Source organism: Paenarthrobacter sp. TRD_SC_7 (genome assembly GCF_056156245.1).
In genome coordinates this window covers 500,654-557,771 of the sequence record NZ_CM149587.1, presented here as the reverse complement: position 1 = coordinate 557,771, position 57,118 = coordinate 500,654, and the positions used below count along the sequence as shown (strand labels likewise).

Genomic DNA, 57,118 nt, shown 5'->3' with positions numbered 1-57,118 from the left:
TTGATGTTCCTGGTCTCCGTGGTGTTCTTCTCCTTCGGATACGCCGCCGCCAATGCCGTGTGGCCGTCGTTCTACGGCGAAATGTTCAGCACGAAGGTCCGCTTCTCCGGCTTGGCTATCGGCACCCAGTTGGGCTTCCTCATGGCAGGCTTCGCTCCGGCCATCGTCACAGCACTGGGTGGCACCAAGCCCGGCGGATGGGTCCAGATCTCCATCTTCACCGCGGTGATCTGTGTGATCGCTGCTGTCTCTGCCATGACCGCCCGTGAATCAGTCAAAACCCCCACCACGGAACTCGGCCTGCACAAGCAAGCCCAGCACTCCTGACTCCAGCGCTCCTTCCCGATTACCTGCCCGTCCAAGGTAACCGGGAAGGGGCGTCGCTGGCACAGCCAAAGCACCTACCTCGGGTCCAGCACCACCGCTTGGAACGCCCCCCGGCCGGTGCCGGCGTAAAGGAATAGGGTCCCGTCGCCGGTCACGCCAACCACGGAAGGATTGCCTGTTCCAGAAAAGCCATTTCCGAGGGCGGCGAAGGAAGTAAACATGTTCCATCCAGCCCCCAAAGCCGCCCGGGCCAGGAAGCCTCCGCTCCCGTTGCCCGGGTAGAGCCAAAGCGAGCCATCGGTTTCGCGCGCCATGATGTCTTCCCGGCCATCGCCGTTGAAATCACCGCCCTGCATCACGGAATTGAAGATGTTCCAGCCGGTGCCGATCTGGCGCCACGGCTGGAAACCGCCAGCGCCGTTGCCTGGGTAGAGCCACAAGCTTCCATCGGCAGCCCGCGCTACGAGATCCGCTTTACCGTCGCCGGAGAAATCACCCGGTGCGAGCATCTGCGTGAACCCTCGCCAACCCGTGCCGATCTGCTTGCGCGCCAGGAACTGGCCGCGACCATCCGTCGGATACAGCCACAACGCCCCGTCAGAAGCCCGCGCCACGAGGTCCGGGTGACCATCGCCGTCGAAATCGCCTGCAGTGAGGACCGAATTAAACGCACCCCAGCCCGACCCTATCTGGACTCGCGGCAGGAAAGCGCCGGAACCATTGCCGGGGTAAAGCCACAGGACGCCGTCGGTGCCGCGCGCCAGAATATCGGCGACAGCATCGCCGTCGAAGTCTCCCGCCTCCCACACCTGGCTGAACTGGTTCCAGCCGGCCCCAATGGCCAGGCGTTCGGCAAAACCGGAGCCGCTGCCCGGGTAGAGGCGCATGGTTCCCGCCGACGTCATCGTCAGGACGTCGGACCGCTTGTCACCCGTGAAGTCTTGACCGCCCACGATGTCGCCCACGGCATTCCAACCACTTCCGACGGCGACGCGCGGCGCGAAACCACCCCAACCATTGCCGGGGTATACGTAGAGCGTGCCGTCGCTGGCCCGTGCGAGCAGCCCGGCTCCGGCGCCGCCGAAGGAACCGTCAGAGGTGATGCTGGTGAAGCCGTTCCAGCCCGAGCCGATCTGCGACCATGCGCGGAAGCCCCCTTGACCGTCGCTGGGGTAGAGCCACAAGCTGCCATCCGGTTTGGTGGCCATGACATCGGGCCGGGCATCGCCGTCGAAATCCCCCACGCCAATGAGGTTCGAGAAGCCCTGCCAACCGGACCCGACCTGCCGTTTGGCGAGGAAACCGCCGCTTCCGTCACCCGGATACAGCCAGAGGACACCGTCGCTGGTGCGCGCCAGGATGTCGCCTCGGCCATCGCCGTTGAAGTCCGCGATGCCGGTGATGGCGTCGAAGATGTTCCACCCAGAGCCGATCTTGCGGGGGTTGTTAAGCCTGTTGTCGGGCAGGCCGGCGTAGAGCATCAGGGAGCCGTCAGCCTCGCGGGAGAGGACATCGGCGAGCCTGTCGCCGTCGAAGTCGCCCGTCGAGAAGCGAATCTTCGCCGTGAGCTTGGGATCGGCAAAGATAGTGACCGAAGCCGACGTAGTGGACACCGAATTGATGGTCACCTGGGTGCCGGTATAGGTGCTGAAGGTGCTGCCGGCCTGCCATGCGTGCTTGCTGGCGTACCAGTCCTCCTCGAAGGGAACGGTGGAAGGCATGAGGATCAGGGACGAAGCAATGGTGGCTCCGCCGCGCTGGACAATCTTGACGCCCCTGTTTCCGGCTGGCCGGCCGGAGTCATCGAGGTAGCTGTCATAGCCGGCCGCCTGCCGCAGCTCCAGGTAGTAGACCTCTTTGCTGATGGGATCCGTGAACTTGATGGCACGCTGCGCTTCGGTTCCGCCCCAGGGTTTGAGCGTGTAGGTCTTGGCGCCCGTAGCAACGCCAACATTGCGGATTTCATCCCCACGGCCCAGTCCCGCAAAATCCCACAGCGAGCTGCTGATCACGGGCGATGCGAATTGGGCTGCCCCCATGATGTCCGTGGTGTCGCCGTACTCCCGGATGTAGCAGGAAGGATCCGTGAACCGTCCGTTGCCATCAACTCCGACGTCCGATGCTCCACTGCCACACTGCAACGCGTCCGCGTGCATGAGGCCAATGACGTGCCCGAACTCGTGGCTCATTACGTTGTTTGTGAACCCGCTGATCTGCGGCAGGAGGACGCGGCCACTGTAGCTACCGCTGCTGTATCCGGCTCCGAGGGCGTTGCCTGACAGAGTGGACGTAGGAATGAAAATTACCAGTGCCGTATACGGGCTTGCCGTCCACTTCAGCTCGCTGGTGATGGTGGACATGATGGTGCTGTAGCTATCCGTGGACTTCGCTTTGGACTGGTGACCGGCAACCTTGGTGTTCACTGTCATGGACAGTTTGTTGGCCGTCATCGCCTTCCAGTAGTTGCTGGACGCGGCAACAGCCTGTTCCGCGCCGGCCATGGACACCGTATTGGTGTTGTCCGCCAGCTTGGCCGTGACCAGCCGTACCCGGATATCGCCGTTGGGCCCCACAGCTGCCGGGCCGGCATCGGGAGAGGTGTTGAACGGCGTGGCGAGCTCGGGCGGATGCTCGAACGTATGCTCCGAGTGCGGTGTACCTTCGACGAACTGGACATTTGGGTTGTCCGGCCCGGGCAACGGCACCGCCGTCGCAGGGGTTTGTACAAAAAACAGGCCGGTAGCAAACACCACCAAGCCTGTAGCCAACGCGATTGATTGCCGAAGCGCACCCATTTGATCTCCCCGGGGACGGAGCCTGCGGTTCCTGTGAGTCTCAAGAACCGAGATCAGGCTACAGCCGGGTAGGCGGCGAGCCCGGCAGGCGTGGCTGGCAAAGTCGCCAACAAAGTGGAAACCGAACCATCCCGGAATGCTAACGGGACCCTAACCAGGCCGAAATGCCGTGGCAACATTGCCGCGCCACACTGGAATAGCCGGCAAGTGCAGGCACCAGCTCCAGCCAGGAGGACACCATGCTGAAGGAAGCCAACACTCACACAACACGTATACGCGCTATCAGCCAGCTCCACCGCGGGGACGAGATCGAAGCCCGTCTCTCCGTCGGGCCCGCTTACGATGACGTAGTGATCCGCCGCGGACGCGTCCAGGAAACGGCGCCGGGAATCGGAGTCGTGTGGATCATGGACCACGCCTCCGGTATGCGGAGAGCCATCAATACCGACGAATGCAGTGTTTGGCGCGTCGCCTGATCCGGCTTGACCCCGCCCCCTCAGCCGCCGGCCACGGATTGGATGATCAAAACCTCCTGGCCGGCCGCAACCTCAGTATCAAGACCTTTCACACGCCGGATCTCATCACCGTTCACGTAAATATTCACGTAGCGGCGCAGCGCCCCGGTTTCATCACGCAAGCGCCTGGCCAGCACCGGATAATCTCCGGTCACCGAGTCCAGCAACTGTCCCACGGTCACGGCGCCGTCGGCGGATGCAGTCAGATAGGACTGTCCGCCGACGAGCGGCTGGAGGACGCCAGGCAACAGGACCGTAAAGTCAGCCACGACCGGTCTAACCAAGTACCGGGGCGCTGGCTGCTGCTTCGCTTACGGCCGGGACACCAACCACGACGGCGGCACGCACGCAGAGCACGTCCGGCAAGTGCGATGCCACTTCAGTAAATGTCTCGCCCTCGTCAGTGCTGGCGTAAACGGCGCCCCCGCGGGTTCCGAAGTACACGCCGGTCGGTTCGGCAGTGTCCACGGACGCGGCGTCACGGAGCACGGCGTTATATTCGTGGTCCGGGAGACCTGTGTGCAGTTCCTTCCACGTTCCGCCGGCATCGTCTGTGCGGTGGACGCTGAGCTTGCTGTCCGGCGGGATGCGTTCGCCGTCCGCCTTCAACGGGATCACCCATGCCGTGCCCTCCCGGCGAGGATGAGTCAGCATCACGAAACCGAAGTCCGCCGGCAGCCCGTCCGCGATGGAGTCCCAGTTCTCGCCGCCATCGTCTGTGCGGTACACGCCGTGATGGTTCTGCGCGTACAAACGATTCTCGACGGCGGCATCCGCCGCGATCTTGTGAACGCACTGGCCGAACTCGGGATTGGGATCGGGCATGAAGTAGGCCGAAATTCCCTTGTTGCGGGGCTCCCAGGAGGCACCGCCGTCGAGCGACCTGTAAACACCGCCCGTGCTCATGGCGATGTGGACCCTCTCTCCGGACGGATCAACCACAATCGAGTGTGCCGCCGCACCGCCGTACCCGGCGCCCCATTCGCTGCGGTGGGGGTGGTCCCAGAGTCCGCGGTTCAGCTCAAAGTGCTCGCCGCCGTCGGTTGATTTCCATACCGAAATCGGCTCGCAACCGGCCCATACAACCCCCGGCCGGGAGTGGGCGTCGGGGTATATCTGCCAGATGCGCTCCAAGGCAGCGTCAGTGCCGTCCGGGAATTTGATGGCGCCTTGCTCGGGCTCGGTCCATGTGGCGCCAAGGTCGTCGGAGTGGGCCACAGTGGGACCCCAGTGCTCGGATCGCACGCCCACCATGATTCGTGTTTTGCCGACCCGCGTGTCTATCCCGATGCTCGGTATCTCACTCATCAGGAAGTGCGGGCCGGAGAGGGACCATTCTTTGCGGTCCGGGCTGTTTGCGAGCCACAGGCCTTTCTTGGTCCCGATCGCGATGACGTAACTCTCTGCGGTAGCCATGATCCATATCGAACCATCAGGGCGGGTGGGTGGCAACGGTTTTTTCGGCCTATGTGGACATACCGGTTCCCGGGTGCTGGCAGTCGAGTCGGACGCGTCGGCGTGAACGGACTCCAAGGCAAACAACATCCTTACGGTTACAGTGTCACCAAACTCCAGATTGTGACGCGAAAATCCAAAAAACTTTTTCGTGTGATGTGGAGACAGTTGTCCACTGAATGGAGAAAACGTGCTTGACTGTGGCTTTGCGGTCATGCGGCCGCAACAACTATTGGGGGATTACATGTTTTACGAGGTCAAAGAACAATGAGGCTACTCAAAAGGCATGTCGTGGTGGTCGGCCGGTAGGGGACCGAGCCGTGATTGCAGCCTCATTGCAAGAAGGAGCAATAATCCTGGACCCGTTCTCCGTGAGGATGGTCCTCGGGGTGGTCACACTGACCCTGATAGTTCTCTCTTGCGTGTCCTCCCGACGCCACCGGTCGCCATGCGCCGACTGGTGGCGGGTAGCCCTGTGCCTCTTCTTTGCCGGCAATTCTGCCTTCCTGCTGAACGGAACGCCGTTCCTTCCGTGGGCCAACCCTCTAGGCAAAGCACTGGTGGTCGCCGGAGTATTCGGCGTCTGGGCTGGAGCACGCACTCTTCGCGACAAAAGAATCAGCCCTTGGCAGTTGGCGCCCGGGCCATTGATTACCTGCCTTGCGGCCGCACTGGACGATGAGGGATCCAGCGTATGGTCCGGTGGATTGGTCTACCTGAGCCTGACGGCGGCAGGCCTTGGCATGGCCTCAGCGGAATTATGGTTCGCGAAGACCGCCCAGTCCCGGGTGACGAAGTTCCTGGCCCTCACCGCCGCAGTTACCTCCCTGTACTACTTGGGCCGCGCAATCACGTTTGTGCTGGAGGGGCCGGACGGGAATTCATTCCGAACATTCTTCGGTTATGCGCCGGCGGCCCTTATTCACCTGATCCTCCTGGTGTCGCTGTCCTTCACCATGAATGCGCTCAGCAATAACCACCTGATCAAGAAACTCAGGGAACGCGCCGAAAGGGATCATCTGACGGGGCTGCTTAACAGGGGCGCCTTCCTGGGACTGGCTGCAAAGGAACTGGCAAGTCCACCTTCCCGTCGGGGCGCAGCCTTGATCCTGGCAGACCTCGACTATTTCAAAGCCGTCAACGATGAACACGGACATGCGGCCGGGGACGCTGCCTTGTGCGCCTTCGCCGCAGCCTGTACCGCTTCGGTTAGATCAACCGACCTTGTTGGACGGTACGGCGGAGAGGAATTCATCCTGCTCCTGCCGGGGGCGACGCAACAGCGAGCCGAAGCCATCGCTTCAGAGATCAGCCGCCGCCTGGCCGCCATGGCAGATCCGGATGGCTTGCCCTTTCCCACGGTCAGCTATGGAGTCACGTCCACTGGTACCGGGGCCCCGGACCTGGACTTCATGATCAATGTGGCAGACGCCGCGCTATATAGCGCCAAGGCCCAGGGACGTAACAGGGTTGTGGGCGCAGACCCAGTGGAAATTTCTCTGCCTTAGTTCACCAGGGCCGTAGTACATGGACATACGACGCATTGTGTCGGGCCTCACCCGTAACCTGTTCTTATGGCCCGTTTTGCACTCGATATTGATGCTGTCACCCGTCCTGCCCGCTCCCAATCGCTCCTGGATGCGGTGAACCGCCGGGTGGTCATTGCCGATGGCGCGATGGGCACCATGCTCCAGGACCGGGAGTTGTCCCTCGAGGCCGACTTCCAGGGACTTGAAGGCTGCAACGAGATCCTCAACGACACCCGTCCGGATGTCATCGGGGACATCCATGATGCCTATTTCGCTGTGGGAATTGACGCCGTGGAAACCAACACCTTCGGCGCCAACTGGTCCAACCTGTCCGACTACGGCATCGATGACCGTATTGAGGAGCTCGCTCGAAAGGGTGCGGCGATCGCGCGCGAACGTGCGGAGGCGGCTGAGGCAGAGGACGGCAGGATGCGCTGGGTCCTGGGATCCATGGGTCCCGGCACCAAGCTTCCCAGCCTCGGCCACACCAGCTACGACTACCTCAAGCAGACCTTCGCTTTGCAGGCCGAGGGCCTCATTAATGGCGGCGCTGATGCCTTCCTCATTGAGACAAGCCAGGACCTCCTGCAGACAAAGGCCGCCGTCAACGGCTGCAAGCAGGCGATTGTCTCCCGCGGCGTCCGCCTCCCCATCTTCGTGGAAGTAACGGTGGAAACCACCGGAACCATGCTGATGGGTTCCGAGATCGGCGCTGCACTTACCGCCTTGGAGCCCCTCGGCGTCGACGCGATCGGCCTGAACTGCGCCACCGGTCCGGACGAGATGAGCGAGCACTTGCGTCATCTGTCCAAGCAGTCTTCCGTGGCGATCGCCTGCATGCCCAACGCCGGCCTGCCGATCCTCGGTGCGAACGGCGCGCACTATCCGCTGTCCCCCACGGAACTCGCCACCGCGCATGAGCAGTTCGTGCGGGAGTTCGGCTTGGGCCTGGTGGGCGGTTGTTGCGGTACGACGCCGGAACACATGGCCGCCGTCGTCGAACGTCTTGAGCCCTTCCGCACAAATGGCAACGCGCCCGACGGCGGGACTGTTACCGGCGGCGCGAAGAGCACCGGTGCACGCGTACCCACCGAGCGCGAAGCCGGCGTCGCGTCCCTCTATCACCACGTGCCGTTCGACCAGGAGTCGGCGTATCTCGCCATTGGTGAGCGCACCAACGCCAACGGTTCGAAGGCGTTCCGCCAAGCGATGCTGGAAGAGCGCTGGGACGACTGCGTCGATATCGCCCGCGAGCAGGTCCGGGTCGGCGCGCATCTGCTGGACGTGTGCATCGACTATGTGGGGCGCGACGGCGTCGCAGACATCAAGGAGATCGTCTCGCGTTTCGCGTCGGCCTCCACCCTCCCCCTGGTCATCGACTCCACAGAGCCCCCGGTGCTGCAGGCCGGACTGGAACACATCGGCGGCCGCCCGGTGGTCAACTCCGTCAACTATGAGGACGGCGACGGCCCGGACAGTCGTTTTGCGCGCATTATGCCGCTGGTGAAGGAACACGGGACGGCCGTGATTGCCCTGACCATCGACGAACAGGGCCAAGCCCGCACCACCGAAGGCAAGGTGGCCATCGCTTCCCGCCTCGTGGATTCGCTGGTGGGTGAATGGGGGATGCGCGTCGAAGACATCATTGTGGATGCCCTGACGTTCCCCATCGCCACCGGGCAGGAAGAAACCCGCAGGGACGGCATCGAAACCATTGAGGCCATCCGCCGGATCACCACCAAGTACCCCGGTATCCAGACCACCCTTGGCGTCTCGAACGTGTCCTTCGGCCTGAACCCCGCCGCGCGCATGGTGCTGAACTCCGTGTTCCTGCACGAGGCCGTTCAGGCGGGCCTGTCCAGCGGCATCATCGACGCCGCGAAGATCGTGCCGCTCGCGTCGCTGCCGGATGAGCAGCGCAAAGTGGCTCTTGACCTCGTCTGGGACCGCCGCGAGTACGACGCCGACGGCAACGTCACTTATGACCCCTTGGCCATCATGCTTGACCTCTTTGCCGGCGTCGACACTGCAGCGCTCAAGGACCAGCGCGCCGCGGAACTCGCGGCGCTGCCCACCGGCGAACGCTTGCAGCGGCGCATCATCGACGGCGAAGGCAAGGGCCTCGAAGAGGACCTCGACCTCGCACGCAGCGAAGGCATGACGCCGCTCGGCATCATCAACGACCAACTGCTGGAGGGCATGAAGGTTGTGGGTGAGCGTTTCGGTGCCGGTGAGATGCAGCTTCCGTTCGTGCTGCAATCCGCTGAGGTGATGAAGAACGCCGTCGCCCTGCTCGAGCCGCACATGGAAAAGTCGGACTCCTCCGGCAAGGGAACCATGGTCATCGCCACCGTGCGCGGGGACGTGCACGACATTGGCAAGAACCTGGTGGACATCATCCTCACCAACAACGGCTACAAAGTGGTCAACATCGGCATCAAACAGGGAATCGCCGAGATCATGGCCGCCGCGGAGGAGCACGACGCCGACGTGATAGGCATGTCCGGCCTTCTGGTGAAGTCCACAGTAGTGATGAAGGAAAACCTTGCCGAGCTCCAATCCCGGGGCCTGGCGAAAAAGTGGCCCATCATCCTTGGCGGCGCAGCCCTGACCCGTGCCTATGTGGAGCAGGACCTGGCCGAGCAGTTCGAGGGGACCGTCAGGTACGCCAAGGACGCGTTTGAGGGCCTGGCACTCATGGAACCGTTGGTGCAGGTGGCCCGCGGCGCTGACCCTGATGCGGTGGGCCTCCCGCCATTGAAGAAGCGGATCCACAAGAGTGGCCCGAAGTTCACGGTGACCGAACCGGAGGCAATGCCCGGCCGGTCCGACGTCACCGCCGAAAACCCCGTGCCGGCACCACCGTTCTGGGGTACACGCATTGTTCGCGGCGTCGCATTGCACGATTACGCTGCCCTGCTCGACGAGCGCGCCACCTTCATGGGCCAGTGGGGGCTCAAGCCCGGGCGGGGCGACGACGGCGCCTCCTACGACGAACTGGTAGAACTCGAAGGCCGGCCGCGTCTGCGGTACTGGCTGGACCGGATCCTCGCCGAGGGAATGCTCGATGCGTCCGTCGCCTACGGCTATTTCCCGGTGGTCTCCGAGGGCGAACAGGTGGTGGTGTTGCACCATGGCGAGGACCTCGACGGCGTCCTCGGCACTCCCGGGCTGCTCGCCCCCGATGGTGGCTCAGGCGGTCCAATCGGCACCGAGCGGCTGCGTTTCGACTTCCCACGCCAGCGCCGGGACCGGCACTTGTGCCTCGCCGACTTCGTACGCTCGCGGGAATCGGGCCAGATCGACGTCCTGCCGATCCAGCTGGTCACCGCGGGCTCGAAGATCGAAGAAGTGACGTCCAAGCTGTTCGCAGGAAACCACTACCGTGACTATTACGAGCTCAATGGCCTGGTCATGCAGCTCACCGAGGCACTGGCTGAATTCTGGCACGCGCGGATCCGTTCCGAGCTGGGTTTCGCAGCCGAAGAGCCGAAGGACAAGGCCGGTTACTTCAAGCTCGACTACCGCGGTGCGCGCTTCTCGCTGGGCTATCCGGCCTGCCCGGACATGGAGGACCGCCGCAAGGTCACGGAGTTGCTGAATCCAGAACGGATGGGCGTGATCCTCAGCGATGAACTGATGCTGCACCCGGAGCAGTCCACGGACGCCTTCGTGTTCCACCACCCGGAGGCCAAGTACTTCAAGGTGTGATCCGGCACGTCAGGGTGTCAGCTGGCGCTGGCCCTTGGCTGGGGTGTCTGTGGTCCGGGCGGTCTTTGCGCCCGGACTTGTGCCCGAATCGCCGCCCGAAATGGAGAGGGGCTTCGCCCGCCTGAAGGCGGCAAGGATTGACCGTCCCACTACCGCTATCCCGATGATGGTGGTGATGGCTCGCAACGTGTCCCAGCCCGCCGTCGAGGTCACCAGCGAGTACAGCAGGAAGCTGCTGAGGTTAGTGGCCAGCGGGGCGCCCGGTACGTAGGAGATCCCGGTTCCGGCACCCACCGCGAAGGGCCAGAACCAGAGATTCGTCAGCAGGCCGAACACGTAGGATGCCGCCACGCCATAGCCGCACAGCATCCACAGCTCGGCCCGCCCCCGGACCCGGCGTGGAAGCAGCCCTGCACCCGCGCCCACCCAGGCGCACGCGAAAATCTGGAACGGCGACCACGGGCCAATACCGCTCCACAGGACGCTTGAGACAGCGATCGTCAGAGCCCCCAGGAGCATGCCGAAGCGAGGACCGAAGGCCCTTCCGGCCAAGATCAGCAGGATGAAGACCGCTTCCACGCCCCCGACGCCGGTACTCGCCACCCGTACCGCTGAACCCACTGCGGCCAGGACGCCGAGCAAGGCTACTGTGTGCGCTGAGCGGACCGAACCGTCCATGGAAACCACGACGGCGACGACGGCAAGTGGTGCGATGGCCAGCGCCGCGTACGGGACCGCTGCGGCGGCATCCTGAGGCAGGGCGGCCGCGAGCAATGGCCAGCAGAACGCGCCGAGGGCCAGCAGATTGGCGGCCGCGAGGATGGGAAGCTCAAGGACCCGGGGCAGCCTGCGTTGCAGGGCCCGCTTTACGCCCTAACTCTTGGAATTAACACGCAGAGCAGACCCCACAACCAGGGGAGTCGCAACTTGCGGGGCCCGCTTTACGCCCTTAACTCCGTCTATACCCTGCAGAGCAGGCCCCACAACCAGGGGAGTCGCAACTTGCGGGGCCTGATTTGCGCCCCAAACCTCGGAATCAACACGCAGAGCAGGCCCCACAACCAGGGGAGTCGCAACTTGCGGGGCCTGATTTGCGCCCCAAACCTCGGAATCAACACGCAGAGCAGGCCCCACAACCAGGGCTGGGGCCACGCCATCCTTCATCTGCACAATCCTGGCGCCGAGGCCACGGGCGAAATCGAGGTCGTGGGTGGCGATCAGGACCGCGGCGCCGTCATCAGCCGCCCTGCGCAGCGTCATGGATACGGCTGCGCGCGCTTCAGGATCGAGCCCCCGGGTGGGCTCATCGATCAACAGGACTTGTGGGTCCGCCATGGTTTGCAGCGCGATGGCGAGGATTCGTCGTTCGCCGGCCGACAGGTCCCGCGGATGCTCGTTTCCAGTCGGAATCGAAACGCTTCCCCGCAAACGGACCAAGCGTGACTCGGCAGAATGCGGCATTGGACCGATGCTGCCTAAGCCCTGCGCGTCGGTTTGGCGCCGGGCACGGGCACGGGCATGACGTCGATCCGCCGCACGGAGCTCCCCGGCCACGGTATCCCGCGTAAAAAGGTCGTCGGAGGCGTCCGGGACCAAGGCAACGCGACCACCGTCCACCGTGCCGCTTGTTCCTTCACCGAGCGCGAGCGCCACCAGGAGCGACGACTTCCCGGCACCGTTCGGCCCCACCAAGGCAACCACTTCGCCGGAGTGCAGAGTCAGTGAGACGTCGCGGACCAAGGGCTTGCCATCGCGGTATACGGCGAGCTGCGTCGCCGTGAGCACAGGCTCATGCTGCGGTGGCTGTTCTGCGGGGGCTTCACAGGAACCCGAGCCAACGTCAGCAGAGCCAAGGCCAACGTCAGTGCAGCAGCGGGACCCGGCAGCGAACAAGTCCGAACAGACGTCATCGGAGCGCAAAGGTGCGGGCGCAGCGCCCGGTACCAGGCCGTCGTCGTCGATTGCCCACCACGAGTCCGCAAGGGGTATCAGGGGCTCCGCCCGATGCTCGGCCACAATGACGCAGACGCCGGATTCATGGGCCAGGTGGTCGAGGACTGCGATGACGCGCGCCCGGGCGGTGCTGTCCAAATCGGCAAGCGGCTCGTCCACCAAGAGCACCTCCGGCTGTTGCACTACAGCTGCGGCGATGGCCACGAGGGTCGCTTCGCCCGCAGAGAGGGTGCTCAGGTTGCGGTCCAAGAGGCCCGATACCCCAATACGCTCTGCGATCTCCATCGTGTGGGCTTTGCCTATCCCGGCCGGCATACCGCGCAGTTCCAAGGCGAGGGAGATCTCGTCGCGGACGCGGGTGCTGGCGAAGGCTGCGCGGGGGTTCTGGAGAACGACGCCAACCATGGCGGCAGTATCGCGGGGCGGGGTTGTAGCGCGGTCCACTCCGGCCACGCGGACCGTGCCGGTGAGTTCTCCGCCGTCGACGTGTGAGAGGAGACCCGCGATACCCCGCAGGACGGTGGACTTACCGGAACCAGTCGGCCCGGTGATGACCGTGATGGAGCCGCTGGCGGGGACGAAATTGTCGACGCGTAACCGCGTGTCCCCGATGCGGAATTCCGCGTCCAGGACCTCAATCGGCGCCTCGGCGCTGCCGGGCCGGCGCACTGTCCGGCTCCCGAAGCCGCGCAACTCCAAGGCCGCGGCAACCCTTCCGGCATGCTCAAGGGTTCGCTCAAGGATGGGAACAAGGGCGCGGGCGCCGAGGCGTTCGCCCCGCAACCGGAAGGCCAATCGGACGGAGCCTACGGCGTCAGCGAGCGCCGGGAGTGCCGCCCACGCCACCACGAGCGTGCGGGCAATGCCTTGGAAAGGGCCGCCGCGGGCCAGACGGACGAAGCCGCGGGCAATGTCCACCCACGCGTTGAGGAGGCCGAACGCGAGGATCATCCCTGCAATTGGCAAGGCGGACAGGATGGCCTCCCACAGGCCTGGCGCCGTTACCGGACCGAGGAAGACAACGTGGGCGTACGGGGCGGGCAGCCGTACTGACGGCAAGTCCAGAAGAACCGGGCCAACGGCGCCCGCTCCGTTGAAGAGGATGCGGTAGATGACCCGCGCCGCGACGAAAACGACGGCGAGCGCCGCGGCAGCGCGTAACGGCGCGGGTCGAAAGGTCATGCCGTGGGTGCGGCCGGGGCGCCGTCGACGGTAAAGAGCAGTTCAAGGCTCTCTCCCGGCTTCACCTGCTGCGTTGCGAGGCCTTCCTGGGCGTAGGCCCAGTCCCCGGAGGCCGGCTTGACCCAAATGGACCAGTAGGCGAACGCTGCGGGCATCTTGCCGCATTCTTCGCGGTAGGTGCCGCCCTTGTGGGTGATGTCGAAGTCCGCGGCGGGCACACCGTTCACACGGCACACCAGTTCAGTGGGGTACTGGGTGGTTCCCTCGGTCTTCACGTTGGCCTGCTCAAGGACCTTGGCAGCGGTGGTCGGGGCTTCGATGTCCACGCATACTGACTTGTTGGCGGCGTCCTGCTTCAGGGAGCCCGAATCAACAATGACGTTCACACCAGCGCAGGTTTCGGAGGCTGCACTGGATGAAGCCGTGGTTTCAGGTGCTGGGGAGCTTGGCTGGGTGGCGGCCGGCGTGGAGCAGGCGGCAAGGGGCATCAGGAGACCAGCGGCGGCGAAGGAAGTCGCGGCGGCGGTGCGGAGCTTGGAGAAAGTCACGAGTCAAGGGTAGGGCGTTCAGTGTCCGCAGGCCCTTGGTATCGCGTTGTGTGACGTTATGCCTAGGCTGTGGGTGGCAAGTGAGAGTTCCCAGCCGTGGATGACGGAGAACAACGATGACGGAGAGCAACGATGACTGAAGCAAACACCAACGCACGTGCGCAACAGCTGAAAGCCCTGCACGAGGCACCGGAAATCCTGAGTGTGGTTAATGTTTGGGACGCCGTTAGTGCCCGCACTGTTGCGGATCTTCCTGAAACCAAGGCCATCGCCACAGCAGGGCATTCCATTGCTGCGGCCTTTGGCTATGCCGACGGAACCATGCCGTTGGACGTCGCGCTGGATGGGGTCAAGCGAATTGTCGACGCCGTGGATCTCCCGGTCACTGCCGATTTGGACGATGGCTACGAGAACCCTGCCGAGACCATCCGCCGGGCGATTGGGATCGGCGTAGTTGGGGCAAATGTTGAGGACCGCTTGCGGCCCTTCGACGAAGCCGTTGCCCGGGTACAGTCGATCATTTCGGCCGCCGCGGACGAAGGCGTCGCGTTCCAGCTGAACGCACGCACTGACGCTATCGCCCGGGGCGGGGACCGCCCTATCAACGACAGCATCGAGGACGCCATCGCCAGGGGACGCGCCTTCCTTGACGCCGGTGCTTCGCTGGTCTTCGTGCCCGGTGCCATGACCCGTGAGGTCATTGAGCCACTGGTTGAAGGCCTCGGACACGGGAAGCTCTCCGTGATCGGCGCACCCGGAGCCCTTCCGGCAGCCGAGCTCCAAGAACTTGGTGTGGCCCGCGTGTCCTATGGTCCGTTCACCCAGCGAGTAGCTCTGCGGGCACTTCGGGAGTTGGCCAGCGACCTTTATAGCTCTGGCGTGATCCCTGCTGACACTCCGGCGCTGAACTAGCTGACGCCTGCCTCTTAGGGCCCGCGCGCCTGACCTGAGCTGTCCCGCCTGCGAAGGCGGGACAGCTCAGGAGCCTGATCGAGTGTCGAACGCGGCCGCCGACTCCCGGAGAAGGCGTGCCACCGTGTCCACGGGCAGGCTCGCTGCCTTTCGCCGGTCGAACCGTCGCAGGGCGATGTGCCGGGTCCCCAGGCCAGGAACATCCAGGATGTCCACTTGGTCATGGACCACGCCCGTTAGTGCCAGGGTGGGCACAATCGCAACCCCCTCACCAGCAGCGACGAGTGCGAGCGCGGTGAGTGTGTCGTGGTACTGATGAACAGTCTCAATCCGGGCGCCCGTCGAGTGGCGAAGACGCCCAAGCACTGCGGTGTTGGCTGCTGACGGCTCGACTCCCAGCCATGGCAAGGTCAAGCGGCTCAGGTCGATGTTGTCCGTGCCCAGCAAGGTTCCTGCGGGCACCACGAGCTTCCACGGCTCATCCAACAGGGGCTCCTGGACCATTCCGGCCGCCATCGGACGCTGCTCTGCCGCCGTCGAATCCTGTTCGATCACCACAGCATCGAGCTGGCGCTGCCGCAGCAGCCGCATCAGAGCTGGAAAGCCGTCCTCAACGATCTGAATCTGCAACTGGGGGTATTGGCTTCGCCATTCGGGAAGACGCGGGATCACCACGGTGCGCATGAAACTGGTGAATCCGCCCACTCGCACGACTCCTGCGATGTTCACCTCGCTTTGCATCCGGGCCCGGGCCACGTTAAGTGCCCGTTCTATCTCTTCCCCTGCCTCTGCCATAGCCAAGCCTGCAGGTGTGAGCACTGAACCTTTGGGGGTACGGAGGAGTAGCGCCTGCCCTGCCTCGTTCTCGAGTTTGCTCAGCTGCTGCGACACTGCAGAGGCCGTAATCCGCAATTCATCAGCTGCCGCAAGAACGCCTCCAGTGCGTGCGACCGCAAGAAGCACCAGCAGCCGGCGCGGGTCCATCTCCATGTTAAGAACTCCTAAACACCGGCTTCAGAATATTGCAATTGAACTAAACGACTTACTCCCCCAATATTGACTCAAAAGCACGATTCAGTCGCGAAACTCCGACTATCGAATCAAGCCCCATTCCGGACTTAACGCCGCCCTCCGGCTTCATCCGGGTGCCCAAATCTTGAAAGGACTCCCATGGAACTGCTGTTCGAAATCGCCGGTTGGGCCGGCGCAGTGGCAATGCTCGGCGGCTACATGGCAGTGTCCATGGGTTGGTTGCAGGCGGGCAGCACCTTCCAGACCGTAAATCTCTTTGGTTCGTGCGCCTTCATCGTCAATGGCACACTCCACGGAGCCTGGCCCTCCGTGGTGACGAATGTCGCGTGGTTTCTGATCTCAGCCGTGGCGCTTCTCCGGATGCGGGCCAAGCAGCGGCCAGCGCGGGTGGTGGCCCATGCTCACGAGAGTCCCTCACTTGGCCCGGACACTGCTGCCCAAGTCATCGTCACGGCCGCTCGACCAACCGCCAGCTGCGCATAACGGGGATCCAGGAATGCCTCACCCCTGCGGCCGGCCTTCGTCTGGAAACCGGCCGGCTGATACGCCCCTTTAGTCCACAAACTCCGACTGCGTCTCGATGAAGTCCCAGTCCGCAACGGTCAACACACCACTGACCTTGTCCGGATGAGGCCCGCCGGCCTCGGCAATATGCTGCAGCACCTGCAGCGGCAGTTCTTCGGCGCGCAGGTTTTCGCGCAGCCATTCCTTGCTGTCTAAGTGCAGATCGAGCCACCACATGTAGATTTCCATCGCGGAACGCCTTCCTTCGGATGAGCCGTGGGCCTGGATTAACCGTAGGCCCGGTCAGGAACGTCTACAAGGGTCCGGCTGGGCCCAAGTAGCTCGCATCAGTGGTCCTTCCCACTGCTGTGGGAGCCACTAACGCCGGTTAGTTGGGTGCCCGACAACCTGTTCAACCACACGCCGCAGCGCAACAATAAGGGTATGGCTGCGGAAGATTTCAGCGGACGGATTCCCTTGGTTGTCGGCGTGCTGCCGGACCAGCATGTGGAGGTCCTGCAAACCGCCCGGACCCTCGCCGAACAACTCGGCGTGCCGCTCGTGTGCGCCTATGTGGACGAGGCCAGCTATCTGGTGGAGTGGGACCCTTCGCGCGAGACACACCGGATGTCGCTGCATCCCGAAAAAGATGACGAGGACGTCGCTGCCGTCCGTGGCGATCTCGGCAAAGTGATTGGGGAAGCGATGGACGGCGGGACTGCAGACTGGACGTTGCGGCTGCTGGCTGGCGATCCTGCCCGCGCCTTGGGCCGCCTGGCCTCGGATATCAACGCCTCAATGATCATCGTGGGAACGCCCGAACCCGGCTTGGGTCACAGAATTTCCGAGGCCCTGAACGGCTCGGTGGCCGCTTGGCTCAGCCATCACCAGCGCCGCCCGGTGCTGATTGTGCCCCAGAAAAAGAGACACGAAGCTGCCCATAAAAACTAAAGCGAAAGTACTTATTCGATGTGGTGGCATTGGCGTCCTGCGGCACGTAGAGTGATTACTGCAGGACGGCGAGAGCCCCTGTTCAAAGACCGCTCCGGAGTGCGTATCCCCCAATAACGCACTCCGGAGCTCTTTGTTTTAAGCGACGGCGTACCCGTACCGCCACCACCTTCTCTGACGCGAAAACGGCCCCGACACACCCTTCTTTGGGCGCGTCGAGGCCGAATTCATTTCAATGTTGGTAACGGCGGCACAGGTATCAAGACCAAACGCACGACGCCGGCACCCGGGCTGGGTGCCTCAAGGTCACCTGACGAACGTGTACAGCAGCGCCGCCATTCCGAAGCCCACAATGGAGAGCACTGTTTCCAGCACGGTCCAGGTCTTCAGGGTGTCCTTGACTGACATGTTGAAGTACTTGGAGATGATCCAGAATCCGCCATCGTTCACGTGGCTGGCGATGATGGAGCCCGAGGAAATGGCCACCACGATCAACGCGAGCTGGGGCTGCGAGTACCCCGAGGCGAGGCTGGGCGCCAGGATGCCGCCAGTGGTCACGATCGCCACCGTCGCCGAGCCCTGGGCGATGCGCATTCCGGCGCTGATCACGAAGGCGGACAGGATGATCGGAAGCCCGGCTTGGGACAGTGAATCTGCCACAGCCTTGCCAACACCGGTGGCGGAAAGGACGGCACCGAAGAAGGCACCGGCACCGACTACCAGCAGGATCATGCCCACCGGACGCAACGAGGAACCCGTGATTTCGCTGAGTTCGGCGGAGGTCATGCCGCGGCGGATTCCCAGCAGCCACATGGCCAGAAGCACGGCGACGGTCAGCGCGATGGCCGGATTGCCGAAGAACTGGAGGATGTCACGGAAAGTGCCCGCGGGAGCAAAGATGTTTCCGAAGGTACCGCCGAGGATAAGGATCATGGGCAAACCGATGGCCAGCAGGACCAGCCCAATGGACGGTTCGTGGCCCTTGGCTTCCTCGGCTTCGGGAATAATGCGATCCTCGGGAACGGAAACCATGACGCGCTTGCCGATCCAGGTGCCCCACAAAATACCGGAAGCGAACCATGCCGGGATGCCGCAGATGAGGCCCATGAGGATGATCCAGCCGAGGTCCACACCGAACAGGCCGGCCGCAGCAACGGGGCCGGGGTGCGGCGGAAGGAAGGCGTGCGTCACGGAGAGACCGGCGAGCAACGGCAAGGCGTAAAGGGCAAGTGACTTGCCTCCGCGGATCGCAGCAACGTAGACCAACGGCGCCAGGACGAAGATGCCGATGTCGAAGAACACCGGGATACCCAGCACGAAGCCGGTGATGCCCATGGCGAGCGGGGTGCCCTTTTCACCGAAGATCTTCACGAGCCTTCCGAGCAGCACTTCCGCACCGCCGGACCGTTCCAGGATGGCGCCAAGGACCGTGCCAAGGCCGATGATCACCGTGATGTGGCCAAGGATGCCGGCGAAGCCCTTCTCAATGAGGGCGTCACTGCTCTTGGTAGCCGAGCCGACCAGGGCCTCCACGGAGATCCCACCCACCAAGGCCACGATCACGCCGGTCCCCACCAGGGCGATGAACGGTTCGAGCTTGACCTTGATGATCAGGAACAGCAGGAGGGCGATACCGGCACCTGCCAGGAGGAGCAGGCCGGCGGTGTCGTGCCGCAGCCATTCAAGGAATTCAGTCATGACGAGTCTTTCTGGGTAAGTCCTACTTGAGGGTGCCGGTGAAGGCTGCGGCACGTGCCGCGATGTCTGCCCAGTCACCGGCAGCAACTGCTGCGGGCGGGACCACGCTGGTGCCGCAGCAGACTGCGGCAGCACCGGCGTCGAGATAGCTCTTGGCGTTGGAGGCGTCGATGCCTCCCGAAGGCAGCAAGCGGATGCCCGGGTACGGGCCCTGCAGGTCCTTCAAGTACGCCGGGCCGAGCTGGCGGGCGGGGAAAATTTTGACGGCGGCCGAGCCCAGGTCCAGGGCCTGTGCCACCTCGGTGGGGGTCATGGCGCCGAGGCTGAACGGGATCCCCGCAGCCACGGCGACGGCGGCAACCTCCGGCCTGAGGCCGGGTGTCACCAGGAACTGCGCGCCGGCGTCGATCGCTGCGCGGGCCTGGTCCGCGGTCATCACCGTGCCGATTCCGACGGCGGCACCATGGTCCGCTGCCGTCTCCGCCGCGCGTTGTACGTGCTTAAGTACATCCGGTGTGGTGAAGGTCAGTTCGACGCTGCGGATGCCGCCGTCGGACAATGCACGGCAGAGATCGGCGGCGTCGGTGATGGACGGAGCGCGGACCACTGCAAGGGTGCGGTCGGCTTCGAGCTGCTGGAGGAACTGTTCAGGGGTCATTGTTGTCCTTCTCGGGTGAGGCCGTCGCTGCTGCGACGAAGGGCACGGCCGGCGCGGGCCCCGGTGGCTTTGCCGCCGTCGATCGCTGCCGTGCCGTTGACGAAGACGTACTGGATGCCGCTGGCGGCTTGGCGGGGGTTCTCAAAAGTCGCTTCGTCGCGGACGGCTTCCGGATCGAAAAGCACGACGTCGGCCGCGTAGCCTTCGCGGACCAGTCCCCTGTTGTGGAGCTTGAGTCGTGCGGCGGGCCGGCCGGTGAGGTGATGGACCATTTCCTCGAGGCTCAAGAGTCCGAGGTCGCGGGAGTAGTGGCCGAGGTAGCGCGGGAAGGTTCCCCAGGCACGGGGGTGTGGCTTGGCGCCGACAAGGAGCCCATCGCTGCCGCCGGTGTGGGTGCGGTGCTTCATGATGGCCCGCACGTTTTCCTCGTGGCCTACATGCTGGAGGATGCCGGTGCCGAGGCGATCTTCCGTGAGGATCTGCGCGAAAACGTCGAAGGGCTCCTGGCTGGTTTCTCCAGCGATGTCCCGAACGGTCTTGCCCACGTAGCCTGCGAGCGCGGGATTCTGGACGCCGCTGATTTCCAGGGTGTCCCACTCGGCAACCACTCCGTGGCAGCCGTCGGAACCGTAGATCTCCACACTTTCGCGGATCCTCGCACGGGTTTCCGGATCTGCCAGCCGCGCCATAGTGGCTTCGGTGCCACCGGATGAGGCCCAACTCGGGAGGATCGCTGAGAGCGTCGTGGCGCCCGGGAGGTACGGGTACGTGTCAAGGGTGATGTCCACGCCCTGGCCAAGGGCTTCGTCGATCAGCTCCAGGAGCTCCCCGGCGCGGCCTTTGTTTTCCGCGAAATTCATGGTGGCGTGTGACAGGTGGAGTGCGCAGCCGGTGTCGCGACTCAGCCCGATCATTTCGGCGTAGGCACCCAGCGCGCCCTTGCCGTAGGAGCGGTGGTGCGGCGCGTAGAAGCCACCCAGTTCCCCGACGGTCCGGCAGAGCCCTGCGAGTTCCTCGGTCTGCGCGTACATGCCAGGCGTGTAGGTGAGGCCCGAGGACATTCCCACGGCCCCTTCCTCCATCGCCACGCGGATGACGTCCTGCATCTGCTGCTGTTGCTCCGGCGTGGGGTCGCCCTCGGCGAAGCCCATCACCATGGCCCGGACAGTTCCTTGCGGGACCAGGTATGCGGCGTTGGTGGCGATGCGGCCCCCGTCTTCCAGCCTGTCCAGCCGATCGAGGTACTCCCCCACGGTCCGCCAGTTCCAGTCGAAATCGGCCGGGTTGTCGTTCCAGCCTGCGATCTTCTCCCGGACACCGGCCAACGTGGCATCGTCCACAGGCGCGTAGGACAGTCCGTCCTGGCCCAGCAATTCCGTGGTGACGCCCTGGCTGAGCTTGGCGTAGTGGTCCCTGTTCACCAGCAGCTGCAGGTCCGAGTGTGCGTGCATGTCGATGAAGCCGGGGCTCAGGACCAAGCCAGTGGCGTCGATGACGCGCTCGGCGCCGGATTCCGCCGCGGTGGTGAGGGAACCAGTGGGGGTTCCGGCGTCGACGACGGCGGCAATCACCGCACCGTCCAGCAGGACGTCCGCGCTGCGGCGGTCCGCCCCGGTTCCATCCACCAAGGTGGCATTGCTGATGAGGGTCTTCATTGCGGGTCCTAGAAGAAGGTATGGATGAGGTCGACGACGGTCTGGTCGCCGTTGGTGTCCGCGAGTACCGGAATGACGGTCCACTTGTCGAACGCGGTGCACGGGTGGGAAAGGCCCAGCCGGACAACGTCACCTGGACGAACAGTGGTGGTGCCCGCGTCGTAGTTCATGAAACTGTGCTGATCGTTGACTGAGGTGATTTCGGCTCCAAGCAGCGGTTCCATGGTTCCGCCCAGCACAGGACCGATGAACTGCGGCTCGGGCAGTCCCTCGTCGAACGGGAGGTCGCGTTTACCGGCGTCGAGAATGGCCAGGCCGGGTTCAGGCTGCGAAACAACGCGTGCCCAGCCGTACATTCCGGCCTTGAAAGGCTGATCGCCTTCGCGGGAAAACGGCGAGATTCCGCGGTAGAAACCATCGTCGTGAATGATGTAGGCGCCGCTGCGGATCATGAGGTCCACACTGGGGCCTCCAAGTTCAGCGCCCGTGCTGATGGTTGGTGAAAGGACGGTAACGACGTCATCGAAGTACGCGCTGCCACCCGCTGTGATGATCACGGAGCCTGAACCGTAGAGCTCTCCGGCGAGTAGTTCCTCGTGAAGCAGCCGCATCTGGGCGAGGTAGCCGCGAACGGCGGCCAGGCCGGCGTCGTCCGCTGTGTGCGCGAGGGAGCCTTCATAACCGCTGACGCCCACCAACCGCAGGTTCGGTGAGGCGGAGATGGCACGGGCAACCTCCATGGCAGCGTGGACGCCGCGGGCGCCGGTTCGGCCGCCATGGGTGCCAAGCTCCACCAGGACGTCCAACACGGCATCGCTACCAGCGAGTGTCCGGTTGATGACATCCACGGTGCCCGGGGAGTCAATCCAGGAAAGGATGGTGGTTCCCGCGGGCTGGTCGGCTACCCACTGGATCGCGTGCGGATCCGTGAGGCTGTTGGCGAGCTGCAGATTCCGGACGCCGAACTCGCGGGCTACCCGTAGCTGCGCGAAGTTGGCCAGCGTGATCCCCCAAGCGCCCCGGTTGAGCTGCTCGGTCCAGAGCTGGGGCGACATGGTGGTCTTGCCATGCGGGGCGAGCAGGACGCCGTGTTCTGCGCACCACTCAGCAAGGCGATCGGCGTTGGCTTGAAGCGCACCGGCGTCGAGGGTCAGCAGCGGCGTCTGGAGGTCGGCCAGCGTGTGCTTGGCGACGAGGAAGTCCGCGTGGGTGGTCCCGTTCTCGGATGCGGGCACAGCTTTGTGACGCCAATCGAGACGGCGTTCGGCCAGGCCTGCCACGGCGGATGCCGAGATGGCTTCGGAAGTATTCACGCGTTTTGCTCCCTTCGCGGTGCTGCGTTTTTGAAGCTGCGTTGTGGGGTTGTTGGGTGAGTTGGCTTGCGTTGCGTATTTTGCAACGCTGGTTGCAAACCTGCTGGTGATATGTCTAACATGGTGGCGGATCGAGAGTCAAGGCCGCTGAGAGGCGCACGAACTAGTGGGAGAACGATGCTTTCAGCTGTATGCGTGGGCGAAACAATGGCCATGCTTACCCCTGTCCATGCCGTCCCCCTGCACCTGGCAACCGAACTCCACTTCGGGATCGGCGGAGCGGAATCCAACGTCGCCATGGGCTTCGCAGCGATGGGCCTGGACACGCACTGGGTCAGCCGGGTTGGCCGCGACGGTTTCGGCGCCCGCATCCTGCGTGAGCTTCAGGATCACGGCGTGGGTATTTCCGGCGTGGAAGTGGACGAGTCCCTCCCCACAGGCCTGTACGTGAAGGTCCCGGCCCAGGATTCAGACCCCGACGGCGGCAGTTCGGTTTTGTACTACCGGCAAGGCTCCGCGGCGTCGGCAATGGGACGGAACACTCTCTCGAATCCCGCCGTTTCCTCGTTGCTTGGGAACGCTGCGCTGATCCATCTGAGTGGGATCACCGCTGCCCTCTCCCCCGAGTGCCTTTCACTGCTGGAAGCAATCCTGACCGCGCCTCGCAACGGCCGCACCATCAGCTTCGACGTCAACTGGCGCGAAGCCCTCTGGGCAGGCCAAGACCGTTCCGTCTTGCAGCGGCTGGCAAACCTGGCCGACGTCGTGCTTGTTGGGAAAGACGAAGCCGAGCACGCCTTCGGCACCACCGACGAAGCCGAACTCCGCCGCATGATGCCTGACCCGCAGGTACTGGTCATCAAGAATGAGGCGATCAGCGCCATCTCTTTGGACCGGACCGGCACCCGGGAAGAGGTTTCCGCACTGTCCGTCGCCGTCGTCGAGCCTGTTGGCGCGGGCGACTCGTTCGCCGCCGGTTACCTCAGCGGCCTGCTGTTCGGGCTGGGCCAAAAGGAGAGCCTGCGCCGCGGGCACGTGGCGGCTGCATGCACCCTGACAGTCCACGGTGATCGCGGCCCGCTGCCCGATGCCGCCGAGCTCGCAACCATCCTCGATTCTTCGGATGCCGCTTGGGCTGCTATCCATGTTGAAGACGGACAATTCAACACCAGAACCGGAGCGTGACACCGTGAGCCAGAGCCTCCTGCGAGCCATCGACCTGCTCGGCGAACTCGCCGCTAAGCCAGCAACCCTGGACGAGCTCGCCTCCAAGGCCGCCGTGCACAAGACCACCGTGATGCGGCTCCTGCACGCCATGGAGGAAAAGCGTTTTGTGGTGCGTGACGAAGACCAGCGGTTCATGCTCGGTTCCAAGCTTTTTGAGCTGTCCTCGCTGGCCTTGGAACAGCGCGATATCCGCAAGGTGGCCCACCCGCACCTGGCCGAGCTCAACGGCCGCACCGGCCACACCGTGCACCTCGCCGCATTTGAAGGGAACGAGGTGGTGTACATCGACAAGTTCGAGTCACACCACCCTGTCCGCATGTACTCGCGCGTCGGCCTGACTGCATCGCTGCATTCGGCTGCTGTGTCCAAAGTCCTCCTCGCCGACATGCCGCGCAGCCGGCAGGAAAAGATCGCGGCGGGGCTGGACTACGTCAAAGTTACCGAGAACACCCTGACCTCGCCGGAGGCCTTGCTGGCCGAACTCGAGCAGGTCAAGGATCAGGGCTGGGCCCACGACAACGCCGAGCACGAAGCGTTTGTGCACTGCATCGCGGCCCCCATCCGCGACGCCAGCGGCGCCGTTGTAGCCGCAGCCTCCTGTTCGGTACCGGTGGTGATGCTCAGTTATGAAGGCTTGCTTGAGCTGCTGCCCGACCTCAAAGCCAGCACCGAGGCCATCTCCAACGACCTCGGCTGGATCAGCCACGAAAGGAACTCAGCATGAGTGAAAAGACCGTAGTACTGACCGAAAACGCCCCCGCCCCGGCTCACGTATTCTCGCAGGGCATCAAAAAGGGTGGCATGTTCCAGGTTTCCGGCCAGGGCCCCATGGACCCCGCCACCAACCAGTACATTGGCGAGGGCGACGTACGCGTCCAGACCCGTCGCACGCTCGAGAACGTGAAGGCCATCCTCGAAGCCGGTGGATCCTCCGTTGAAGACGTCCTCATGTTCCGCGTCTACCTCACCACCCGCGACGACTTCGCTGCCATGAACGAGGTCTACGGCGAGTTCATCCGCGAGAACGTACCCAGCGGTTTGCTGCCGAGCCGCACCACCGTATTCGTGGACCTGCCGCACGAGGTCATGCTGGTGGAGATCGACGCCTTGGCGGTAACTGCGTAATTCCCGCGCCACACCAACGGGCTGGCGACACCCATATCCGGGCGTCACCAGCCCGTTTTTGTGTCCCCGCGGAATTTGGGTGTCGTATTCGACGGCGGCGCCCGCTCAGCGCCGTCGTCGAGCTTCCATGAATGGCCGGTTTTCCGAGCTGTGTACCGTCACCACCCACTTTGAATGTCCTCAGGCCCCGACACTCCGCAAAGCCCGGCGTGTGCAAGCATCCCCTGGTTCAAAGTCAGTGGTGGAGGTACAGCCTATTTCTGAAAGCGCAGCTTCCACGGGGTAAGCGCAGACTCCAGCTGCTCGCCGAGATTCATCTTGGAAGCACCCTCCACCCGTTCTTCGAAGTGGATAGGCACCTCAGTGATTTTCAGGCCTTGCTGGGCCGTCCGGTAGTTCATCTCCACCTGAAAGGAGTAGCCATCGCTGCGAACAGAGGCCACATCAATCTGTACCAAGGCAGAGGCCGTCCAGGCTTTGAACCCCGCCGTTGCATCTTTCACCTTCAAACCCAGAATTACACCCACATAGAAATTCGCCCATGCGGAGAGTGCCTTGCGATGCCAGGGCCATTCTGTGGCCGTCGATCCGCCGGCGACATAGCGTGAGCCGATCACCAGCGCGGCGCCGGAAGTGCGGATCCGATCCAGCATCGTGGGGATGGCCGACACGGGGTGGGACAGATCTGCGTCCATCTGGATGACAACATCCGAGTTCTCGGCCAAGGCGCGGGTCATTCCTGCCACATATGCCCTGCCCAGCCCGTCCTTCTCTTTCCTATGGAGGACAGACACCGTTCCCCCGGATTCTTCAGCCAACGCGTCAGCCACCGTCCCGGTGCCATCGGGAGAATTGTCGTCGACCACCAGAACGTTGAGATTCGCGATCCCAAGTGCGTCGAGCTGGGCAACGAGAACAGGCAAGTTTTCCCGTTCATTGTAGGTAGGCACAACAACGGTGATTTTCGGATTTTCAGTCAAAGCGTGGGTCCCCAATTCGGTTTCATAACTAGCCAAAGATTGGTGCTGTTTTGCACATGGTTGGCCCAGCCAGTCTATTGATCCGGCTCCAACTACTTAAAAGCTCCCCCTGAGTACCTGCCGTGATCGTGGGCGTACCGTCACCACCCACTTTGAATCTAAAACCACCCCGACACGCCGCGAACGACGGCGTGTCGGACGGCGGCCGCCCTCAAAGTGGGTCAGGAAGCCACGCGCCGGCTGACCACCGACGCCGGGACGGCCGGGATGCGCTGCCGCTTGGCGTACACCCGTGCCCTTTGGCTGGACAACGCCAGCAACACGAGGATGTCAGTAGCCAAGCCGGAAAGGCCAGCTTCGAGGGTGATATTCGCGCTGCCTGTGGAGTAGTCGATCGCCTGAACCAGGATCGAGATGGAACTCAGGCCCATGGCAATCACGCGGGCACCGTTGCTGCCAAGGAATATGCGCCAGGCCAGGAAAATTTCACCCAGCCCGAACACCAGGACCACACCTGCTATCAAGGCGATTGCCGCCGTCGTGCTTTGCGGGTCTGACGAGTCGTCGTCGAAGGTGAGTCCGGATATTTGACCGCCGGAGGTGAGCAACGTGATCGCCAGGACCAAGGCAGCGACCGCCCTGGCCACCACCAAAGCAGCGCCCATCATGATGGGGGCGGGCCGCCTGTCCCTGCTGTCGGTCCGGCCGGGCGGCTGATCCAAGGGAACAAGGACTCGGCGCGCGTCGATGATCGGCAGGTCGCCGTCTGTGGAGATGGAGTCACCGCCGCCATTGCGCGTGTGATAACCGGTGGAGAAGTCCTCGATGACCTGCACAGTCACGGCGGGCTCAGTGGCCGAGACTGTTGTGACGATGTGGTCCCGTTCCACGTCGGTGTTCTGCTCAATCTTGTGCGTGATCTGCAGGGTGAACAGGGAGAAACCAACGCTGCGGTCGTACGTGCCCGCCGCCAGCCAGTCCACTTTGTGGCCGCCCGGAAGGAGCCAGCCCTCGGGGCAACGCCAGAAGCGGACGTGGTGGCGTTTGCCGGGGGTGTTGTTGACCTCCTGCTGGTAAGCGAAGTCCTGCTGCCGGTCAAAGAGATACAGGGGGCTGACCGGCGCTTCTGTGTAACTTTGCCGGAAAAGGGTGGAGCTGATGATGCGCCGGCTGCTGGCGAAAGTGACGTCGTCGGCCATGGTCCAGCCGGCGGCCCTCATGATCGCGTGGATCTGGGGTTCGGCCCCCAGCAATGCAACATTGACGGGGTCACCGAGCAGGCCGTCGCTGGTCCGTGCGCGGCCAATGAAGTAGCCGGGAACGTAGATAGTGGTCAGGATCCGGTGCAGTCGTGGCAACAGCAGGTACGCGAGGAAAGCCCAGAACACGACGGAGAACCACAGCTGCCCCCACCCCAGATGGAAGCTCTCCCCCACCAGCAGGAAAGCCAGCCACACCGCAGCTGCTCCGCCAAGGATGAAGAATCCGTGGTCGAGTCGGCTGTCTGTGGCTCCCTTGTTTGGCACCTTGTACATGTAGCTCCCCCTTGTGGCACCTTAAGCTTCGGGCTTCGGGTAGGAGTTGTACATGGTTTGCCGGCTTAAGTCAGCAAGTTCGGCAACCGGAGCTGCTTGTTGTCAATCAGCCAGCGCAAGGATTCGTGCACTGCCTGCTCGGGTTCATATCCCGGCGCGTACCCGATGAGTGACGCGGCCTTCTGGATGGACATGCAGTGGTTGCGGGTTAGATGAGCCCAGCTGGTGTCGGCTAATTCCGGGGTGGTGGTCCGGCGGAACTCCTCCCAGCTCATAGTTTCCACGTGGGGTTCCTGCCCGAACCAGGAAGCAGCGATGCTCACGTAACCCCGAACCGTCAATGCTGTGGGAGCAACAATGTTGAAGTCTTCGCCGGCTGCCGCGTCCCGTTTCAGGATGGCTTTCTCGAATGCCTGCGCGACGTCGTCGGCATGCACATGGTGCATCAACTCGGTCCCGCTTCCGGGAACCTGTAGTGGCTGCCCGGATGCAATCGTCTGCCACGCCACGGGGTCCAGGTTGCCCAGGGGCCCGATCGGCTGCCACCCGGGTCCCACGATGTGCCCGGGGTGAATCGATGTTGTGGCCAAACCTCCGGAAGCAGTCTCCTCCTTGAGCATGCGGGCGATGTCGCGTTTCTGGATCCCGTACTCGTCCAATGGTTCAGCGGCTGAATCCGCTCCTTCGGCAATGGGCAACTTCAAGCTGACGCCGTACCGCCATATGGAGCCGCAGTGCAGCAGATGCTCCACCTCATTCCGGACACGTTCAACCAGCGCAGTGGCTGATTCGAGCGTGAAGCAAATGAGGTCAACCACGACGTCGGCACCCAGCCCCGCTACCCGGTCACCAAAGCTGCCCTCACGGTCCTCCTGCTGCCGGTCCGCGACGACTTGGAGGACCTGCTGCCATTCGGGGACGTCGGCATAGGACGCGCTGGTCCCGCGACTGATATTGATGACCTCATGGCCGCCACGCACGAGCCTGGGGATAAGGAAGGACCCGATATGGCCGCTGCCGCCGATAACAACGATTTTCATTGTTCTCCGATCTTCACGAGTCACGGTTTGGCTGAGCCGCAGCGCCACCAACGTCAACCCAACACATAATAACGAGACTTACTTGTTCCCGGGTTAGACAAACGGCAGGCTCCCCCGACTAGCATGAATAGTCCGGGTAAGCCCGGGTACGTGACCTCTTGAACGACCCCCTCGGACGGTCGGCGTTGACGCGGCGACCACGTAAAGGAGAAAACTGTGCGGGAGCCTGCAGTCAACGAGAGCGTGTCAGAAATCAGCGAAACTCCGGAAGAAAATCCGGAGGAGACGCCACAGGAAACGCCCGATGAAACCGCAAGCGAACCGGCCGAAATCACGTTTGACGAACAGTTCTATCCGGCCCGCCCCAAGGCGCTGCGGCCAATCGCCCGAAGGAGGCAGTTCTTTGCCGCCCGGCCCTCCCTGGAATTCGACGGCCTGAACTCCACCTATGTGGACTGGCTCAGGAACCAGTCCATGCTGGGCGACGCCAACACCATGGCCCGGCAATTGTCCGGGCAGGCCAGTATGTGGCAGAACTCCTATGCCAGGCCGAATCCCCGCGCAGCCGTCGAGCGTTCACCTGTCTGGTTCACGGCCTACCCCCTGTCCTTCATCACCAAGGACGGCCAGTCCTTCCTGTCAGCGTTGGGAGATCCCGCACTCTGGGACGCGTTCAGCGAGATCGGCATCCGGGGCCTGCACACAGGACCGGTCAAGCTCGCCGGTGGCATCCGCGGCTGGTCCCAGACACCCAGCGTGGACGGCCACTTTGACCGAATCAGCATGGCGATCGACCCCGCCTTCGGCACCGAAGAAGAGTTCCGCCAAATGTGCGAGGTGGCCAATGACCATGGCGGCACCGTCATTGACGACATCGTTCCCGGGCACACAGGCAAGGGAGCGGATTTCCGTCTCGCCGAAATGAACTTCCGGGACTACCCCGGCATCTACCACATGGTGGACATCCCCGAAGAGGACTGGCACCTGCTGCCGGACGTTCCCGAGGGCGAAGACTCGGTCAATATCAGCCCGGCGGCCGAGGAGGCTCTCCAGCAGGCCGGTTACATTATTGGTCGGCTCCAACGTGTGATTTTCTACGAACCCGGCGTCAAGGAAACCAACTGGAGCGCCACCAAGCCCATCATCGACACCACCGGCAAAACCCGCCGGTGGGTCTATCTCCACTACTTCAAGTCTGGCCAGCCTTCCATCAACTGGCTGGACCCAACCTTCGCCGGGATGCGCCTGGTGGTTGGCGATGCCTTGCACTCTTTGCTGGACCTGGGGACCGGCGCCCTCCGGCTTGATGCCAACGGGTTCCTGGGCGTGGAGAAGAGCGCCGAGGAAGAACCGGGTTGGTCCGAGGGCCACCCCTTGTCCGAGGCCGCCAACCAGCTGATTGGTTCCATGATCCGCAAGGTGGGCGGGTTCTCCTTCCAGGAACTCAACCTCACCATCGATGACATCAAGACCCAGTCCGAGTCCGGCCCGGATCTCTCCTATGACTTCATCACCAGGCCCGCCTATCACTACGCCTTGGTCATCGGAGATACAGAGTTCCTGCGCCTGACCCTGCGGCTTTCCATGGAGATCGGCGTGGACCAAGCATCGTTGGTACACGCCCTCCAAAACCACGACGAACTGACTTACGAGCTGCTTCACTTTGCCGCGGGACACAGGGACGACGTCTTCGAACTTGCCGGCGAGGAGCTTACCGGCGCTGAGGTGGCCGAGAAAGTCCAGAACACCATGCGGGAAAGGCTCACGGGGGAGAATGGACCGTACAACGCAGTGTTCACCACCAACGGCATTGCCTGCACCACCGTCAGCTTCATCATGGCGGCCCTTGGCATCAAGGATCAGGATGCCATCACCGAGGAGCAGGAAGCCCAGGTCCTGGACGCCCATGTACTGCTGTCCATGTACAACGCGCTGCAGCCTGGGGTTTTCGCGCTTTCCGGTTGGGACCTCACGGGCATCACAGCGCTTGACCGCGAGACGGTCCGCGAGCTCACCTCGCAGGGTGACACCCGCTGGATCAACCGTGGCGCACACGATCTCATGGGCACCAGCCCGGACGCGAAAACCTCCCTCGCCGGAATGCCCCGCGCCCGGAGCCTCTACGGTCCGCTGCCCGAGCAGCTGAAGGACCCAAACTCCTACGCCCGGCGGCTCCAGCAGATCCTTACCGTGCGGGAAGAGTCTGGGATCGCCACCAGCACGCTGCTGGACGTGCCCGATGTTTCCCATCGAGGGCTGCTGGTGCTGGTCAACCAGCTCGCCGACGGAGCCCTACAGGTCACCGTCCTGAACTTCTCGGACCAGGACATTGCGGGTAGTATCCAGTCCTCGCACCTGGTTCCGGGCTCCACCGTCCACGATCTTTTCAGCGGCGAGGACGTCAGCCAAGTGGACGACCTCCACAGCTTCTTCCTGGAGCTGCCCGCCTTCCAAGGCACGGCACTTCTCTTGAAGGACCCGGTCGTGGAGGACGAGGTCACCGAATAGGAAGCACGACGTCGGCACTTACGGTAAGTGCCGACGTCGAGGTTCTCAGGGGGCGAAGCTTGCCTTGTGCATCATCGAACGTCCAGTACCTTGGGTGCGCTCGATGTTGCAGAAGCCACAGTCCCAGGGAGGAACATGGCAGCGATCACGGCTACAGCGATGACGATGAATCCGTTTGCTGCGATTGCAAACGACAGGCCGCCAAGTAGCACCCCCGGCTCGCCGGCTGGGCGCCCGGAGATGCTTACGGCGAGAATCGAAGACATGATGGGTGTTCCTAAAGCGAGCCCGACCTGCTGGCTTGTGGTTGTCATGCCGGTTGCCAGGCCTTGTTCGCTATTGGGCAATCCCGACGTAGCGGTAATCGTGTAGCCGACGATGGCGCCAATATGCCCCAGCGAACCGACAACGAGGCCTGCCAAAATGACAATCAACGAGGACGCGTTTGCTCCTGCGAATGCCAGCAAGACGGTTCCAGAGCCTTGCAGGAACAAGGCGATCACAAGGAGCGCCTTTTGCCCGAATCGGGCGATGATTCGGGGGGTGAAGCTCGCAGCACCGACGGAGACGATTCCGATGACAGCGATAACCAGGCCGGTCTGTACAGCGTCCAGGCGGAGGACATCCTGAAGATAGAGAGTCAAGAGATATGTCAACGACGACATCATTGAGAACGTCGCCAGTCCCCCAAGGTTCCCAAAAGCCACAGTTCTCTTTCTGAGAATCCTAACGGCGACCAGCGGGGAGCTGACGCGCATTTCGACCCAACCGAAGAGCAGAAACAATAACGCGGCGCCCACAAGCCAAGGATAGGGTGCGAGGGAAGTCAAGCCGCCTTGCCCGGCGATGGTTAGGCCAAAGACAAGAGACGTCAGGGCGGCACTAATCAGTACCGCACCCGCCACGTCGAGGCGAGGACGCTCCGAGGGGCGGGACTCGGCAAACAAAACCGGGGTGAGAACGAGAACAACTACAGCTATAGGAACGTTGATAAAGAACGCCCACCGCCAGCTGAGCCCACTTGTCAAGACACCACCTAGAAGTGCTCCCGCCGTGAATCCCGCAGAGATCAGGGCGCCATTGATGCCAATCGCTCGGGCTCGCCGCGGCCCTTCCTCAAAAGAGGTGGTCAGGAGCGATAGTGCAGCCGGTGCCACGGCGGCCGTTCCGAAGCCCTGAACAATGCGTGCGGTGATGAGCAGCCACTCCCTGTCAGCCAAACCGCCTATCACTGAGCCGATTCCCAAAAGGGCAATGCCCAGAATAAACAAAAGCCGCCTCCCTACCAGGTCCCCGAGCCGCCCAAAGAGCAATCCAAACCCCGCGGCGGGCAATGCGAACGCGGTGATAGTCCACTGGAGGTCCTGAACTTCTATTCCCACATCGCGGCCAATCTCGGGAAGCGCGACATTAAGGACAGAAAAATCAACGGCAAGTGTGAAGCTCGCGCTCAGAAGAACGAGTAGCTTCCACCGCTCTCGCGGTGACAAGCGGGTTGATGCCGATCTGGACATGATGACCTTACCTTTTCTCTTGTGTTGTGGGTGCCTCTACCGGCAAGCCCTCGTCGTTCAGTACGCTCGGCGGAAGGCCGTCCGCGCCATCAAAGGCGCCTTCTGCCGCGACGTGTCCGTCAGGTCGGACAAGGAAGTAGTAGGCGCGTCGGCCCAGTCGAAGGACGGAGGCCGACAGGGTGATCGGTCCCAAATCGCGGACGTCATGGCTGGTGCGTGACATTACGACGTCAAGAATTTCTAACCAGAGTCCGGGCTCCGTCGCACCGGGCCACACGAAAAGTGTGTGCTTCTCTCTGTGGTGTGCCGGCCAGCTTGACCAAGGCGCACGCGCCGGCGCGCTACCGGCAAACGAAGGGAACCGGGTTCCCAGCCTTGAGCCTCGGGGCGTCGGGCCATTCGCAAGATATCTTGTATCCAGTTGGGTGATGGTATCGACAAGGTTTGGGCGCATCGTCTTTCGCGTAGAAAGGAAGACGGCCGCGTTCCGCTTGACAGTAGCGATTCTGCCTCGGGCTTCAGCCCATTTGGCCAAGCGTCGGGAGGCCGCGGAGACGTGCTTGGCAGCAGCGCGGCGCTCCAGGTCGTAGGTGTCAAGAAGGGATTCGCTGGCTAGGCCGTGTACAACACGAGCCAGCTTCCACCCCAAATTCGCGGCATCTTGGAATCCGGTGTTCATACCTTGCCCACCGGCGGGGCTCATGACATGAGCCGAGTCACCGGCGAGCAGAACTCTCCCAGACCTGAATCGGTCCGCGGTCCGAAGGCGCACATCGAATGCTGTAGTCCATTCTGGTGGGCGGACATCCCTTACCAGACGGTGGTGCTGCGTCAGAATTCCATGGAAGAAGGCATGATCAGGAGCGGGGGCGTTGGTCGGCATCGAGACAGCGATACGCATGGTCGTCGGAGTAAAAGGAGAGAGTCCGATAGCTGCAGTAGGCGAGTAGATGTAGTGCAACATCCGTGTAGACAGGCTTCCGTCAAGTCCCGCGTCCCCAATGCCGAATCGAACCTGTCCAGGCGGGCCAGTAAATGGAATTTCAGCAAGCTGTCGGACTGTGCTGTGGGCGCCGTCGGCTCCCACCACCCATTTTGCACGGATGGCTTGGTCGCCTGCCTCCGTACGTACGGTCAGTTCCACCCCTAGAGGATCCTGTGCCAACCCCACAACCTCACCACCGCGGCGCAAAGGTCCAAGCCGGGCTTCGTACCCTTTGACGAGAACCCGTTCCGTGATTTCCTGTGAAATGGCCAGCCCGAACGGGTAGGGCGCTTCGCGGATTGTCGAGAACCGCAACTCGCCCAGCTCACGGTTCATCGAGTGGAATGCGACGCCTTCGATTGCTCGTCCGCAATCCAAGAGCTCATCGGCGGCGCCCACTGAATGCAGGAGTTCCAGCTGGCGTGGCCAAACCATAGACGCACGCGAATGCCTCGTGGGTGCCCTCGCCTTGTCAATCATCTGTACAGACACGCCTCGCTGGGCGAGATCAATCGCTAAGAATAGGCCTACTGGGCCGGCACCAACGATGACCACGTCAACCTCGCTCACTGAAACTCCCTGCTCGCCGCTTGATTGTGCTCAAGAGCGTATCAGATATCTGTCATGAGTATGTCACTTGGCAATGGTCCTTGCTTGCGGTTAGGGGTTTCAGCTCATAACACTCATTGTTTGACATGTATCAATAATCTGTGCAGTATCAGTCCATTGATACACGGCAGCACCTGCCAGTCATCAATACCGTCGTCCGGACACGACGGGACGGATATGAAGGGGGATTCACCATGACAAGTTCTGAAACAACAGGAACCTTGCGGACTATCGATCGTCGGATCGTGCACAGGTCGCAGGTGCACGAGGTTTTCATCACCGACGTTGAGGAAAGTAAGGCCGGCAGGTTCTCGGCACAGTTACCGAGTAGTCACTCGTATTATTGCGATGCTTTGTCGATACCACGCGTGCTGGTCGACGCTCTCGCTCTCATGGAGGCATGCCGCCAAGCGTCCACGGCCGCTGCACATATTTCGTGGGGCGTTTCCTTTGACAGCCAGTTCATACTGACATCCTGCCGAGGTCACTTTCCCGCGGTTTCTCGCCCTCGTTTCGACGATGGTCCGATCAACCTTCGACTCCAGGTCTCCCTTACGGAGGCCAGGTTCTTCCGCAGTGAGCTGACAGGTGGAACGAGCCGCATCCGTATAGAGGCTGCCGCTGCGGATGGCAGCTCCGATCAGATTGGGATGCTGGACCTGGATATCCGGTACGTGCGCAAGGCGACTTACGACTCGCTGCGATCCCGCAGGCGACCCGGCACGCCAGTTCCCACCAGCGCTGCACTGACCTCCGACCCGCACGGCGCTCCGCCCCGGGAAGTGGGTCGAAGTCGTGAAGACAACGTCGTCATCTGCCCGGCCATCCGCACTGCAACCGGCGGCGAGACCATCCTCCGATTACCATTCCACAACCGAAGCATGTTCGATCACCCACAGGACCATGCCCCTGCCATGGTTCTCGTTGAGGCCGCGCGTCAACTGGTGCATTCGACATTCATCGAAGCTTCTTTCGACCACTGGGTGCTTGTGGGGGTGGAGGGGCAATTCGACTCGTATGTGGAACTCGACCAACCGACGACTCTGCGCGTTACGCGGCGCGCGATGCTTGAGGGCGAATCGATGCCAGTCACCGATATCGAAGTTCATCAACTCGGCAAACTGGCAGCCAGTCTCGTCCTGAGCTTCGGTTTTCGATCCGGAGACACGAGCAAAGCCGAATTGTCATGAAGATTTCCTTGGACATAGCAATCGTCAGCGTCGGAAAAACGCTGGCACCAGCCGTCTCGACTGATACAGCGCTGGAACGGGGACTCGTATCGCACAAGGTCGCCGAGATGGTCGGCGCGCATCAACTACCGGCAGCAACTGCCCCCGGGGCGCCAGGGCTTGCCGTCGAGGCCGTCCGCACCGCTCTGGACTTCGGCTCAGTAGCTGCCATGGACATCAACCTTCTCGTGCATGCATGGGTCCACTACCAAGGCCACGACTTCTGGTCCCCCACTCATTTCATCGCCAAGGAAGTCGGAGCTGATCGGGCTCTACCCATCGGCATCCAAACAATGTGCAACGGCGGGGCCACCGCTATAGAGATCGCTGTGATGCGACTGCTATGCGATCCGGATGCATCAATAGCCGTTGTAACCACCGCGGACATTTTCGAGGGCGATTTTGACCGGTGGAACAGCGACTCATTTCTTTGGTACGGGGACGGAGGGACAGCGGTTGTGCTCAGCACTGACGACTTGCCGACCCATCCGAAGGTTCTTGCCTCCGCGGCGACGACGGTGCTCGACGGAGAAGGCCTTCATCGAGGAAAAGACCCGTTCGCCTGGAACCCCGGTCAGTTCGGCAGGGTCATAGACGTTCGGCGTACCAAGAATACGCACCTGAAGGCCATTGAACCCGAAATATTCACTACTAAGCTGCGCGAAGCCCTTCAATACGTCGTGCATGAGGCGCTCAGAGATGCCGGGCGGACCTCCCAGTCATCGGACATCCGCTACATAGCTCTGCCCCGTGTCGGTCGCAGAGTCATCAACGAGCTGTACATTCCGGCGCTCAAGGACCTTACCAACGCCGAAATTGTTTATCTGGGAGACACAACAGGGCACCTCGGGGCTGGCGATACCGCGGCGAATCTTCACGATCTTCTTGCGAGGTCGGAGCATCGTCCCGACGAGATCGGACTCTTCATCACCGCCGGCGCCGGATTCACAGTCTCGTGCCTCGCCATACGCCTAGGGGAGCCCGGCACGGCTACCCTGCGCAGCACGGCGGGCTCTACAGGAGGCTTGGGTTCTGCATCATGAAACGTGCAGCGGTCATCGTAGCAACGGGATCGGCCCTGCCTATCGCCGTGGAAACCAACGAAATGCTCGCGAGGCGTCTCAACACGTCCGATGAATGGATCCGTCAACGAACCGGAATAGCGCAACGCCACATAGCAACCACCGAATCGACCGCCGACCTTGCGGTTATGGCTGGCCACAGAGCCTTGGAGCTCCTTAACGAGCCAGCAGGTATCGATCAGGTAATAGTTGCGACGACAACCCCCGACCGCGCCTGCCCCGCCGTCGCGCCCGAAGTCGCCCATAGGCTCGGCCTGGGCACGGCAGCGGCTTTCGATGTTGCCGCCGTGTGCAGCGGCTTCCTCTATGCGCTTCGAACGGCTCGGGATGCGATCCTCGCAGGGACGTCCCAGCGGACGCTTGTAATCGCGGCGGAGGTCTTTACGCGCCTGCTAAACCCCGAAGACCGTAGTACTGTCGCCATCTTCGGTGATGGTGCAGGTGCCGTGGTGGTGGAAGCCGGACTTGCTGGTTCACCTGGCGAAGTGCACGCCATACGGCTTCAAAGCGATGGAGCATTGGCGAGCCTGATCACGGCAAACGGCAATCCAGTCAATCTCGATAAGCGGAATGCTGACCTTGATCCCTTTTTCCAGATGCAAGGTCAGGCTGTCTTCCTCAACGCCATTCTCAGGATGGAATCCATCACGCGGGAGACGCTTGAATCCATCGATTGGTCGCCGTCCTTAATCGACCATTTTGTCGGCCATCAAGCCAACGTGAGAATCCTGAACGCCCTCGCGGAAAGACTCGAAATTAACTCAGGAAAAGTCCTTCGTCATTTAGAGCGAGTGGGAAATACCGGAGGGGCCTCCATTCCTTTGGCGCTTGATGATGCGCTCCGAAGGGGAGAGATACTTCCGGGTCATCGCCTCGCAATGGCGGCATTCGGCGGCGGAGCTACCTGGGGTGCAGCCGCCATATCCGCCCCGGACATCACCTCTTTTTCTAATAAGACTTCAAAGAAAGCCAGTCACCATGTCTAAAACAACCACCATCCGCAAGGACCTCGTTTCCCTCCTCACCGAGAAGTTCGGGGTCCCCCTTGATGAAGCATGCAACGGCGGGACCACCATGGACGAGCTTGGCCTCGACTCGTTGGCACTCGTTGAGCTTCTTCTCGACCTCCAGAAGAACCTCCACGTTTCCATAGAGCAGGGAGAAATTCTGCCCAACCACACAGTCGACGAGACGGTGGTCCTAATCGCCCGGCACAAGGCCAGCGCCTGATGGATGCCCAACAATTTGACGCGGCGATCACTGGAATTGGGCTCATCACGCCTGCGGGCATCGGTCGTGAAGATAATTGGTCGACCATTCTCGAAGCTTCCGGTACCGCAGCCCGACAAGAAATCTTGCCCCATCATGGCAGCCCACTAACACTTGCACGTGTACCCGACTTTGACGCCCGGGAGATCATTGGCTCATCAAAAGTCTGGCGACTGGCGCGATTCATTCAGCTGGCGATAGTCGCCACAAGAGAGGCCATCGCAGACAGCGGAATCGACTTCACCTCCATAGAGGGCACCAGAGTTGGTTTGGTTTTCGGCAACTCCCTCGGAGGGGCCGAGACATTCGAATCGGCGAATGCTGCAATGCTCGAGAAGGGACACAAGCATGTATCGCCACTACTGATTCCCATGTGGATGCCGAACATGCTCGTGGGGTCGTTGGCCATCGAGTTCGGGATCCGGGGTCCCTCACATGTCGTTGCCACTGCATGCGCTTCGGGCACCACAGCAATCGGACAAGGGCGCCAGCTCCTCCGCGACCGCCAATGCGACGTAGTTGTGGTGGGTGCCTCAGAAAGTGCCCTCAGCGCGACAACCCTTGCTGGGCTTGCGAATATGGGCGCGACTGTCAAGGAAACCGGTTCACCCGGTCAATCGTCGCGACCTTTCGACGATGGACGGAATGGGTTTGTTCCTGCTGAAGGGGCGGCAGCGCTCGTTCTTGAACGTGAAAGCGATGCCCGCGCACGCGGAGCACACATCTACGGGCGTGTCTCCGGATTTGGTAGCAGCACAGATGGCCACCATGTCACTGCACCGCAACCGGACGGGCGAGGGCTCCAATCCGCAATTAGACAGGCGCTGGTCTGCGATGCCGGCCTCAGCATCAGCGATGTCTGCCATGTCAACGCACACGGAACTTCGACACCCCTCAATGACCTGGCCGAAGGGCGCGCGCTTTTTCACCTCTTCGGGGCGGATGTCCCTGTGACCTCAATTAAGGGAGTTACAGGTCACCCCTTGGCAGCGGCGGGAGCCATAGAAGCGGCCGTGGCTGCAATGAGCGTCTCGCGCGGGCTAATTCCTCCGACTGCCAACACATCAGTCATCGACAAAGATATCCGAATCGACGTGGTTACCGGCGCTCCGCGAAGCCTCCGCCCCGGGGCCGTGCTGTCCATATCGGCAGGGTTCGGTGGCCACAACGCGGCACTCCTGATAACGCCGTGAGCAACGGGGAACGAGCCGAGGCTCTGCAGGGTGTGGGCGGCAATGGTGCGGCATTCTTTGACGTCGACGAGACTCTCATCAACATAAAGTCCATGCAGTCCTTTCTCGACTACTACTTCAGAAATGAGGTAACTGGTCACTGTGAAACACCGTGGAACCGATTCCACGAGTCGGTTGCCGGGCTGAGCCGCGAAGAGGGCAATCGTGCCTACTACAGGCTTTGGGCGGGACAGCGACTCGAGGACCTGGAAAGGGGCGGGGTGGCCTGGTTCAATGAAGTGCAACACCGCGAGGACTTTTTCATTCGCCCCGCCCTTGAAGAACTCCGCCTCCACCAGCTGGCAGGACGGCTTATTTTCTTTGTTTCCGGCTCATTCCGCCCCTGCTTGTCCGGGCTTGCAAAAAGTCTGGGAGTCACCCGCGTCTACTGCACGGAGTTAGCCGAACAAGACGCAGTCCTTACAGGGGAAGTCTCTCAGTCATGTATCGGGGAGGGGAAGCGGCGTGCCGTTCAACAACCTATCGCCAGCTACGGGTTGGCCCATCAATTGACCTGGGCATACGGCGATCATGTGTCTGATCTGCCCATGCTTAAATCTGTCGCCCATGCCAGCGTCGTCAGTCCAAGCCCCTCCCTTCGCTCGCTTGCTGAACTGAATTCATGGAGCGTTCTTTCGCCCGCCATCACCAAACACGAGAGGAAGGCATGACTGATAACGATGCAGGAACCAAACGTTTGATTGCTGTCCTCACCAATGCCGCGGATCAGCTCCAGGCGGAGACGAGTATTCTACGTTCCACCATTGCACACGCCCTTTTCCTCGGATGCGGCATACCGTACGAGGTTTTCGATTCCGAACCGCAGTCTTTTCATCCCCAACCGACCGGCAGTCACTCATCATCCAGGATCGATTGCATCGGAATCATCGGTGCCGGGACCATGAGCCAGGGGATAGCGCGTGCGGCACTTCGTGCGGGAATTGATACCCGCATTCTCATTCGAGACGCACGCAATGGGCAGAATCTCCGCAAGGCGATCGCCTCACAATTAGAAGACACCGCAACGCTGCCTCAGATCGGTTCTTCGCCGGATGTGCTCGATGGAGCCGAAATAGTTGTGGAGGCAGTCGCGGAGGACCTAACCGTCAAGCGGATCGTCGTCGCAGCCCTGGAAGACAACTTGAGCATCGACACGATATTGGCGACGTCTACGTCGAGCCTTGGGGTCCATGACATTGCCGATGCCCTGCGGCTCCCGGAAAGGCTGGTAGGCCTCCATTTCTTCAACCCGGCTGACCGTAATCCACTTGTCGAACTTATTCAGAACGGAGCCAGCGATGAAGACATAGCGCAGGTACTTCGGCTCGGGGCCCAGCTCGGGAAAGAAGTCATTCGAGTCGCCGACTCCCCTGGATTCCTTGTCAACAGGGTTCTGATTCCATATCTCAATGAAGTTTTCCATTTGGCGGCAGAAGGCGTCTCCCTTCGTGACATTGACCGTGACGTTCGTCGATATGGGTTTCCGGTCGGACCGGCACGCCTTGCAGGCATCGTTGGCCTCGACGTCGTCGTCGCCATCCAAAAGACGCTGTTTCAGCGTCTGGGGTACCCGACTCTGGCTCCGGCACCAGCGCTGGAGGCCCTGGTTGATCAAGGCGTGCTGGGTAGCAAGACCGGTCACATATTCCCCGCGGCGATCGACTCCGGACTACCTCCGGTCATTTAGCTTGACCGCCGCCGGCGTTGCGATGGCCAGAATGGGCGGGGAAACACCCTGCCTCGCGACAGCCATCCGGGACCCGCTCCAGAGATCCACATGGGAAACAGAGAAAAAGCCCATCTCCTCAAGCCACCATGACGCCGGGGACTGCGTCGCAACAAGATCGGATATGGGGAGTCCCACACCGCGTCCAATTGCCTTGGCAATAGCTTCATACGTCGTCCATGCCGTGATCGAATCAGTGGTTCCAGGTGGGAGAAGAACCTCCAACTGCCGGACGAGAGCTGGCGTAAGCACTCTCGAGCAGGGCTCGAGGTCAATTCCGATGGTGCCCCCCGGCGACACGGCCACTGCCACCGTTTTCGAATCATGGGCAACTGAGACATGTAGATCACCCGAGGCAAGGTACGGGCGGCCCCGATCATCCCGCCGGAGCGAATCGGCAGCAGAGGATCCTGCCCAAAGCATCGCGGCAGTCCGCAGCATCCAAGATGCTGCGAGCGAGCTGCAGCGGTCCTTCCTACGTCGCCGATCCGCATGCTGAACGTCCGGCCCCGACGCGACGAGGTTGTGGGCCAACTCTTCACATCGTCCGCGTTCAATGGCGCAGGTCGCCACATCGACGCGTCCGCTGCGAAGAAACGCCATAGCCTCAGCCATGCGCGCAGTCAGATCGGCGGAAAGGTCGCCTATTCCTCTTCCCCCCGCGTTGCGTTCACGACTTTCTGCAGAAGTTTGCGCAGAAGGTCGGCTTCTTCGTCGCTGAAGGCGTCACGCACCCGTTGCTCCACACCCCGCGCACTTTCGTCTGCACGGAGCACCAAGGCTTCACCAGAAGCTGTGAGCGTGATGATGAGCACCTTGCTGTGCACGTCAGATGGAATCCGATCAACCAATCGCTTTGCCTCAAGCTTTGCCAGCACCGTGGCCATCGTCTGGGGAGTAACTGCGGCCGCGCGTGCAAGTTGGGCGGCGGATTGCCCCGGTACGTAGTACAGCGACATCAGCGTTGCGTATTGGGCGACGGTGAGATCGTACTCACGCAATGCTTGGCTCTTTTCGGACAGAATGGCTTGTTCCGCCTGTTTGACGTACGTGCCGAGCCGCGCCTCCAGATCCTGCAAAAAGGCGTCCCCACCCTTCCGGGGGGGAGACAGACGTTGGCGATTCCGAGCTTTGGCAGACATTTTCTTAGGATAGCGCTTCTGTTGCGGGCCAGTCGTATTACATCTATTCAGGCATTGTGCGCGATCGCGAAATGCGTCGGTGAGGTCCTGAAACTGCGCCTCAACCGAATTTCAACGTCGTTATCGTTCCTTGACTATAGCAGATAGCTGTTACGCTACAGTAACCGATTAAAAGACAGACATAGGAAGATGTGATGAGTAAAGCAATCCAAATCTTCAAGTACGCCGGGCCCGCCGCTTTGAAGTACGGAGATTCCCCCGAACCCACGCCAGCGGCAGGTCAAGTTGCCCTCGAAGTCCAGTACGCTGGCGCCAATTACGTCGAAGCACTTTTTTCCGAAGGCCTTGTCCCTTCCCTGCCACTCCCATGGGTCCCGGGTATTGAAGCGTCGGGGCGGATTCATGCACTGGGCCGGGGTGTAACTGGCATTGGAGTGGGCCAGAAGGTTGCTGCGTTGACGATCAACGAAGGAGGAGCCTACGGCCAGGTCGCAGTAACCAATGCTCATCTGGTTGCTCCCCTACCGGAGTCGCTCGACGCGGCAACAGCGGCCGCAGTTCCGTCGAACACAACAACAGCTCTCCTCACGCTCGAACGAGTGGCACATCTCAGTGCAGGAGAGCACGTCCTGGTCCAGGCTGCCGCTGGAGGACTCGGCTCGCAGTTAGGGCAAATCGCAAGATATCTGGGGGCAGGACGCGTCGTCGGTGTTGTTGGCAGCGAAGCTAAGCGTCGTCTCGCACTGGACTTGGGATACGACGAAGTGTGGTTGCGCGACGATCTCGCAAAGCAACCCCCTGGCCAGTTCGACGTAGTCGCAGACCCTGTCAGCGGACCGAGCAGAGCCACCTGCATCGGTTTGCTTCGCCTTGAAGGAAGGCTTTTGGCCATAGGAGATGCCGCCCAAGCAGGAGACCAGGCCCTCAGCAGCAACGCTCTCTGGTTCGGCGGCAAAAGCGTTCTCGGCTTCAATTTGGGCGCCCTCGCAGCGGCTAAACCCGAACTGGTCGGAGCCTACCTTCGGCGTGCGATTGACCTTGTCGCTTCCCGAGAGGTGGCGGTGCATGTCGCCGGTGTCGTTCCTATCCAGTCGGCACCGTCTGTGCTGACAGATCTACGGAACGGCCAAAGCGTCGGCAAGACCGTGTTCGTGCATGAGACCAAATCGTGACAACAAAGCAAGTAGGTCTGCTCCTGTGGCGAGACTTCGCGCCTTTGGCCCTAGTTGGCTAGGCGCAGGAAGGAGGTCACGGCATAAGCTGCCAGCTTTGAACCAGGAAAGCCGCACCCGCCGGGGAGCACTCCCCCAGCTCAGGCTCCGGAGAAAGGCCTCCTCCGAACGCGAATTCATCCCCGATATTCAAGGATTTGCCATCAGGAAAGACCACTCCCGTCTCTGTGATTCTTGTCCCAAAGGGGAAAATGAGTCCACCCGGGCTGCCCTCAGTGGCGACGTCGGATAAACACCCGCTGGTGTTTAGGCCAAGCTTCCCCATGTTCAGGGCGTCCATGTGAAAGTCTGACTCTCTGCCTTTGGAAACAGCGGCCTTGCTGCCGTTGCCGCCGGTGATGATCTCGGCCTCGAACGTCGGCATCTGAATGCCCGTAATTTCGGGCAGCGGTAGCCCGCTGGAGTAGCCTGTTTCCGGTGCCGTAGGCGCAGTATCCTGTGTGACCGCCGGAGCAGCTTGCTCCGTCGGCGGAGTCGTCATGGGGGACGTCACCACTACCCCGGCGACTACAGCTGCAGCGGTCGCCGCCACCAACCCGACTCCTGCCATCAACCGCACACGGCGCCTGTCAGGCTGTTGATGGAAATCTGTAACCGACCCACCTACGCTGATGTGCTCGGCGTCGGTGGCCAGGACAGCCAGGCTTTTCCCACGGCTACGGGCCAACTCTTCTTCCGTGACCACCAAGGCAGGGTCTGCCTCCATCAGGCGTTTCATTCCGGGCGCTTCTTTCCTCTTCATCGCTGCACGTCCTCTGTGGTGTGGTCCGCCCGAAGCAGATTGCTGAGTTGTTTCCGCGCTCGGTGCAATCGCATCCTGACGGCCGTGGCGGTGACATTGAGCAGGTCCGAGACCTCGGCCGACGTGAATCCGTCCCAGTACGTCAAAAGAAGAACCTCGCGTTCCTCGGGCTTGAGCCGGTCCAGCGCGTCCCTCACTTCGCCGGCGTCCGAACCCGGCTCGTGCGTTCTCTGCCTCTCCAGTTGCCGTGTGAGGTTCATGGAGCGAAGGCTTGAACGATAGTGGTTTCGGAGGACATTGCGGGCAATGCCGAACACCACCAGCACCGACAGTTCCTGGTCCTGACTGGATTTCTCCCAAGCGATGCGAAACACGTCGGCGGTGAGGTCTTCGGCTGTGGACGCACCCTCCGTTCGACGGCGGAGATAGCGGTAAACCTTGTCATGGCACGCCGCATGTGCAGCCAGGAAATGCTTCTGCCTGGCCATCTCCACTCGATCTCCTTGGTCCGCCTGCACCCTCATGCCCCGTTAATGTCCGGCGATGAGAAGAATGTAACCAACTTCCGAAAAAGCTAGTCGCCGACGGCGTCGCGGCCGCGGCGGAGGATGAGCGGATCGGCGTCGTAAACCACTGAGGTGTCCTTGTCCTCATAGTCGAACTGGTTCAGGAAGTAGCGCATGGCGTTGATCCGGGCGCGCTTCTTGTCGTTGGACTTGATGGTGATCCACGGCGCGTGGTCGGAGTCCGTATGCAGGAACGTTCGTTCCTTCGCGTCCGTGTACTCGTCCCAGCGATCCAGCGACGCCAGGTCCATGGGCGAGAGCTTCCAACTGCGGACGGGGTCGATCTGGCGGATGGCGAAGCGGGTGCGCTGCTCCTGCCGGGTCACGGAGAACCAAAACTTGGTGACGTGGATGCCGGCGTCAACCAGCATCTTCTCGAAGACCGGCGCCTGGCCCATGAAGGTGTCGTATTCGTCGTCCGTGCAGAACCCCATGACGCGTTCCACGTTGGCGCGGTTGTACCAGGAGCGGTCGAACATGACGATCTCACCCGCAGTGGGAAGGTGCTGAATGTAGCGCTGGAAATACCACTGGCCCTGCTCACGGTCAGAGGGCTTGGCGAGCGCTACCGTCCGGGCAGAGCGGGGATCCAGGTGCTCGGTGAAACGCTTGATGGTGCCACCCTTGCCGGCGGCGTCACGCCCTTCGAAAACAATGACGTGCTTCAGTCCGAGGTCCTGCCCCCAGTACTGGAACTTCAACAGCTCGATCTGCAGGCGGTACTTCTCGATCTCGTACTCGTCGCGGGTCATCCGCTGTTCGTAGGGATAGTCCTCGTTCCACGTCTCCACCGCCGATCCGCCGGGATCGATGAGGTCCGGGTCTTCGCCCTGCCCTCCGCTGATGGTGTAGCCCAAGTCCACCAAGTGATCGATGGTTTCACGCAGGTTGTCCCTGACCCACCAATCGTCCAGTGATGTGGTTGCTGGGGTTGCCTCCGTCATGCGGTCCTCCTGGTGTGCCGGGTAGTGCGCGGCAGCCTAACAGCGTTTGGTGACGGGAACGTGAACCGGGCAAGGATCGCGGCGCCAGGCAGCAGGTCACCAGGCGCGACTTCGCGCCCTGCGGGGAGAAGGCCGAAGCCAATCCATGCAGCAGCGCGATTTCGTATACCTTTTGGCACGCCACACTGAGCTCAGCAGCCCGGGTGCAAAGCTAATTTGCGGCAACCGCTCCCGCGTCAATCCAGTAGCGACGAAAAAGGCGCCCAGCGTCCGTCCGCACATCCTCGAGCAACCCACCACAACGTTCGATTGTCTTAGCGGACGCCGCATTGTCGTCATCACAGGTCAACAGAAGACGATCCGGCTCTTCCCGCGCGGCCAAGCGGACCAGCAATTCCCGCAAAGCCCAGGTTGCCGCGCCCCTCCTGCGATCGGAGGGTCGAATCCCGTATCCGATGTGCCCACCCGAGTTCAGGAGGGCCGGGGTGAGGTAATGGCGGAAAGCAATCGATCCTACGTAGCGGGAGCCCTCCGTAATCCAGAGGTAGGTGCACGGAACCATGCCGTCCTTCTCCGGGGTGTTTTCAGCGTCCAGCAGCTTACCGACCCAAGCGGCGAACCCTTCGGGGCTGGTGATGTCGTCTGCCATGAACACGCCAGCACCATCCTGATGAGCACCACCCCACTCACCGTGTGACTCGACGAACGACTGATAAAAGGACGTATCCGGTGCAACAAGTTTGAACATGGACCGACTCTATCCCGGGCAAGTTGGCCCCGGCGGGTGGCCTGGGCCAAGGTACCGTCCCACTGTTTGTCATTAAGTTACACCCGCCTCGCGATAGAAGGTAAGTCATTGACGCACCGCCAGCGAGCGAATACGGTCGCTGTAAGGAAAATCACAAAATTTGTCATGCTCCTCGCTCCCCTCGAAAGGCTTTCTTCATGGCACTCGACCGTAGAAAACTGCTCCATGCATCGGGGCTGGCGGCAGCTGCCGCCGTCGTTGCGCCTTTTGCCCCCAGCGCCCTGGCACAGACTCCAGCAACGCGCCCCGGAAAACCGGGAACTCCAGTCAGCGGCGCCGATGTAGCCGCCAGCAACAAGTGGAGCATTTTCGCGGGACGCAAGGTGGGAGTCATCACCAACCCCACTGGCGTCCTGTCGAACTTCCGCTCGATCGTGGATGACATGGCGGACAAAGGCGTTGACGTCGGAGCGGTCTTCGGCCCCGAGCACGGCTTCAGGGGGACCGCCCAGGATGGCGCCAGTGAAGGAACATCCGTGGACCCGCGAACCGGCATCACGGTCTATGACTCCTACGGCGCCACCGCTGCCGACTATGTGGGCTTCTTCGAAGCGTCCGGGGTGGACACCATTTGCTTCGACATCCAGGATGTCGGGGCACGCTTTTACACCTACATCTGGACCATGTGGGGCGCAATGCAGGCGGCATCACGGACCGGAGCCATGTTTGTTGTCCTGGATCGCCCGAACCCCATCGGTGGCCAGGCACGCGGCCCGGTCCTGCAGAGCGGTTTCGAGTCCGGCGTTGGCCAGTTGGGCATCGCGCTGCAGCATGGGATGACGGTGGGCGAGCTCGCCAAATACTTCAACGCAGTTCATCTCCCGGCCGCTGGCCTCAAGCCCATCCAGGACCTTCAGGTGGTGGAGGTCCAGGGGTGGCGCCGCGATATGACGGGACCGGACAACCGGGCGTCGTGGATCCTGCCAAGCCCCAACATGCCAACACCCGAAACCGCCACCCTGTACCCCGGCACTGCCCTGTTCGAGGCCACCAACATGTCAGAAGGGCGCGGAACAACCCGGCCCTTCGAACTCATCGGCGCGCCTTACGTGGACTACCGCTGGGCCGAGGCCCTGAACGGCAAGGGCCTTGCAGGCGTCACTTTCCGCGAGGCGTACTTCCAACCAACGCTTTCCAAGAACCAGGGCCTCATATGCGGTGGCGTGCAGGTTCACATCACCGACGCCACCGGCGTTGAAGCCCTGGAAGTGGGCACCCACATGCTGGTTGAAGCCAAGCGCCTGTACCCCGGTTTCGGTTGGCGCGGCGACGGCGGCCGCTGGATGGGCCTGCTGAGCGGCTCGGCCCGCTTTGCTGAACAGCTCGACGCCGGCGCTGACGCCAAGACGATCATGGACAGCTGGCGGTCCGAACTGGACCAATTCGTGCGCGACACCCGCGAATATCTCCTCTACAACGGCAAGCGCTAGTCGCGCGCAGACCACAACCACAACAAGGACGATGGGACTGGGATTCACATGCAAAGAAAACGAACTTCACTCGTGACGGCGGCCGCCACTGCGCTGCTGATGTCGGGCGCGGGGGTGATGACCGGCGCCGGCACGGCACTTGCGGCCGTACCCACCACGGGAAGCACGACGACGGTCTCCGCCTCGCCTGACATCGAGGCGATGATCGCCGGCATGACCCTTGACGAAAAGATCGGCCAGATGACCTGGACGCACGTTTACGGTTCATCCGCGGACGACACCTCCATGGCAGCAAAGAACCAAGAGCGGTATGGCGTCAACACACCCGCGGAGGTGGTGGAAAAGTACAACCTCGGAGGCGTCCTCTACTTCGCATGGTCCGGAAACACCGCCAACCCCCAGCAGGTTGCGGGCCTATCCAACGGCTTGCAGCAAACGGCCCTGCGGGAGGACGGGAACGGCATTCCACTGGCAGTCACCATCGACCAGGAAGGCGGTCTGGTTGCCCGCATTGGACCGCCTGCCACAGTCCTCCCGGGCAATATGGCCCTCGGCGCCACAGCAGACGCGAATCTTGCCAAGGCGCAAGGTGAAATCCTGGGCTCTGAAATGCGCGCCATGGGTATCAACGTTGACTTCGCGCCGGTCCTGGATCTCAACTCCAACCCTGACAACCCCGTCATTGGAATCCGCTCCATGGGCGAGGACCCGGCGCTGGTGGGTGCACTCGGCGTCGCCCAGATCGAAGGCATTCAAGCCCACAACGTAGGTGCGGCCGCCAAGCACTTCCCCGGCCACGGCGACACTTCAGTGGATTCCCACTACGGCCTGCCCACCGTCACCTACGATCGCGAGACCCTCAACCAGCATCTGAAGCCATTCAAAGCCGCAATTGATGGCGGCGTGGACATGGTCATGACGGCACACATCATCGTGGAGGCCATTGACCCGGAGATGCCCGGCACCCTGTCCCACAAGGTACTCACCGGTTTGCTTCGCGATGAGATGGGCTTCAAGGGGTTGGTGACAACAGACGCCCTGGACATGGCCGCAATGGCCGCCGAATGGCCTCAGGAAGAAATCGCCGTCAAGGCGATCCAGGCCGGCTCTGACATCCTCCTCAACTCCCCGGATGTGGACGCGTCGTTCGCTGGGGTTCGCGCCGCCGTCGAGTCCGGCGAGATCACCAAGTCCCGCCTCGATGAATCAGTCCGACGGATCCTTGAATGGAAGGTCAAGCGGGGGGTCTTCGAGCAGCCCATGGCCGACCCCGCCGCGGTGGACACCCTGGTGGGGAGCGCAGAGAACCTGGCCACGGCAAAGCTGATCTCCGACCGCGCCGTCACCTTGGTGCGCAATGAGAACGGGGTCTTGCCGCTCGCTTCGGGCAGCTCGCTGCTCATGGTGGGTGCCGGTTCAGCATGGCCGGAGCTCGCGGGACCAATGCTTAAGGATCAGGGATTCGCGGTGACGGAAGACTACGAGGATGGGGCCTCGCCATCCGCGGCATACCGCGCGCGTGCAGTAGCCGCGGCCAGCAACGTCGACGCCGTCGTCTTCGCTTCGTACAACGCGACCAGCAACGCTGCGCAGCAACAGATGGTTGCGGAACTGGCAGCCACGGGGAAACCGGTCATCGTTGTGGCCACGCGCAATCCCTACGACATCAACGTCTTCCCCGGTGCCGACGCCGTGCTCAACAGTTATGGGGTCAAGGAGGTCAACTTCCACGGTGCTGTCCGCGCCATCTCGGGTGCGGTCAACCCGAGCGGTAAGCTGCCAGTCAATATTCCCGAAGCCGACGGCGACGGCATCCTGTTGCCGCTGGGCTTCGGCCTGAGTTACGAAACAGCGACGCCGGCAGCTGTCACCTTCACGGACCGCCCGGGTCATGGGCAGGATGGCTACACCATCCCCTCCGTCCCGGGTGCGGCATACCTGATTGATGGCAAGGAAGTCGCAGCCGGGAGTTACAGGAAGCCTTCCGGCACTGTGACCGTCACAGCGGAACCACGGCCGGGGTACGTCTTCACCGCTGGCTCCGTCACGGAATGGAGTCACACGTTCACCCCCGGGGTCCCCAAGCCCTAGGAAGAGCTATACCACCGGCGAGTTCATCAGTGCGACCGTGATGAGCAGGGCAATCCCAAGCATCGGCAGGCAAAGAATGATGTTGGTCAGGCGGTTGTCCCTCATCACGGCCACGAACTCCCGGAGGAAGGCGCTCGGCACGAAGTACCTGGCGGTGGGAGCACCCACAACCTCGGCGTTGATCTTCTGCCGGCGGGACAGTAGGGCCGCGCGCAGCACGTGATAGTTGTTGGTGCACACGAGCAAGGGTCCTTGGATGCCTTTCTCGGCCAGCAGCGCCACCGAATACGCGAGGTTTTCGCGCGTGGTGGTGGCTTGGTTCTCCTCCAACACATCCGTGGCCGCCGCACCCTTTGCCACCAAGTACTCCTTCATCGCAGTGGACTCCGGCCGCGGTTCATCAGGGCCCTGGCCCCCGGAAGGTACCAAGACCGGTTTGGCCGGAGTGCCGCCGTCGTAAATTTCCAGGGCCTTGTTCAAGCGTGCGGCGAGCAACGGCGGGACTTTGCCATTGATCAGGCCGGAGCCGAGGACGATGACGGCCGCCGGGTCCGGGCTGAAACGCATCCGGGAATACACCAATGCGTACCCCAGGAAAACCACAAACGCGCAGCCCAAGTAGGAGCAAAGGAAGAACGCGAGAGCGGCGACGCCGGCCAACACAGGCTGCCCGCTCAGCACGAAAAGGAACGCGATTACCGGGGCCAGGAACACCGCGAGTCCCACCGCGATCGGCAGGAAGCTGGTGATGCCCCGGCCCTCCTTGCGGACCATCGTGACCCCGTTGGCGATCAGGAAGCCTGCGAACACGAAGATGCTCACTACCGGGACCACCAAGACCACAAGATTCAACCATTCGAACCATGGGTTCAGGTCAATGAGGAACTCCAGCACGGCCTGTAGGAGGAACCACGCCGCCACAAGCAGGAGCACCCCGTTGCGGAGCCGGCGCCGGTCCGACTGGAACGAGGCAAGGAAGAGCCCCGCAAAGAGAAGTCCAAGGACCAGGTTCAGCATGATCCAAGCCTATGCGCTGGGGCCCATGCCGCCGTCGCGCCGGCCTATCCCTGACAATCCCGTGATAGATTCGACAGGCGAAAAAACGCAATCAAAGGTGGTTGACCATGGGCGACGCGAGGACATCCCGGCCGCGGTATTTCAAGGCTGTTGCTGCATCGCTGTTGCTGGTTACCGTATCCGGCGGACTCTCGGCATGCCGGGATGAGAAGAGACCCGCACCCCCTTATCCGGCAGTTGAATGGCAAGGATCCGCCCCGAGCGGGCCCATCGAGGCTGATCCGTGGGTCATTGCAGCCCGCAAATCCCTCGAGGCCCAGGCTGTGGCACAGAATATTACGGACTTCACCCTTCCCGAGCTGGTGGCGACCACTGGCCTGGAACTCCGCGTCCGCATTTCCAGGCCTCCGTTGAACGACGTCGCACAGAAACGTCGCCCGGACATCCTCCCAGGACCTGATCCTTTCCTCCCTATGAAGGTCCAGCCGGGCCCGGTTCCCGGCACTGCCGAGGTGCACGGTTGCTTGGTGCGTTGGGCATCCGAAACTGGTGACGTGCCTGATGAACTGAGTGCCTCGGGCGTGATGTTCCGGATGGAACAACTCGCGCAAGGGCAACAACGGATCAGCAGCGTCGTTACACTTCCGGATCTGGACTGCAGCACCGCCGCACCGCCCCTTGCATTGTTCGTGCCTGCTCCCCAGCCGTCGGATGTCACCGATGCAAAGGACGTTGTCAGGGCAAAGCGAACCGACATCGATCCTGCCTAACTGGTTCCTCAGCGTTCCCTGGCGGTCCGTTCAGCAAAGTCGGTGAGTACCGCCGCAACAGCGTCCGGATTGCTCAACGTGGCGTAGTGACCGCCAGGGATCTCTACAGGTTCGGTTCCCAGTCGGTCGCTGATTTGGCGCCTCATGAACGTCGGTGGAAAGAACAGATCGTCGCGGCACAAAATCGCCAAGGTGGGCACGTCTGGATGACGGCCAGGCCAGGGACCTGACATCCAAGCGCCTTGCTGGTCCCGCTCCCGGTCTGTGGCCTGCTGTGCCAAATCTTCGGGGACCAGGTTGAAGAACGCTTCCTCGGGGATGGTCTCTCGGTCATGTCCCGTGTTGGTCCACCAGTCGCCGAAGGTCTCGCCCGGCATCGGAATCATGGCCGAGACGTACACCAGGCCGTCGGAGTGGAGTTCGTCGCAGACCAACGGCGCCGTGAAGCCACCCAGCGAATGTCCCACCACGATGGTGTGCTCAGCATCGCCAACTGCGTCCGTCACTGCGCGGGTATAGTCCTCAAGCCCGGCGTTCTTGTCTTCGATGGGCAGATCGACGGCCACCACGCCATGCCCGGACGCTTCGAGCAGTGGGCTCACCAAATGCCAGTCCCACGCCGTGGAACCACCACCGTGAATCAGTACGAAAACCGCCATCATTTCCCCGTTTCAGCTGAGGCCGTGTGTGCTGTCACCAGCGCATCCGGTTTACTGTGAACGGTCCCCGAGCCTGTCTCAACGGGAAGCCCGTTTCGGATCCAATATTCGATTCCGCCGATCATTTCCTTCACCGAAAACCCGAGTTCCGCGAAGGCCAGCGCAGCGAACGTGCTGCCGTTGCACCCTGGGCCCCAGGAGTAAACCACCACGTGGGAATCACCGGGGATCAGGTCAGGGGCCAAAGCCGGAATCCGGGCCGTCGGAAGATGTACGGCACCAGGAATATGTCCGTGGTCCCATGAGGACTGGCGGCGGGTATCCACCACAACCAACGAGCCAGGTTTCGACTCAGCCACTTCCATGACATCGATCTCGCACTGCAGCTTGGCGCGGAAGTAGTCCGATGCGCTGATGCTCATGCGAGCTTCGCCAGTTTCGCGCTTGCCCGGCGGGAGCCCAGCTTGGCGGAGATCCGCAGGCTGGTCTCGGCCGCCATGGGCCCCACCTCCCGGACGCGCTTGGCAGTCATCCGGGAGGACAACGAAGACACGGAGAGTGCGGCAACCACATGATCGTCGTGGCCGAAGATCGGTGCGGCGACGCAGCGAACTTCCGGTTCATTCTCGCGGTCATCAATGGAATACCCGCGCCGCCGGATGGCTTCAAAATCAGCACGGAGCAGTGACGGGTCCGTGATGGTCTTCTCCGTGAGGGGTTCCAAGTTTCCAGCCAGGATCGGTCCCACCACTTCCTCCGGACTGAAGGCGAGCATGGCTTTGCCCACGGCTGTGCAGTAGGCCGGCATGGTGGCGCCCACGCGCGAGGCCATCCGGACCGTGGCCTCGTCCTCCACCTTGTCCAGGTAGACAACGTCGTGCCCGGAGAGCACCACCAGGTGGCAGGTGCTCTCCGTGGCACGCATGAGGCTCCGAAGTTCGCCGTTGGCAACGCTCCGCAAATCCACACGGTCAAGGTATGACTGCCCCAGCCGCAAACAGCCATGGCCCAGACGAAACTTGCCCGTCTCGTGGTCACGCTCCAGAAGGTTTTCCTCCAGCAACGGCGCGGCCAACCGCAACAGCGTGCTCTTGTTCAGACCGGAGAGCCGGGCAAGCTCCACGAGCGCAAGCCCATCACCGTTGCCAGGCTCCTCGGCCACCACAGTCAACAAAGCCAGCGCCTTGCGAAGCGACGCCGAGGAATTACGGGCATCCTTGCCTTCAGTAGTCACTCAGTTCCTCACGAGTTGCTCGGCGTCGTAGTCTCGTTTCCAACCCTCCACACCCGGCCGCTGCTGCCAGGGGGCGGGACCGGACAACGGCCGGTATTCCACGCCCATGGCCTCAAGTCGCGCCAGATGTGCACCTGTGAGTCGGGTCAGGAACTCATCGTAGTCCCGGGTCTCCGGCTTGGACCAGAAGACTTCGGCGATGGCGCTGAGGCGCGGGAACGCTGCAAACTGGACGCGGCGCGGTGAATCCAGATGCTCGCTCCAGATATTGGCCTGGGCTCCCAAGAGACGGCCCGGGAAGTCAGTGTCTTCAAGGCCAGGCAGTGGCTCGAACTCGTAGACCGCCTGCAGCGTGGTCACGAAACCAACGGGTACTGGCTCGTCGTCGCCATCGGCTTGACGGTGGTCGAGGTAAAGCTTGTGTTCAGGGCACATCACTACGTCGTAACCGTTGCGGAGTGCATCAATGCCGCCTTCGTATCCGCGCCAAGACGCCACAAGCGCACCGTCCGGGAGGCCGCCGTCGCCGATTTCATCCCATACGGATGTGGCCCGGCCGTGTCGCTGCAGATGCAGCGCAAGCTGCCCGACGAACCAGCTGTGCAAGCCGGAAACGTCGTCCAACCCCAGCTCAGCGGACTTTGCCTTCGCCTGGGCACTGGCTTGCCATTGCGTCAACGGAACTTCGTCCCCGCCCAGACTTATCCACGGGGAGGGGAAGATCTCCACCACTTCGTCCAGCACGTTCCGGTAGAACTCGAGCGAGGTTTCGGACACTTCCAGGACGGTCTCGTTGATGCCCCAGCGCGTCCAGACCTCCACAGGCCCGTCGCCCACGCCCAGTTCCGGGTACGCAGCAATCGCAGCTTGGCTGTGGCCGGGAACATCGATCTCCGGGATGACTGTGATGTGCCGGTCAGCGGCGAAGGCCACGATCTCGCGGAGGTCGTCCTGAGTGTAGAAGCCACCGTGCGGGCGGCCATCGAAAACGCCTGCACGCCAGGAACCAAGCGACGATTCACGGCGCCAGGCACCGATTTCGGTGAGCTTGGGATAGCGGTTGATCTGGATTCGCCAGCCCTGATCGTCCGTAAGGTGCAGGTGCAGGACGTTGAGTTTGTGCATGGCCATCACCTCGATGAACCGGAGCACGTTGTCCTTGGGCATGAAGTGCCGCGCGACATCCAGCATGGTCCCGCGGTAGCCGAAACGTGGCTTGTCCTCCACAGAAACGCACGGAACCGACCACCCCTCAACAGCCGCAACGGGAGCCTGCCGCAGTGCAGCCGGTCCCATCAACTGCAAAAGCGTCTGCACACCGTAGAAAGCGCCGGCGGCACCACCGGCGAAAATCACGACGGCGTCACTCACCTCCAGGCGATAGACCTCGGCGTCCAGCGCGGGGTCAAGCAGGAGGCGGATGCCCGCCCCGCTGGCCGGCGCGGGAGCCAGGTCCCAACCTGTCGCCGCACCCAAAGCCCGGGCGAGCCAGCGGCGAGGACCGCTCAGTGCGGGGTCGGCACCCAAAGTAGTGCCGGCGTCGAGCTCCAACTCGCCTGTCCCCGCGGAGAAGGACCACGGCGCCGGGACCAACTGGTGAAGCGCGCTCATCCCTTCACCGCCCCAGCCAGTCCGGACACGAGCTTGCGCTGGACTGAGACGAAGAAGATCAGCACAGGAATGGTCATGATGACCGAGCCGGCCATGATGGCTCCCCAATCGTTTTGGTCGGGCTTGAAGAACGTCAGCAGTGCCATGGGCAGCGTCTGGTTCTCTTGGGCGGAGATGATGAAGGTCTTGGCGAAGAGGAAGTCGTTCCACGTGGAAATGAAAGAGAACACCGAACATGCAACCACTCCCGGCGCCACCAGGGGGAACAGGATGGAGCGGACAAACCGGAAGCTGCTGGCGCCGTCCAAACGGGCGGCCTCTTCAACTTCCAGGGGCACAGCGGCCACGAAGCCCCGGAGCATCCAGATGGCGAACGGAATGCTGAACCCGACGTGGACCAGCACCAGAGAGCCCAGTTGGTTCAGGCCTACCAGCGGGATGGCCTCGCCGGCGTTGCGCAACAGGAAGAACAGCGGGATCGTCAGGGCTTCAACAGGCACCATCTGCGAGACCAGGATGATGACCAGCAGCTTGGTCCGCATCTTGAAGTTGTAGCGGGTCAAGGCAACGGCAGCCAGGAACGCCAGAATGGTGGACAGGACCACCACCACCAGAGCCACGATCACGCTGTTCAGGAAGTACTGGGCAAAATTGTTCACACCAAGGACGCGCCCGAACGAGTCCAGCGACGGTTCCAGCGTGTACGGCGCCGCATCACCGGCGTCGAGCGCTGTTTTGGGCTTCAGAGCGGACAGCACCATCCAGAACAGCGGGAAGGCAACGATCAGCGCGATGACAATCGCCGCGGCGTCTGCGCCGAAGCGGCGCTTGCCTTGCTTGCGCAGCTTCTGCGGGGCCTCGGCTTTGGTGTTTCGGCGCGAGACTGATGAAACGTCGACGGCGGTCATAGGGCTTCGCCTGTTCTCTTGAGGATCCGGAGGTAGACCAGCGTGATGACCATGAGGAGTGCGGTCATGATCACGCCCAGCGCCGAACCGAGGCCATAGAGGCTCGCGGCGAAGGCCTGCTGGTAGCCGTAGACGTTGAGCACCAGGTTCTGGCCGGCGATGCCACCGCCGTTGGTCATGATGTATATCTGCGAGAAGATCTTGAAGTTCCAGATGATGGATTGGATGGTCACCACGATCACGATGGGACGGAGCATCGGGAGCATGATGCTGCGGGCAATGCGAGGCATGGACGCGCCATCGATCCTGGCGGCTTCAATGACCTCGGTGGGGATTGCCTGAATTCCCGCGTAGACCGTAACCAGCACGAACGGGAACGAGCACCACACCACTTCGCTGGCGACGAGCCCGAAAGCCGACCATTTGTCGTAGGTCCAGGAGTATCCTTCGAACTGCGTCAATCCGATGGCCACCAGCGACTTGTTGACCAAGCCCAGGGTGGGCTCGAACAGGAATAGCCACACGGCGCTGCCCGTGACCGCCGGAGTAGCCCAAGCGCCGAGTGACACCACGAAGAGCATCGAACGGACCCACGGGCGCAACCTCGTAGCCAGCACCGCCAGCGAGCTGCCCACCAGCAAGGTGAACACCACGCAGGCTGCGGCGAAGACGACCGTGTTGCCAAGGACTGTCCAGAACTGCGGATCAGCGAAGAGCTTTTGGTAGTTCTCCAAGCCCACGAAGTTCAGGGGTGCCTTGCCGCTGACCTGCGCCTGGCGGTAGTCGTACAGCGAGACGTTGATCAGCTGGAAGATCGGGTAGCCGAGCAGTGCGATCAGGACGATGAAGGCCGGGGCAAGGTAGAGCCAGGGCTCCAGTCCGCGCTTTCCGTTGGAGAAACGCAAGGACTTGCGTGCCGCCGTCGTCGATCCTTTACCTGGTGTGCCGCCTTGGGGCGCATCGGGCAGAACCGGGGTGAGCGCTGTCATGATGCGCCTTCGGTTGGTGATGGGGTGCAGCTTGGTGACGGGGTGCAGCGCATTACTTGGACCCGAATGCCGTGTTCATGGCGACTGCGGCCTCGGTGGTGGCAGCGTTCACGTCGGCCTTGCCCGTAACCACCTTCTGGTACATGCCTGTGAAGACACCCTGGGCGTCAATGGTG

At 62.2% G+C, this 57,118-nt stretch carries 50 protein-coding genes and 1 pseudogene (2 of these 51 cut by a window edge); 22 read left to right on the top strand and 29 right to left on the bottom strand.

The window, feature by feature from the left end:
- Positions 1–327: the 3' portion of an MFS transporter gene (locus tag AC0J5Z_RS02770; protein WP_475037300.1), read on the top strand. Its footprint begins 1,011 nt before the window's first position; only the last 327 of its 1,338 coding nucleotides appear in the window; its start codon lies beyond the left edge, outside the window; its stop codon occupies positions 325–327.
- Between the two features lie 74 nt (positions 328–401).
- Here AC0J5Z_RS02770 and AC0J5Z_RS02765 read toward each other — a convergent pair whose 3' ends face one another.
- Positions 402–3,122 (bottom strand): FG-GAP-like repeat-containing protein, encoded by a 2,721-nt coding sequence (locus AC0J5Z_RS02765; RefSeq protein WP_475037299.1) that lies wholly within the window; start codon positions 3,120–3,122, stop codon positions 402–404.
- A gap of 239 nt (positions 3,123–3,361) precedes the next feature.
- Between AC0J5Z_RS02765 and AC0J5Z_RS02760 the strand changes: the two genes are divergently transcribed.
- Complete coding sequence (locus tag AC0J5Z_RS02760) at positions 3,362–3,598, top strand: hypothetical protein (protein ID WP_475037298.1); 237 nt, start codon at positions 3,362–3,364, stop codon at positions 3,596–3,598.
- A 20-nt stretch (positions 3,599–3,618) separates the two neighbouring features.
- Here AC0J5Z_RS02760 and AC0J5Z_RS02755 read toward each other — a convergent pair whose 3' ends face one another.
- Positions 3,619–3,906: a MoaD/ThiS family protein gene (locus AC0J5Z_RS02755; RefSeq protein WP_017197341.1), complete on the bottom strand. Its 288-nt coding sequence runs from the start codon at positions 3,904–3,906 to the stop codon at positions 3,619–3,621.
- 7 nt (positions 3,907–3,913) lie between these two features.
- Entirely contained in the window at positions 3,914–5,053 is a 1,140-nt protein-coding gene (locus AC0J5Z_RS02750; RefSeq protein WP_475037297.1) for a WD40/YVTN/BNR-like repeat-containing protein, read from the bottom strand.
- 359 nt (positions 5,054–5,412) lie between these two features.
- Here AC0J5Z_RS02750 and AC0J5Z_RS02745 point away from each other — a divergent pair, with 359 nt between their 5' ends.
- Together AC0J5Z_RS02745 and metH are read left to right on the top strand one after the other, a co-directional pair.
- On the top strand, positions 5,413–6,600 hold the full coding sequence (locus AC0J5Z_RS02745) for a GGDEF domain-containing protein (RefSeq protein WP_475037296.1): 1,188 nt from the start codon (positions 5,413–5,415) through the stop codon (positions 6,598–6,600).
- Between the two features lie 66 nt (positions 6,601–6,666).
- Entirely contained in the window at positions 6,667–10,332 is a 3,666-nt protein-coding gene (gene metH / locus AC0J5Z_RS02740) for a methionine synthase (RefSeq protein ID WP_475037295.1), read from the top strand.
- 9 nt (positions 10,333–10,341) lie between these two features.
- On the opposite strand, the pseudogene AC0J5Z_RS02735 reads toward metH, so the two are convergent.
- Together AC0J5Z_RS02735 and AC0J5Z_RS02730 are read right to left on the bottom strand one after the other, a co-directional pair.
- Positions 10,342–13,467 (bottom strand): annotated as a pseudogene (locus tag AC0J5Z_RS02735) (ATP-binding cassette domain-containing protein).
- The gene (locus AC0J5Z_RS02730; protein ID WP_475037294.1) at positions 13,464–14,015 is read right to left on the bottom strand and encodes a hypothetical protein; all 552 of its coding nucleotides are present in this window, start codon (positions 14,013–14,015) and stop codon (positions 13,464–13,466) included. Before AC0J5Z_RS02730 ends, AC0J5Z_RS02735 begins: the two are co-directional and overlap by 4 nt.
- 132 nt (positions 14,016–14,147) lie before the next feature.
- On the opposite strand from AC0J5Z_RS02730, the gene AC0J5Z_RS02725 reads away from it, so the two are divergent.
- The gene (locus AC0J5Z_RS02725; protein ID WP_475037293.1) at positions 14,148–14,927 is read left to right on the top strand and encodes an isocitrate lyase/PEP mutase family protein; all 780 of its coding nucleotides are present in this window, start codon (positions 14,148–14,150) and stop codon (positions 14,925–14,927) included.
- A gap of 66 nt (positions 14,928–14,993) precedes the next feature.
- Here AC0J5Z_RS02725 and AC0J5Z_RS02720 read toward each other — a convergent pair whose 3' ends face one another.
- Positions 14,994–15,917, bottom strand: a complete 924-nt coding sequence (locus AC0J5Z_RS02720) for a LysR family transcriptional regulator (protein ID WP_475037292.1) — start codon at positions 15,915–15,917, stop codon at positions 14,994–14,996.
- Between the two features lie 180 nt (positions 15,918–16,097).
- On the opposite strand from AC0J5Z_RS02720, the gene AC0J5Z_RS02715 reads away from it, so the two are divergent.
- On the top strand, positions 16,098–16,442 hold the full coding sequence (locus tag AC0J5Z_RS02715; protein WP_475037291.1) for a CBU_0592 family membrane protein: 345 nt from the start codon (positions 16,098–16,100) through the stop codon (positions 16,440–16,442).
- A 69-nt stretch (positions 16,443–16,511) separates the two neighbouring features.
- Here AC0J5Z_RS02715 and AC0J5Z_RS02710 read toward each other — a convergent pair whose 3' ends face one another.
- The gene (locus tag AC0J5Z_RS02710) at positions 16,512–16,712 is read right to left on the bottom strand and encodes a hypothetical protein (RefSeq protein WP_011776649.1); all 201 of its coding nucleotides are present in this window, start codon (positions 16,710–16,712) and stop codon (positions 16,512–16,514) included.
- Between the two features lie 195 nt (positions 16,713–16,907).
- Between AC0J5Z_RS02710 and AC0J5Z_RS02705 the strand changes: the two genes are divergently transcribed.
- Positions 16,908–17,414 carry a universal stress protein gene (locus tag AC0J5Z_RS02705; protein WP_475037290.1) on the top strand — a complete coding sequence of 169 codons (507 nt, stop codon included), beginning with the start codon at positions 16,908–16,910 and terminating at the stop codon, positions 17,412–17,414.
- A 306-nt stretch (positions 17,415–17,720) separates the two neighbouring features.
- On the opposite strand, the gene AC0J5Z_RS02700 is transcribed toward AC0J5Z_RS02705, so the two are convergent.
- Genes AC0J5Z_RS02700 through AC0J5Z_RS02685 form a run of 4 tightly spaced genes read right to left on the bottom strand, consistent with a single transcriptional unit; the run spans position 17,721 to position 22,738 of the window.
- A complete protein-coding gene (locus tag AC0J5Z_RS02700; RefSeq protein WP_475037289.1) occupies positions 17,721–19,112 on the bottom strand; it encodes a GntP family permease in 1,392 nt (463 codons plus the stop codon).
- A 22-nt stretch (positions 19,113–19,134) separates the two neighbouring features.
- Entirely contained in the window at positions 19,135–19,770 is a 636-nt protein-coding gene (locus AC0J5Z_RS02695) for a bifunctional 4-hydroxy-2-oxoglutarate aldolase/2-dehydro-3-deoxy-phosphogluconate aldolase (protein WP_475037288.1), read from the bottom strand.
- Entirely contained in the window at positions 19,767–21,425 is a 1,659-nt protein-coding gene (locus AC0J5Z_RS02690) for an N-acyl-D-amino-acid deacylase family protein (RefSeq protein WP_475037287.1), read from the bottom strand. Before AC0J5Z_RS02690 ends, AC0J5Z_RS02695 begins: the two co-directional genes overlap by 4 nt.
- An 8-nt stretch (positions 21,426–21,433) precedes the next feature.
- Entirely contained in the window at positions 21,434–22,738 is a 1,305-nt protein-coding gene (locus AC0J5Z_RS02685; protein WP_475037285.1) for an alanine racemase, read from the bottom strand.
- Between the two features lie 120 nt (positions 22,739–22,858).
- Between AC0J5Z_RS02685 and AC0J5Z_RS02680 the strand changes: the two genes are divergently transcribed.
- The 3 genes from AC0J5Z_RS02680 to AC0J5Z_RS02670 are packed head-to-tail and all read left to right on the top strand — an operon-like array spanning position 22,859 to position 25,090.
- Positions 22,859–23,923, top strand: a complete 1,065-nt coding sequence (locus AC0J5Z_RS02680; protein ID WP_475039507.1) for a sugar kinase — start codon at positions 22,859–22,861, stop codon at positions 23,921–23,923.
- A gap of 4 nt (positions 23,924–23,927) precedes the next feature.
- The gene (locus AC0J5Z_RS02675) at positions 23,928–24,689 is read left to right on the top strand and encodes an IclR family transcriptional regulator (RefSeq protein WP_475037284.1); all 762 of its coding nucleotides are present in this window, start codon (positions 23,928–23,930) and stop codon (positions 24,687–24,689) included.
- Entirely contained in the window at positions 24,686–25,090 is a 405-nt protein-coding gene (locus AC0J5Z_RS02670; RefSeq protein WP_024818727.1) for a RidA family protein, read from the top strand. Before AC0J5Z_RS02675 ends, AC0J5Z_RS02670 begins: the two co-directional genes overlap by 4 nt.
- Before the next feature lie 254 nt (positions 25,091–25,344).
- On the opposite strand, the gene AC0J5Z_RS02665 is transcribed toward AC0J5Z_RS02670, so the two are convergent.
- The 3 genes from AC0J5Z_RS02665 to AC0J5Z_RS02655 all read right to left on the bottom strand — a co-directional run bounded on the left by AC0J5Z_RS02665 (position 25,345) and on the right by AC0J5Z_RS02655 (position 28,645).
- Positions 25,345–26,070, bottom strand: coding sequence for a polyprenol monophosphomannose synthase (locus AC0J5Z_RS02665; protein ID WP_475037283.1), 726 nt, complete (start codon positions 26,068–26,070; stop codon positions 25,345–25,347).
- Between the two features lie 221 nt (positions 26,071–26,291).
- Positions 26,292–27,605, bottom strand: coding sequence for an LssY C-terminal domain-containing protein (locus tag AC0J5Z_RS02660; protein ID WP_475037281.1), 1,314 nt, complete (start codon positions 27,603–27,605; stop codon positions 26,292–26,294).
- 65 nt (positions 27,606–27,670) lie between these two features.
- On the bottom strand, positions 27,671–28,645 hold the full coding sequence (locus AC0J5Z_RS02655) for an NAD-dependent epimerase/dehydratase family protein (RefSeq protein WP_475037280.1): 975 nt from the start codon (positions 28,643–28,645) through the stop codon (positions 27,671–27,673).
- A gap of 216 nt (positions 28,646–28,861) precedes the next feature.
- On the opposite strand from AC0J5Z_RS02655, the gene treS reads away from it, so the two are divergent.
- Positions 28,862–31,153, top strand: coding sequence for a maltose alpha-D-glucosyltransferase (gene treS / locus AC0J5Z_RS02650; protein ID WP_475037279.1), 2,292 nt, complete (start codon positions 28,862–28,864; stop codon positions 31,151–31,153).
- A 71-nt stretch (positions 31,154–31,224) separates the two neighbouring features.
- Here treS and AC0J5Z_RS02645 read toward each other — a convergent pair whose 3' ends face one another.
- Together AC0J5Z_RS02645 and AC0J5Z_RS02640 are read right to left on the bottom strand one after the other, a co-directional pair.
- A complete protein-coding gene (locus AC0J5Z_RS02645; RefSeq protein ID WP_475037278.1) occupies positions 31,225–32,667 on the bottom strand; it encodes an MFS transporter in 1,443 nt (480 codons plus the stop codon).
- A 7-nt stretch (positions 32,668–32,674) separates the two neighbouring features.
- A complete protein-coding gene (locus AC0J5Z_RS02640) occupies positions 32,675–34,207 on the bottom strand; it encodes an FAD-dependent monooxygenase (RefSeq protein ID WP_475039505.1) in 1,533 nt (510 codons plus the stop codon).
- 248 nt (positions 34,208–34,455) lie between these two features.
- Between AC0J5Z_RS02640 and AC0J5Z_RS02635 the strand changes: the two genes are divergently transcribed.
- The 7 genes from AC0J5Z_RS02635 to AC0J5Z_RS02605 are packed head-to-tail and all read left to right on the top strand — an operon-like array spanning position 34,456 to position 40,760.
- Positions 34,456–35,451 carry an AfsA-related hotdog domain-containing protein gene (locus AC0J5Z_RS02635; RefSeq protein ID WP_475037277.1) on the top strand — a complete coding sequence of 332 codons (996 nt, stop codon included), beginning with the start codon at positions 34,456–34,458 and terminating at the stop codon, positions 35,449–35,451.
- Positions 35,448–36,533 carry a 3-oxoacyl-[acyl-carrier-protein] synthase III C-terminal domain-containing protein gene (locus AC0J5Z_RS02630; protein ID WP_475037276.1) on the top strand — a complete coding sequence of 362 codons (1,086 nt, stop codon included), beginning with the start codon at positions 35,448–35,450 and terminating at the stop codon, positions 36,531–36,533. Before AC0J5Z_RS02635 ends, AC0J5Z_RS02630 begins: the two co-directional genes overlap by 4 nt.
- Positions 36,530–37,558 carry a beta-ketoacyl-ACP synthase 3 gene (locus tag AC0J5Z_RS02625; protein ID WP_475037275.1) on the top strand — a complete coding sequence of 343 codons (1,029 nt, stop codon included), beginning with the start codon at positions 36,530–36,532 and terminating at the stop codon, positions 37,556–37,558. The genes AC0J5Z_RS02630 and AC0J5Z_RS02625 overlap by 4 nt, the downstream gene beginning before the upstream one ends.
- Positions 37,551–37,802: a phosphopantetheine-binding protein gene (locus tag AC0J5Z_RS02620; protein ID WP_475037274.1), complete on the top strand. Its 252-nt coding sequence runs from the start codon at positions 37,551–37,553 to the stop codon at positions 37,800–37,802. Before AC0J5Z_RS02625 ends, AC0J5Z_RS02620 begins: the two co-directional genes overlap by 8 nt.
- The gene (locus AC0J5Z_RS02615; RefSeq protein WP_475037273.1) at positions 37,802–39,034 is read left to right on the top strand and encodes a beta-ketoacyl-[acyl-carrier-protein] synthase family protein; all 1,233 of its coding nucleotides are present in this window, start codon (positions 37,802–37,804) and stop codon (positions 39,032–39,034) included. The genes AC0J5Z_RS02620 and AC0J5Z_RS02615 overlap by 1 nt, the downstream gene beginning before the upstream one ends.
- The gene (locus tag AC0J5Z_RS02610) at positions 39,031–39,744 is read left to right on the top strand and encodes an HAD family hydrolase (protein WP_475037270.1); all 714 of its coding nucleotides are present in this window, start codon (positions 39,031–39,033) and stop codon (positions 39,742–39,744) included. Before AC0J5Z_RS02615 ends, AC0J5Z_RS02610 begins: the two co-directional genes overlap by 4 nt.
- Positions 39,741–40,760, top strand: a complete 1,020-nt coding sequence (locus AC0J5Z_RS02605; RefSeq protein WP_475037268.1) for a 3-hydroxyacyl-CoA dehydrogenase family protein — start codon at positions 39,741–39,743, stop codon at positions 40,758–40,760. Before AC0J5Z_RS02610 ends, AC0J5Z_RS02605 begins: the two co-directional genes overlap by 4 nt.
- 683 nt (positions 40,761–41,443) lie before the next feature.
- Here the strand turns inward: AC0J5Z_RS02605 and AC0J5Z_RS02600 are convergent.
- Positions 41,444–41,941, bottom strand: a complete 498-nt coding sequence (locus AC0J5Z_RS02600; protein ID WP_475037267.1) for a MarR family winged helix-turn-helix transcriptional regulator — start codon at positions 41,939–41,941, stop codon at positions 41,444–41,446.
- A gap of 194 nt (positions 41,942–42,135) precedes the next feature.
- Here AC0J5Z_RS02600 and AC0J5Z_RS02595 point away from each other — a divergent pair, with 194 nt between their 5' ends.
- On the top strand, positions 42,136–43,113 hold the full coding sequence (locus AC0J5Z_RS02595; protein WP_475037266.1) for a quinone oxidoreductase family protein: 978 nt from the start codon (positions 42,136–42,138) through the stop codon (positions 43,111–43,113).
- Positions 43,114–43,189: 76 nt separating this feature from the next.
- Here the strand turns inward: AC0J5Z_RS02595 and AC0J5Z_RS02590 are convergent, their stop codons facing one another.
- The 4 genes from AC0J5Z_RS02590 to AC0J5Z_RS02575 form a co-directional block, all read right to left on the bottom strand.
- The gene (locus tag AC0J5Z_RS02590; RefSeq protein WP_475037265.1) at positions 43,190–43,891 is read right to left on the bottom strand and encodes a hypothetical protein; all 702 of its coding nucleotides are present in this window, start codon (positions 43,889–43,891) and stop codon (positions 43,190–43,192) included.
- Positions 43,892–43,911: 20 nt separating this feature from the next.
- Positions 43,912–44,403 carry an RNA polymerase sigma factor gene (locus tag AC0J5Z_RS02585; protein ID WP_475037264.1) on the bottom strand — a complete coding sequence of 164 codons (492 nt, stop codon included), beginning with the start codon at positions 44,401–44,403 and terminating at the stop codon, positions 43,912–43,914.
- 86 nt (positions 44,404–44,489) lie between these two features.
- On the bottom strand, positions 44,490–45,425 hold the full coding sequence (ppk2, locus tag AC0J5Z_RS02580; protein WP_475037263.1) for a polyphosphate kinase 2: 936 nt from the start codon (positions 45,423–45,425) through the stop codon (positions 44,490–44,492).
- A 211-nt stretch (positions 45,426–45,636) separates the two neighbouring features.
- Positions 45,637–46,173, bottom strand: a complete 537-nt coding sequence (locus AC0J5Z_RS02575; protein ID WP_475037262.1) for a GNAT family N-acetyltransferase — start codon at positions 46,171–46,173, stop codon at positions 45,637–45,639.
- Between the two features lie 197 nt (positions 46,174–46,370).
- Here AC0J5Z_RS02575 and AC0J5Z_RS02570 point away from each other — a divergent pair, with 197 nt between their 5' ends.
- Together AC0J5Z_RS02570 and AC0J5Z_RS02565 are read left to right on the top strand one after the other, a co-directional pair.
- Positions 46,371–47,663 (top strand): exo-beta-N-acetylmuramidase NamZ family protein, encoded by a 1,293-nt coding sequence (locus AC0J5Z_RS02570; RefSeq protein ID WP_475037261.1) that lies wholly within the window; start codon positions 46,371–46,373, stop codon positions 47,661–47,663.
- Positions 47,664–47,711: 48 nt separating this feature from the next.
- Positions 47,712–49,754, top strand: coding sequence for a glycoside hydrolase family 3 protein (locus AC0J5Z_RS02565; RefSeq protein WP_475037260.1), 2,043 nt, complete (start codon positions 47,712–47,714; stop codon positions 49,752–49,754).
- A gap of 6 nt (positions 49,755–49,760) precedes the next feature.
- Here the strand turns inward: AC0J5Z_RS02565 and AC0J5Z_RS02560 are convergent, their stop codons facing one another.
- Complete coding sequence (locus tag AC0J5Z_RS02560) at positions 49,761–50,771, bottom strand: YdcF family protein (RefSeq protein ID WP_475037258.1); 1,011 nt, start codon at positions 50,769–50,771, stop codon at positions 49,761–49,763.
- Between the two features lie 107 nt (positions 50,772–50,878).
- Here AC0J5Z_RS02560 and AC0J5Z_RS02555 point away from each other — a divergent pair, with 107 nt between their 5' ends.
- The gene (locus AC0J5Z_RS02555; RefSeq protein ID WP_475037257.1) at positions 50,879–51,541 is read left to right on the top strand and encodes a hypothetical protein; all 663 of its coding nucleotides are present in this window, start codon (positions 50,879–50,881) and stop codon (positions 51,539–51,541) included.
- 8 nt (positions 51,542–51,549) lie between these two features.
- Here AC0J5Z_RS02555 and AC0J5Z_RS02550 read toward each other — a convergent pair whose 3' ends face one another.
- The 7 genes in view from AC0J5Z_RS02550 to AC0J5Z_RS02520 are tightly spaced (at most 52 nt apart) and all read right to left on the bottom strand, a layout consistent with a single transcriptional unit that may run on beyond the window.
- Positions 51,550–52,200, bottom strand: coding sequence for an alpha/beta fold hydrolase (locus AC0J5Z_RS02550; protein ID WP_475037256.1), 651 nt, complete (start codon positions 52,198–52,200; stop codon positions 51,550–51,552).
- Entirely contained in the window at positions 52,200–52,622 is a 423-nt protein-coding gene (locus AC0J5Z_RS02545; protein ID WP_475037254.1) for a rhodanese-like domain-containing protein, read from the bottom strand. Before AC0J5Z_RS02545 ends, AC0J5Z_RS02550 begins: the two co-directional genes overlap by 1 nt.
- On the bottom strand, positions 52,619–53,434 hold the full coding sequence (locus AC0J5Z_RS02540; protein WP_475037253.1) for an IclR family transcriptional regulator: 816 nt from the start codon (positions 53,432–53,434) through the stop codon (positions 52,619–52,621). The genes AC0J5Z_RS02545 and AC0J5Z_RS02540 overlap by 4 nt, the downstream gene beginning before the upstream one ends.
- Positions 53,435–55,045, bottom strand: coding sequence for a beta-N-acetylhexosaminidase (locus AC0J5Z_RS02535; RefSeq protein ID WP_475037252.1), 1,611 nt, complete (start codon positions 55,043–55,045; stop codon positions 53,435–53,437). It abuts the gene before it with no gap.
- On the bottom strand, positions 55,042–55,953 hold the full coding sequence (locus tag AC0J5Z_RS02530) for a carbohydrate ABC transporter permease (protein WP_475037251.1): 912 nt from the start codon (positions 55,951–55,953) through the stop codon (positions 55,042–55,044). Before AC0J5Z_RS02530 ends, AC0J5Z_RS02535 begins: the two co-directional genes overlap by 4 nt.
- A complete protein-coding gene (locus AC0J5Z_RS02525; RefSeq protein WP_475037250.1) occupies positions 55,950–56,942 on the bottom strand; it encodes a carbohydrate ABC transporter permease in 993 nt (330 codons plus the stop codon). The genes AC0J5Z_RS02530 and AC0J5Z_RS02525 overlap by 4 nt, the downstream gene beginning before the upstream one ends.
- A 52-nt stretch (positions 56,943–56,994) precedes the next feature.
- Positions 56,995–57,118: the final stretch of an extracellular solute-binding protein gene (locus AC0J5Z_RS02520; protein WP_475037248.1), read on the bottom strand. 1,169 nt of this gene lie beyond the right edge of the window; 124 of the gene's 1,293 nt are visible here — the last part of the coding sequence; its start codon lies beyond the right edge, outside the window; the stop codon is at positions 56,995–56,997.

Coding starts and splice junctions, on each gene's coding strand:
- AC0J5Z_RS02765 (WP_475037299.1), bottom strand. CDS start 3,122: ATGGGTGCGCTTCGGCAATCAATCGCGTTGGCTACAGGCTTGGTGGTG.
- AC0J5Z_RS02760 (WP_475037298.1), top strand. CDS start 3,362: ATGCTGAAGGAAGCCAACACTCACACAACACGTATACGCGCTATCAGC.
- AC0J5Z_RS02750 (WP_475037297.1), bottom strand. CDS start 5,053: ATGGCTACCGCAGAGAGTTACGTCATCGCGATCGGGACCAAGAAAGGC.
- metH (WP_475037295.1), top strand. CDS start 6,667: ATGGCCCGTTTTGCACTCGATATTGATGCTGTCACCCGTCCTGCCCGC.
- AC0J5Z_RS02725 (WP_475037293.1), top strand. CDS start 14,148: ATGACTGAAGCAAACACCAACGCACGTGCGCAACAGCTGAAAGCCCTG.
- AC0J5Z_RS02720 (WP_475037292.1), bottom strand. CDS start 15,917: ATGGAGATGGACCCGCGCCGGCTGCTGGTGCTTCTTGCGGTCGCACGC.
- AC0J5Z_RS02715 (WP_475037291.1), top strand. CDS start 16,098: ATGGAACTGCTGTTCGAAATCGCCGGTTGGGCCGGCGCAGTGGCAATG.
- AC0J5Z_RS02710 (WP_011776649.1), bottom strand. CDS start 16,712: ATGGAAATCTACATGTGGTGGCTCGATCTGCACTTAGACAGCAAGGAA.
- AC0J5Z_RS02705 (WP_475037290.1), top strand. CDS start 16,908: ATGGCTGCGGAAGATTTCAGCGGACGGATTCCCTTGGTTGTCGGCGTG.
- AC0J5Z_RS02700 (WP_475037289.1), bottom strand. CDS start 19,112: ATGACTGAATTCCTTGAATGGCTGCGGCACGACACCGCCGGCCTGCTC.
- AC0J5Z_RS02695 (WP_475037288.1), bottom strand. CDS start 19,770: ATGACCCCTGAACAGTTCCTCCAGCAGCTCGAAGCCGACCGCACCCTT.
- AC0J5Z_RS02690 (WP_475037287.1), bottom strand. CDS start 21,425: ATGAAGACCCTCATCAGCAATGCCACCTTGGTGGATGGAACCGGGGCG.
- AC0J5Z_RS02680 (WP_475039507.1), top strand. CDS start 22,859: ATGGTGGCGGATCGAGAGTCAAGGCCGCTGAGAGGCGCACGAACTAGT.
- AC0J5Z_RS02670 (WP_024818727.1), top strand. CDS start 24,686: ATGAGTGAAAAGACCGTAGTACTGACCGAAAACGCCCCCGCCCCGGCT.
- AC0J5Z_RS02660 (WP_475037281.1), bottom strand. CDS start 27,605: ATGTACAAGGTGCCAAACAAGGGAGCCACAGACAGCCGACTCGACCAC.
- AC0J5Z_RS02655 (WP_475037280.1), bottom strand. CDS start 28,645: ATGAAAATCGTTGTTATCGGCGGCAGCGGCCATATCGGGTCCTTCCTT.
- AC0J5Z_RS02645 (WP_475037278.1), bottom strand. CDS start 32,667: ATGTCCAGATCGGCATCAACCCGCTTGTCACCGCGAGAGCGGTGGAAG.
- AC0J5Z_RS02635 (WP_475037277.1), top strand. CDS start 34,456: ATGACAAGTTCTGAAACAACAGGAACCTTGCGGACTATCGATCGTCGG.
- AC0J5Z_RS02630 (WP_475037276.1), top strand. CDS start 35,448: ATGAAGATTTCCTTGGACATAGCAATCGTCAGCGTCGGAAAAACGCTG.
- AC0J5Z_RS02625 (WP_475037275.1), top strand. CDS start 36,530: ATGAAACGTGCAGCGGTCATCGTAGCAACGGGATCGGCCCTGCCTATC.
- AC0J5Z_RS02620 (WP_475037274.1), top strand. CDS start 37,551: ATGTCTAAAACAACCACCATCCGCAAGGACCTCGTTTCCCTCCTCACC.
- AC0J5Z_RS02615 (WP_475037273.1), top strand. CDS start 37,802: ATGGATGCCCAACAATTTGACGCGGCGATCACTGGAATTGGGCTCATC.
- AC0J5Z_RS02605 (WP_475037268.1), top strand. CDS start 39,741: ATGACTGATAACGATGCAGGAACCAAACGTTTGATTGCTGTCCTCACC.
- AC0J5Z_RS02600 (WP_475037267.1), bottom strand. CDS start 41,941: ATGTCTGCCAAAGCTCGGAATCGCCAACGTCTGTCTCCCCCCCGGAAG.
- AC0J5Z_RS02595 (WP_475037266.1), top strand. CDS start 42,136: ATGAGTAAAGCAATCCAAATCTTCAAGTACGCCGGGCCCGCCGCTTTG.
- AC0J5Z_RS02590 (WP_475037265.1), bottom strand. CDS start 43,891: ATGAAACGCCTGATGGAGGCAGACCCTGCCTTGGTGGTCACGGAAGAA.
- AC0J5Z_RS02585 (WP_475037264.1), bottom strand. CDS start 44,403: ATGGCCAGGCAGAAGCATTTCCTGGCTGCACATGCGGCGTGCCATGAC.
- ppk2 (WP_475037263.1), bottom strand. CDS start 45,425: ATGACGGAGGCAACCCCAGCAACCACATCACTGGACGATTGGTGGGTC.
- AC0J5Z_RS02575 (WP_475037262.1), bottom strand. CDS start 46,173: ATGTTCAAACTTGTTGCACCGGATACGTCCTTTTATCAGTCGTTCGTC.
- AC0J5Z_RS02570 (WP_475037261.1), top strand. CDS start 46,371: ATGGCACTCGACCGTAGAAAACTGCTCCATGCATCGGGGCTGGCGGCA.
- AC0J5Z_RS02565 (WP_475037260.1), top strand. CDS start 47,712: ATGCAAAGAAAACGAACTTCACTCGTGACGGCGGCCGCCACTGCGCTG.
- AC0J5Z_RS02560 (WP_475037258.1), bottom strand. CDS start 50,771: ATGCTGAACCTGGTCCTTGGACTTCTCTTTGCGGGGCTCTTCCTTGCC.
- AC0J5Z_RS02555 (WP_475037257.1), top strand. CDS start 50,879: ATGGGCGACGCGAGGACATCCCGGCCGCGGTATTTCAAGGCTGTTGCT.
- AC0J5Z_RS02550 (WP_475037256.1), bottom strand. CDS start 52,200: ATGGCGGTTTTCGTACTGATTCACGGTGGTGGTTCCACGGCGTGGGAC.
- AC0J5Z_RS02545 (WP_475037254.1), bottom strand. CDS start 52,622: ATGAGCATCAGCGCATCGGACTACTTCCGCGCCAAGCTGCAGTGCGAG.
- AC0J5Z_RS02535 (WP_475037252.1), bottom strand. CDS start 55,045: ATGAGCGCGCTTCACCAGTTGGTCCCGGCGCCGTGGTCCTTCTCCGCG.
- AC0J5Z_RS02530 (WP_475037251.1), bottom strand. CDS start 55,953: ATGACCGCCGTCGACGTTTCATCAGTCTCGCGCCGAAACACCAAAGCC.
- AC0J5Z_RS02525 (WP_475037250.1), bottom strand. CDS start 56,942: ATGACAGCGCTCACCCCGGTTCTGCCCGATGCGCCCCAAGGCGGCACA.